The sequence below is a fragment of the Lysinibacillus alkalisoli genome, from assembly GCF_014643595.1.
Classification (GTDB): Bacteria; Bacillota; Bacilli; order Bacillales_A; family Planococcaceae; genus Metalysinibacillus; species Metalysinibacillus alkalisoli.
In genome coordinates this window covers 1-57,671 of sequence record NZ_BMJT01000004.1, presented here as the reverse complement: position 1 = coordinate 57,671, position 57,671 = coordinate 1, and the positions used below count along the sequence as shown (strand labels likewise).

55 protein-coding genes and 1 other annotated feature (1 of these 56 running past the window's edge) are annotated in these 57,671 nt (G+C 37.3%); of the genes, 16 read left to right on the top strand and 39 right to left on the bottom strand.

Annotated features, from left to right (window positions below; translation table 11 throughout):
• On the top strand, positions 1 to 757 hold the 3' end of the coding sequence (locus IEW44_RS06625) for a B12-binding domain-containing radical SAM protein (RefSeq protein ID WP_188614263.1). The gene continues 1,004 nt to the left of window position 1, outside the view; the window shows 757 of its 1,761 coding nt (coding positions 1,005–1,761); its start codon lies off the left edge, out of view; its stop codon occupies positions 755 to 757.
• A gap of 609 nt (positions 758 to 1,366) precedes the next feature.
• On the opposite strand, the gene IEW44_RS06620 is transcribed toward IEW44_RS06625, so the two are convergent.
• The 5 genes from IEW44_RS06620 to IEW44_RS06600 form a co-directional block, all read right to left on the bottom strand.
• Positions 1,367 to 2,716: a TrkH family potassium uptake protein gene (locus IEW44_RS06620; RefSeq protein WP_188614262.1), complete on the bottom strand. Its 1,350-nt coding sequence runs from the start codon at positions 2,714 to 2,716 to the stop codon at positions 1,367 to 1,369.
• Positions 2,717 to 2,859: 143 nt separating this feature from the next.
• Positions 2,860 to 3,624, bottom strand: a complete 765-nt coding sequence (locus tag IEW44_RS06615) for a TerC family protein (protein ID WP_188614261.1) — start codon at positions 3,622 to 3,624, stop codon at positions 2,860 to 2,862.
• A 239-nt stretch (positions 3,625 to 3,863) separates the two neighbouring features.
• Positions 3,864 to 6,926, bottom strand: coding sequence for an efflux RND transporter permease subunit (locus IEW44_RS06610; protein WP_188614260.1), 3,063 nt, complete (start codon positions 6,924 to 6,926; stop codon positions 3,864 to 3,866).
• 61 nt (positions 6,927 to 6,987) lie between these two features.
• Positions 6,988 to 8,559: a peptide chain release factor 3 gene (locus IEW44_RS06605; protein ID WP_188614259.1), complete on the bottom strand. Its 1,572-nt coding sequence runs from the start codon at positions 8,557 to 8,559 to the stop codon at positions 6,988 to 6,990.
• A 137-nt stretch (positions 8,560 to 8,696) separates the two neighbouring features.
• A complete protein-coding gene (locus IEW44_RS06600; RefSeq protein WP_188614550.1) occupies positions 8,697 to 10,163 on the bottom strand; it encodes a UDP-N-acetylmuramoyl-L-alanyl-D-glutamate--2,6-diaminopimelate ligase in 1,467 nt (488 codons plus the stop codon).
• 160 nt (positions 10,164 to 10,323) lie between these two features.
• Here IEW44_RS06600 and IEW44_RS06595 point away from each other — a divergent pair, with 160 nt between their 5' ends.
• On the top strand, positions 10,324 to 11,877 hold the full coding sequence (locus tag IEW44_RS06595) for an ATP-binding protein (protein ID WP_188614258.1): 1,554 nt from the start codon (positions 10,324 to 10,326) through the stop codon (positions 11,875 to 11,877).
• A 52-nt stretch (positions 11,878 to 11,929) separates the two neighbouring features.
• Here IEW44_RS06595 and IEW44_RS06590 read toward each other — a convergent pair whose 3' ends face one another.
• Together IEW44_RS06590 and IEW44_RS06585 are read right to left on the bottom strand one after the other, a co-directional pair.
• Complete coding sequence (locus IEW44_RS06590) at positions 11,930 to 13,312, bottom strand: aldehyde dehydrogenase (protein ID WP_188614257.1); 1,383 nt, start codon at positions 13,310 to 13,312, stop codon at positions 11,930 to 11,932.
• A gap of 57 nt (positions 13,313 to 13,369) precedes the next feature.
• On the bottom strand, positions 13,370 to 14,743 hold the full coding sequence (locus IEW44_RS06585) for a right-handed parallel beta-helix repeat-containing protein (protein WP_188614256.1): 1,374 nt from the start codon (positions 14,741 to 14,743) through the stop codon (positions 13,370 to 13,372).
• Positions 14,744 to 14,852: 109 nt separating this feature from the next.
• Between IEW44_RS06585 and IEW44_RS06580 the strand changes: the two genes are divergently transcribed.
• Positions 14,853 to 15,125, top strand: a complete 273-nt coding sequence (locus IEW44_RS06580; RefSeq protein ID WP_188614255.1) for an amphi-Trp domain-containing protein — start codon at positions 14,853 to 14,855, stop codon at positions 15,123 to 15,125.
• Between the two features lie 45 nt (positions 15,126 to 15,170).
• Here the strand turns inward: IEW44_RS06580 and lpdA are convergent, their stop codons facing one another.
• The 11 genes from lpdA to IEW44_RS06525 form a co-directional block, all read right to left on the bottom strand.
• The gene (gene lpdA / locus IEW44_RS06575; RefSeq protein WP_188614254.1) at positions 15,171 to 16,508 is read right to left on the bottom strand and encodes a dihydrolipoyl dehydrogenase; all 1,338 of its coding nucleotides are present in this window, start codon (positions 16,506 to 16,508) and stop codon (positions 15,171 to 15,173) included.
• 94 nt (positions 16,509 to 16,602) lie between these two features.
• Positions 16,603 to 17,133 carry a YceI family protein gene (locus IEW44_RS06570; RefSeq protein WP_188614253.1) on the bottom strand — a complete coding sequence of 177 codons (531 nt, stop codon included), beginning with the start codon at positions 17,131 to 17,133 and terminating at the stop codon, positions 16,603 to 16,605.
• A 59-nt stretch (positions 17,134 to 17,192) separates the two neighbouring features.
• On the bottom strand, positions 17,193 to 17,927 hold the full coding sequence (srtB, locus tag IEW44_RS06565) for a class B sortase (protein WP_188614252.1): 735 nt from the start codon (positions 17,925 to 17,927) through the stop codon (positions 17,193 to 17,195).
• A gap of 1 nt (position 17,928) precedes the next feature.
• Positions 17,929 to 18,693: an ABC transporter ATP-binding protein gene (locus tag IEW44_RS06560; RefSeq protein WP_188614251.1), complete on the bottom strand. Its 765-nt coding sequence runs from the start codon at positions 18,691 to 18,693 to the stop codon at positions 17,929 to 17,931.
• A 5-nt stretch (positions 18,694 to 18,698) separates the two neighbouring features.
• Positions 18,699 to 19,661, bottom strand: coding sequence for a FecCD family ABC transporter permease (locus IEW44_RS06555; protein WP_188614250.1), 963 nt, complete (start codon positions 19,659 to 19,661; stop codon positions 18,699 to 18,701).
• A gap of 63 nt (positions 19,662 to 19,724) precedes the next feature.
• Entirely contained in the window at positions 19,725 to 20,621 is an 897-nt protein-coding gene (gene isdE / locus IEW44_RS06550) for a heme ABC transporter substrate-binding protein IsdE (protein ID WP_188614249.1), read from the bottom strand.
• Positions 20,618 to 21,853: a hypothetical protein gene (locus IEW44_RS06545; protein WP_188614248.1), complete on the bottom strand. Its 1,236-nt coding sequence runs from the start codon at positions 21,851 to 21,853 to the stop codon at positions 20,618 to 20,620. Before IEW44_RS06545 ends, isdE begins: the two co-directional genes overlap by 4 nt.
• 71 nt (positions 21,854 to 21,924) lie before the next feature.
• A complete protein-coding gene (locus tag IEW44_RS06540; protein WP_188614247.1) occupies positions 21,925 to 23,625 on the bottom strand; it encodes an NEAT domain-containing protein in 1,701 nt (566 codons plus the stop codon).
• Between the two features lie 5 nt (positions 23,626 to 23,630).
• Positions 23,631 to 24,251 (bottom strand): heme uptake protein IsdC, encoded by a 621-nt coding sequence (isdC, locus tag IEW44_RS06535; protein WP_188614246.1) that lies wholly within the window; start codon positions 24,249 to 24,251, stop codon positions 23,631 to 23,633.
• Positions 24,252 to 24,496: 245 nt separating this feature from the next.
• Complete coding sequence (locus IEW44_RS06530) at positions 24,497 to 25,102, bottom strand: thermonuclease family protein (protein ID WP_188614245.1); 606 nt, start codon at positions 25,100 to 25,102, stop codon at positions 24,497 to 24,499.
• A gap of 123 nt (positions 25,103 to 25,225) precedes the next feature.
• Positions 25,226 to 25,801, bottom strand: a complete 576-nt coding sequence (locus tag IEW44_RS06525) for a phosphatidylglycerophosphatase A family protein (protein WP_188614244.1) — start codon at positions 25,799 to 25,801, stop codon at positions 25,226 to 25,228.
• Positions 25,802 to 25,916: 115 nt separating this feature from the next.
• On the opposite strand from IEW44_RS06525, the gene IEW44_RS06520 reads away from it, so the two are divergent.
• The 3 genes from IEW44_RS06520 to IEW44_RS06510 all read left to right on the top strand — a co-directional run bounded on the left by IEW44_RS06520 (position 25,917) and on the right by IEW44_RS06510 (position 27,660).
• Positions 25,917 to 26,636: an alpha/beta hydrolase gene (locus tag IEW44_RS06520; RefSeq protein WP_188614243.1), complete on the top strand. Its 720-nt coding sequence runs from the start codon at positions 25,917 to 25,919 to the stop codon at positions 26,634 to 26,636.
• Between the two features lie 72 nt (positions 26,637 to 26,708).
• Complete coding sequence (locus IEW44_RS06515; RefSeq protein WP_188614242.1) at positions 26,709 to 27,221, top strand: YjcG family protein; 513 nt, start codon at positions 26,709 to 26,711, stop codon at positions 27,219 to 27,221.
• A gap of 1 nt (position 27,222) precedes the next feature.
• Complete coding sequence (locus IEW44_RS06510; protein ID WP_188614241.1) at positions 27,223 to 27,660, top strand: GNAT family N-acetyltransferase; 438 nt, start codon at positions 27,223 to 27,225, stop codon at positions 27,658 to 27,660.
• A 56-nt stretch (positions 27,661 to 27,716) separates the two neighbouring features.
• Here IEW44_RS06510 and IEW44_RS06505 read toward each other — a convergent pair whose 3' ends face one another.
• The 8 genes from IEW44_RS06505 to IEW44_RS06470 all read right to left on the bottom strand — a co-directional run bounded on the left by IEW44_RS06505 (position 27,717) and on the right by IEW44_RS06470 (position 35,689).
• Complete coding sequence (locus IEW44_RS06505; protein WP_188614240.1) at positions 27,717 to 29,021, bottom strand: CitMHS family transporter; 1,305 nt, start codon at positions 29,019 to 29,021, stop codon at positions 27,717 to 27,719.
• 112 nt (positions 29,022 to 29,133) lie between these two features.
• Positions 29,134 to 29,802 carry a response regulator gene (locus IEW44_RS06500; protein WP_188614239.1) on the bottom strand — a complete coding sequence of 223 codons (669 nt, stop codon included), beginning with the start codon at positions 29,800 to 29,802 and terminating at the stop codon, positions 29,134 to 29,136.
• Positions 29,787 to 31,379, bottom strand: coding sequence for an ATP-binding protein (locus tag IEW44_RS06495; protein WP_188614238.1), 1,593 nt, complete (start codon positions 31,377 to 31,379; stop codon positions 29,787 to 29,789). The genes IEW44_RS06500 and IEW44_RS06495 overlap by 16 nt, the downstream gene beginning before the upstream one ends.
• A gap of 65 nt (positions 31,380 to 31,444) precedes the next feature.
• Entirely contained in the window at positions 31,445 to 32,791 is a 1,347-nt protein-coding gene (mgtE, locus tag IEW44_RS06490) for a magnesium transporter (RefSeq protein ID WP_373286135.1), read from the bottom strand.
• Between the two features lie 125 nt (positions 32,792 to 32,916).
• Positions 32,917 to 33,825, bottom strand: a complete 909-nt coding sequence (locus tag IEW44_RS06485) for an RluA family pseudouridine synthase (RefSeq protein WP_188614237.1) — start codon at positions 33,823 to 33,825, stop codon at positions 32,917 to 32,919.
• Positions 33,800 to 34,594: an NAD kinase gene (locus IEW44_RS06480; RefSeq protein ID WP_188614548.1), complete on the bottom strand. Its 795-nt coding sequence runs from the start codon at positions 34,592 to 34,594 to the stop codon at positions 33,800 to 33,802. The genes IEW44_RS06485 and IEW44_RS06480 overlap by 26 nt, the downstream gene beginning before the upstream one ends.
• Positions 34,594 to 35,262 carry a GTP diphosphokinase gene (gene yjbM, locus IEW44_RS06475; protein ID WP_188614236.1) on the bottom strand — a complete coding sequence of 223 codons (669 nt, stop codon included), beginning with the start codon at positions 35,260 to 35,262 and terminating at the stop codon, positions 34,594 to 34,596. The genes IEW44_RS06480 and yjbM overlap by 1 nt, the downstream gene beginning before the upstream one ends.
• Before the next feature lie 31 nt (positions 35,263 to 35,293).
• Complete coding sequence (locus tag IEW44_RS06470; RefSeq protein ID WP_229704182.1) at positions 35,294 to 35,689, bottom strand: UPF0738 family protein; 396 nt, start codon at positions 35,687 to 35,689, stop codon at positions 35,294 to 35,296.
• Between the two features lie 81 nt (positions 35,690 to 35,770).
• Here IEW44_RS06470 and IEW44_RS06465 point away from each other — a divergent pair, with 81 nt between their 5' ends.
• The 4 genes from IEW44_RS06465 (at position 35,771) to IEW44_RS06450 (ending at position 38,627) form a co-directional block, all read left to right on the top strand.
• Positions 35,771 to 36,352, top strand: a complete 582-nt coding sequence (locus IEW44_RS06465; RefSeq protein WP_188614235.1) for a CYTH domain-containing protein — start codon at positions 35,771 to 35,773, stop codon at positions 36,350 to 36,352.
• 6 nt (positions 36,353 to 36,358) lie between these two features.
• On the top strand, positions 36,359 to 37,123 hold the full coding sequence (locus IEW44_RS06460) for a lytic transglycosylase domain-containing protein (protein ID WP_229704181.1): 765 nt from the start codon (positions 36,359 to 36,361) through the stop codon (positions 37,121 to 37,123).
• A 284-nt stretch (positions 37,124 to 37,407) separates the two neighbouring features.
• A complete protein-coding gene (locus IEW44_RS06455) occupies positions 37,408 to 37,809 on the top strand; it encodes a globin domain-containing protein (protein ID WP_188614234.1) in 402 nt (133 codons plus the stop codon).
• A complete protein-coding gene (locus tag IEW44_RS06450; RefSeq protein ID WP_188614233.1) occupies positions 37,806 to 38,627 on the top strand; it encodes a DsbA family protein in 822 nt (273 codons plus the stop codon). Before IEW44_RS06455 ends, IEW44_RS06450 begins: the two co-directional genes overlap by 4 nt.
• A gap of 410 nt (positions 38,628 to 39,037) precedes the next feature.
• Here the strand turns inward: IEW44_RS06450 and pepF are convergent, their stop codons facing one another.
• From pepF to IEW44_RS06435, 3 genes are all read right to left on the bottom strand, one after another.
• Positions 39,038 to 40,840: an oligoendopeptidase F gene (gene pepF / locus IEW44_RS06445; protein WP_188614232.1), complete on the bottom strand. Its 1,803-nt coding sequence runs from the start codon at positions 40,838 to 40,840 to the stop codon at positions 39,038 to 39,040.
• A gap of 67 nt (positions 40,841 to 40,907) precedes the next feature.
• The gene (locus IEW44_RS06440; protein WP_188614231.1) at positions 40,908 to 41,945 is read right to left on the bottom strand and encodes a competence protein CoiA; all 1,038 of its coding nucleotides are present in this window, start codon (positions 41,943 to 41,945) and stop codon (positions 40,908 to 40,910) included.
• A 190-nt stretch (positions 41,946 to 42,135) separates the two neighbouring features.
• Positions 42,136 to 42,633, bottom strand: a complete 498-nt coding sequence (locus IEW44_RS06435) for a helix-turn-helix domain-containing protein (RefSeq protein ID WP_229704180.1) — start codon at positions 42,631 to 42,633, stop codon at positions 42,136 to 42,138.
• Positions 42,634 to 42,755: 122 nt separating this feature from the next.
• Between IEW44_RS06435 and IEW44_RS06430 the strand changes: the two genes are divergently transcribed.
• Together IEW44_RS06430 and IEW44_RS06425 are read left to right on the top strand one after the other, a co-directional pair.
• Positions 42,756 to 44,057: an MFS transporter gene (locus IEW44_RS06430; RefSeq protein WP_188614230.1), complete on the top strand. Its 1,302-nt coding sequence runs from the start codon at positions 42,756 to 42,758 to the stop codon at positions 44,055 to 44,057.
• Between the two features lies 1 nt (position 44,058).
• On the top strand, positions 44,059 to 45,039 hold the full coding sequence (locus IEW44_RS06425; RefSeq protein WP_188614229.1) for an ornithine cyclodeaminase family protein: 981 nt from the start codon (positions 44,059 to 44,061) through the stop codon (positions 45,037 to 45,039).
• A 140-nt stretch (positions 45,040 to 45,179) separates the two neighbouring features.
• Here the strand turns inward: IEW44_RS06425 and IEW44_RS06420 are convergent, their stop codons facing one another.
• Together IEW44_RS06420 and spxA are read right to left on the bottom strand one after the other, a co-directional pair.
• Positions 45,180 to 45,833 (bottom strand): adaptor protein MecA, encoded by a 654-nt coding sequence (locus IEW44_RS06420; RefSeq protein ID WP_188614228.1) that lies wholly within the window; start codon positions 45,831 to 45,833, stop codon positions 45,180 to 45,182.
• Between the two features lie 128 nt (positions 45,834 to 45,961).
• Positions 45,962 to 46,360 (bottom strand): transcriptional regulator SpxA, encoded by a 399-nt coding sequence (gene spxA / locus IEW44_RS06415; RefSeq protein ID WP_188614227.1) that lies wholly within the window; start codon positions 46,358 to 46,360, stop codon positions 45,962 to 45,964.
• Positions 46,361 to 46,738: 378 nt separating this feature from the next.
• Positions 46,739 to 46,953: a binding site (T-box leader), on the top strand.
• Positions 46,954 to 47,006: 53 nt separating this feature from the next.
• On the opposite strand from spxA, the gene trpS reads away from it, so the two are divergent.
• On the top strand, positions 47,007 to 47,993 hold the full coding sequence (gene trpS, locus IEW44_RS06410; protein WP_188614226.1) for a tryptophan--tRNA ligase: 987 nt from the start codon (positions 47,007 to 47,009) through the stop codon (positions 47,991 to 47,993).
• A gap of 66 nt (positions 47,994 to 48,059) precedes the next feature.
• Here trpS and IEW44_RS06405 read toward each other — a convergent pair whose 3' ends face one another.
• From IEW44_RS06405 to IEW44_RS06395, 3 genes are all read right to left on the bottom strand, one after another.
• Entirely contained in the window at positions 48,060 to 48,692 is a 633-nt protein-coding gene (locus tag IEW44_RS06405; protein WP_188614225.1) for a carboxymuconolactone decarboxylase family protein, read from the bottom strand.
• A 266-nt stretch (positions 48,693 to 48,958) separates the two neighbouring features.
• Entirely contained in the window at positions 48,959 to 50,194 is a 1,236-nt protein-coding gene (fabF, locus tag IEW44_RS06400) for a beta-ketoacyl-ACP synthase II (protein WP_188614544.1), read from the bottom strand.
• A 10-nt stretch (positions 50,195 to 50,204) separates the two neighbouring features.
• Positions 50,205 to 51,143 (bottom strand): beta-ketoacyl-ACP synthase III, encoded by a 939-nt coding sequence (locus IEW44_RS06395; RefSeq protein WP_188614224.1) that lies wholly within the window; start codon positions 51,141 to 51,143, stop codon positions 50,205 to 50,207.
• Positions 51,144 to 51,328: 185 nt separating this feature from the next.
• On the opposite strand from IEW44_RS06395, the gene IEW44_RS06390 reads away from it, so the two are divergent.
• The gene (locus IEW44_RS06390) at positions 51,329 to 51,526 is read left to right on the top strand and encodes a YjzD family protein (RefSeq protein ID WP_188614223.1); all 198 of its coding nucleotides are present in this window, start codon (positions 51,329 to 51,331) and stop codon (positions 51,524 to 51,526) included.
• A 32-nt stretch (positions 51,527 to 51,558) separates the two neighbouring features.
• Here the strand turns inward: IEW44_RS06390 and IEW44_RS06385 are convergent, their stop codons facing one another.
• Positions 51,559 to 53,691 (bottom strand): ATP-dependent Clp protease ATP-binding subunit, encoded by a 2,133-nt coding sequence (locus tag IEW44_RS06385; RefSeq protein WP_188614222.1) that lies wholly within the window; start codon positions 53,689 to 53,691, stop codon positions 51,559 to 51,561.
• Between the two features lie 180 nt (positions 53,692 to 53,871).
• Here IEW44_RS06385 and IEW44_RS06380 point away from each other — a divergent pair, with 180 nt between their 5' ends.
• Positions 53,872 to 54,558, top strand: coding sequence for a Crp/Fnr family transcriptional regulator (locus IEW44_RS06380; protein ID WP_188614221.1), 687 nt, complete (start codon positions 53,872 to 53,874; stop codon positions 54,556 to 54,558).
• Between the two features lie 64 nt (positions 54,559 to 54,622).
• Here IEW44_RS06380 and IEW44_RS06375 read toward each other — a convergent pair whose 3' ends face one another.
• Positions 54,623 to 54,931 (bottom strand): metal-sulfur cluster assembly factor, encoded by a 309-nt coding sequence (locus IEW44_RS06375; protein ID WP_188614220.1) that lies wholly within the window; start codon positions 54,929 to 54,931, stop codon positions 54,623 to 54,625.
• 123 nt (positions 54,932 to 55,054) lie between these two features.
• On the opposite strand from IEW44_RS06375, the gene IEW44_RS06370 reads away from it, so the two are divergent.
• Entirely contained in the window at positions 55,055 to 55,870 is an 816-nt protein-coding gene (locus IEW44_RS06370; RefSeq protein WP_188614219.1) for a Cof-type HAD-IIB family hydrolase, read from the top strand.
• Between the two features lie 151 nt (positions 55,871 to 56,021).
• On the opposite strand, the gene IEW44_RS06365 is transcribed toward IEW44_RS06370, so the two are convergent.
• The 3 genes from IEW44_RS06365 to IEW44_RS06355 form a co-directional block, all read right to left on the bottom strand.
• Positions 56,022 to 56,255, bottom strand: a complete 234-nt coding sequence (locus tag IEW44_RS06365) for a hypothetical protein (RefSeq protein ID WP_188614218.1) — start codon at positions 56,253 to 56,255, stop codon at positions 56,022 to 56,024.
• Between the two features lie 141 nt (positions 56,256 to 56,396).
• Positions 56,397 to 57,539 carry an IS200/IS605 family element RNA-guided endonuclease TnpB gene (tnpB, locus tag IEW44_RS06360; RefSeq protein ID WP_188614217.1) on the bottom strand — a complete coding sequence of 381 codons (1,143 nt, stop codon included), beginning with the start codon at positions 57,537 to 57,539 and terminating at the stop codon, positions 56,397 to 56,399.
• Positions 57,540 to 57,555: 16 nt separating this feature from the next.
• A partial coding sequence (locus IEW44_RS06355) for a transposase (protein ID WP_188614216.1) occupies positions 57,556 to 57,671 on the bottom strand: 116 nt, incomplete at its 5' end.

Here is a 57,671-nt window from a genome sequence, read left to right as displayed (position 1 = left end):
CTATACAAGCTTTAAGAAAACTTTCAATGATGTTTTTGCGATGCGTCCTGAAGAGCTACAATTAGGTTTCTTAAAACTGTTAAGAGGGACGGGCTTACGTTTACAAGCCCAACAATTCGGCTACACCTATGTGGATGTAGCACCTTATGAAATTTTCTCAAACAATGTGTTAACATTTGATGATATTGTGCGCATTAAACATGCCGAAGACGTACTCGAAAAATATTGGAATGACCATCGTTTAGATCACACTGTCGAGTATTTAGTCACAACCGTATTTGATACACCTTTTGATTTCTTCCAAGACTTTGGCACGTATTGGGAAAATAAAGGTTGGTCACGTATTGGGCATCAATTAGAAGACTTATTTAAACGCTTATTGGCCTTTCTTTCAACACGTGAAGACGTTCCAATGGCTATCGTCATGAGTTTAATGCAGCTTGACTACTTACAAGCCCAACAATTCCAACCACGCAAATTATGGTGGGAGACAACATTACCATCTCAACAACGCTCACAATTTTATTTACAGTTACAAGAGAACCCACTTATTGCTGGCGAACATTTTGCCAACTTACAATTAAATCAAAAGGACTTACACAAACACACGTTGTTAATTCCGTTTCATTTTGATTTTCCACATTATGAAAAGACAGGACAAATTATTCCTAAAACAAGTTACTTGCTTACCTATTTCCGCCATAATCAAGCACCTTTATTTACTACACCACAATTCAATCACGCAACTACCTATTAAAACAGAGATTTTCTCTGTTTTTTTATTTTATTCAATGAGGCTTTTCTAAGTGTCATAAAAGAACGTTGAAAAAGTTAAATTCGTAAGGGAGTATGGAAAGACCATTCGAAAGAAATATACCTTTCGATTATATAAGAACTTATATTCTATAATTATAAGAAAGAGAGAGGTTAAAATGTTCAATGATTTTTACTGATTGGAGGAAGATTGACACATGTTTTGCAGAAAACGTGGGATCAGTACATCTGGCTCAAAAGTGGAGATTTCAAATAGGATTGAAATATTTATTCAGACCGGAGAGATAAAAGCTGTGAGAACGCCATCATTGCAAGAAACAAGAGCCAACAACTCCCTAGCCATCAATCATATCCTGACATTCATTCAGCCTATCCCTTTGTAATGGAAACCGTGAGATAAGCTTTTCTATTAAATATGTATACTTCTGATTAAAATAGTAGCGAATATTTACCTACACGTGACTAAAGAGCATGAAGCAAAGACACTGCTCAACCTCGAAAACTATCTCAAATTTTAACGAGTAAGGGCAAATGAGGGGCAAATTACCTTGCCCCAATCTTCAAACCCTTATACAACAAGGCTCTATCACAACTATCCAATAATCACTCGTTCTTTTGGATAGTGGAATTTTGTTTTCTTTGTTTTACCGCCAATGGAGTAGAGGAATGAGATTAAACCTACACGACCAATGAACATCAAAACCATAATTACTACTTTTCCGGTTGAAGATAAGTCACTTGTAATACCTAGTGACATACCACAAGTTCCGAACGCTGAAGCAATCTCAAATATAATTTGCATTAACGAAGCTTTAGGCTCTGTAATTAATAAAATAATTGTAGAAATTAATACCATAAATGTCGCCAAAATAATAACGGCATACGAACGAAATACATCAATTAAATAAATCTCTCGCCCAAACACTTGAATATGTTCCTTACCTCGTGCAAATGTGATTAAAAATAAAATAGCAATAGCAAAAGTTGTCGTACGGATACCACCACCTACAGAACTAGGCGATGCCCCAATAAACATAAGAAAACTAATAAATAAATTAGTCGATTCACCAAAGGTCGTCACATCAAAAGTTGTTAAACCCGCTGAACGTGCCGAAACAGAATGAAACATAGCTGAAAATACAGCCTCATGCCATGCCATATTTTTAAAGGACTGAAAAGACTCCAATAATAAAATAACAAGCGCTCCCACTACAAATAATAGACCGTATGTGGAAGTTGTAATTTTTGTGAATAAACTAAAACGAAAATTAGGATTTTTACGACTCAAGTATGCCTTTACTTCAATTAACACAGGGAAACCGATAGCACCTAATGCAATGAGTAACATCGTAATAAACTGGACAAAATAATCGTCATGGAAAGGAAGTAAACTCAAGCCTGTAATATCAAAACCACCATTAGTCGTTGCTGAGATGGCACCAAATACCCCTTGTACAACTGCTTCTTGCCATGTGTCAAAGTAATTTAAATAATGAATGGATAAAACGACAGCACCAAATAGCTCAATAGCAAATAAAATTTTGATAATTTCTCTAATAAGATTAACCACACCTGAAATATTGGATTGATTATGATCAATCATGATGAGTTGACGCTCTCTCATACCAATTTTTTTACCTACAATGAGCCACACAAACGTACCTAAAGACATAATGCCAATAGCACCTAATTGTAAAACAACGAGTAACATCACATAACCAAATGTAGTGTAAGAATCTGCAATATTAATCGTTGTTAACCCTGTCACACTTACTGCACTCACCGCTGTAAATAAACTATCAATATAACTGACCTCAACACCTGGCTTATGCACCCAAGGCAACCGTAGCAACAAGAAGGATATGGACATCGCAATAAAATAATAGGAGACAATAACCCTAAAAGGTGTGAATCCTTTTGGCTCCCGCTTTTTCCACAACATGTTTCAACCTCCTTATTACAAATATCGCACTATGACAAAAGGAGAACAGACATATAATATGCTGCTCTCCTTTGTTACCTCATGGAAGGGTAACTCACTTCATTAGAGCTCCTTCCAACAGTATAACCTTTTTTTAAAATATGTTAAGCTTTTTTATCAGCCTTCTTTTTATTGCGTACGCCTGTTAAATAACCACCTGCTGCTAGTACAACTAATACAATCCAGAATGTTGATTTCCATAATGTTGAATGTGGGAAGGACTCTGCAATAATTGCAATATCTGGATGTGCTAATGTTAATACGACTAACTTAACACCAACCCAACCTACAATCATAAAGGCTGCCGCTTCAAGTGATGGATAATCGTTTAATAAGCGAACAAACCATTGTGCCGCAAAACGCATAATAATTAATCCAATGACACCACCGAAGAACATAACTAAGAATTGACCACCATTAATGCCTCCAATTTCAAAGTTACCTAGCTCTGGTAATGTAATCGCAATAGCTACTGCTGCTAACATCGAGTCAATAGCAAACGCAATATCTGTTAACTCGACTTTTAGGACCGTCATCCAGAAACCTGACTTTTTACCTTCTTTTACTTCCCCATCTCCATTTTTATGCTTCCAAATACCATATAAACTTCTTCCTGAGATGAATAATAAGTAAAGTGCACCAACGGCTTGAATTTGCCAATACTTCACTAAAAAGGCGATTAGGAATAAAGCGGCAAAACGAAAGACTAACGCACCTAATAACCCATAAAACAACGCTTTTTTCTGTTCTTTTCTTGGTAAGTGTTTTACCATAACTGCCATTACGACAGCATTATCTGCTGCTAACAAACCTTCTAACACAATAAGGACAAGCAATACCCAACCATATTCTAATAAGATTGCTTCCATTTACAACAGCTCCTTTATTCATAAGTTCAAAAGAAAAAGACCCATGCCTAATAAATAGGCAAAGGTCTTGCTAAGCAAATTTATGCTTTCACACCCGGTGGTTTCCCACGTCATGACGAATGTGAAGTAAACGAAATGTTTATAGCTACTCCCCTTTGACAATGTCAAATAGGTTAATTCAGTTGTTTGTGAAGTTATTATAACATGACTTTTTTTGACATGCAACTCCTACAATATCATCATTTTGCACGTGCTTTTTTACGGGTTTCCTTATCAAACAAGCTATAAATAATAGGTACAATAAATAAAGTAAAGAGCGTAGATGTTACTAAGCCACCTATAACAGCGATGCCCATCGGTTGATTCATCTCTGTGCCTTCTCCAATACCAAGTGCTAAAGGAATTAAACCTAAAATAGTAGTGGTAGCTGTCATAATAACGGGGCGTAAACGGTCAACGGTTGTCATCATAATCGCATCATAAGAAGCCATGCCTTGCGCTTTCTTCTGATTGATATAATCTACAAAAACAATACCATTATTCACTACAATCCCCACCAATACAAGAATACCTATAACAGCCGTTACACTGATAAGCGTATTTGTTAATAAGAAGGCAATGGCTACACCAATAACCATTAAAGGCACTGTAAACATAATGATAAACGGATATTTAAAGGACTCAAATTGCGCTGCCATGACAAAATAAACGAGTAATACAGCTACAAATAAAGCCATTATCATATCATTAATGGAGTTATCATACAGTTCACGGTCACCACTAAAGGCAACTGTTGTTTCTTTTGGTAAGTCTGTTTGCGCAATCACTTCATCAACCTTTTTAGAAATACTGCCTAATGATTCCTCTCCACTATACTTAACAAAAAAGGCAACAGCTGAAGCTTGGTCGGATCGGCGAATGGAAACAGGTCCCTCTTGAATTGAAACATCGGCTATATCTTCTAATTTTACAAAAGTACCTGATGGTGAGCGCAACTCCATAGTTTGTAGTGCTTCCATATTTTGAGCGTATGTCTCTCCAAACCCAGTATACGCCACTAATACTTTATCATCTTCTGTAAGCAGTTGTGTGGTAACTTGGCCTCTTGTCATTTGATTAACCGTTTGTGCTACTTGTGCTGGCGCAAAACCAAAGGCTTGAGCACGCTCACGATCCACTTCAATTTGGATTTCTTCAATAGTGTTCTCTAAATCATGGGTCACTTCTGTAACCCCTTTTACTTTTTCTAATGCCTTTTTCAATGTATTGGCACTCTCTTGCAAACGTCCTGTATTCGTATCCGTTAAACGGAATGTCGTTTGTTGTGGTGCTGAGCCAGATGAAGTGGAAATGTTAAACTGTACTGTGACATCTTCTGCAACTTCTTTTTGTATAGCTTTCTCCATTTTTTCAGCAAATTCAAAGATAGTACGGTCACGTTCACCTTTTGGCTTCATTTTAATATACATCTCGCCACGGTTAGATGCGCCTTGCCCACGTGCTGTTGATTCTTGTGTAGCGCCAATTAAACTAACATAGACGTCCACATCTTTTTCCTTTTTCACATGTGACTCCACCACTTCAACCACTTCTTTTGTGCGTGTTGTTGAAGCCCCATTAGGCAATTGAATACTCACAGAGGCAAACCCTTCATCAGTAGCAGGTAAAAACTCTGTACCCCTTGTGAGTAATACATAGCAGGAGGCTACAAATAAAATACCTGTGCTTATTAAAATCAGAGCACGATGTTGCAAGGCTTTTGCCATTACCTTTTTGTAGCGTGTATAAAAGGCTGAATTATTACGTGTTACCATAATGTTTGTTGTTTTTGTTTTTAACATACGACTGGCTAACATAGGTACTACTGTTAAAGAAACAACTAATGATGCGAATAAACTAAACGAGATTGTCAAAGCAAATTCAGTAAAAATTTGCCCGATTAATCCTTCAATAAACAACACAGGTACAAAGACAGCAATTGTTGTCAAAGTAGAGGCTGAAATAGCTGTAGCCAACTCCCTTGTACCTTTTTTTGCCGCTTCAATTGGTGTTTCACCCATTCCTAAATGCCGTTCAATATTTTCAATTACTACAATCGCATTATCTACCAACATCCCAATCCCTAGTGCAAGTGCACCTAATGTCATAATATTTAACGAGAAGTTAGCAAAATACATGAGTACAAATGTTACGATTACAGAATATGGTATCGCAACACCAATAATAATAGGGCTCTTAATGCCTCTTAAAAAGACAAATAATACAAGCATCGCAAAAATACCACCAACAATCATAGATTGCCCGATATTACTAATAGCACGATTAATATAATCGCCTTGGTCAAATAACACTTCAGCCTTAACATCTTGATAAGCGTCCTCTTGTAATAGCTCATCTAATTTTGCTTTAAACTGCTCTGACACTTGTGCCGTATTGGCTCCTGACTCTTGCAAGACAGACATTAAAATGGCAGGCTTGTTATTAGCAAATGTCTCCGTAGTAGAGGCCTGTTCTTGTTGTTTAACCGTGGCAACATCACCTACTGTTAATTCTTCTCCGTCTAGAGGATTTACCGATAAGATAAGGTTAGCAATATCTTCAGCACTCGTTAATGTACTAAGCGTCCTTGTCGTTAATAACTGACCTTCTTGCGTTTCTACTGGCTCTCCTGGCATGGAGACGTTGTTTGCTTGAATGGTTTGTACGACTTCCGTTTGTGTTAACCCTTGCTCTTTTAGCTTTTTAGCATCGAGTTGAATTGCAATTTCTTCAACCACTTTACCTGACATATTTACACTAGCAACGCCTTCTGTACGTCGCAGCTCTTGTTCTAACTCTTCAGCAATTACACGTATATCTACGTTGTCATTCTCTGTGCTTAAAGCTAGTTGTACCACAGGGAATTGTGCAGGATCAAACTTTAAAAAAGATGGCTTTCCTGCATCATCTGGCAACTGGGCTAAATCAATTCTTTGCAAGACATCTAACTGGACATCTTGAATATTCGTTGACCAGCTAAACTCAAGAATAATTAAATTGGCGCCTTCTTGAGAAGTCGATTGAACTCGTTCAATACCTGGTAATGTAGCTAACGTTTGTTCAAGTGGCTTTGTTACTTTTTCGTTAACCTCCTCTGGACTAGCACCTGGATAAGATGTCACTACAACGCCGATTGGTGGATTTAATTCAGGTATTAACGTCACAGGTATTTTCAGAAGTGATATGACACCTAATAAAATAATTACAAGCATAGAAACAATGGTTAATGTAGGACGTTTAATGGAAAAATCACTGATATTCAAACCGCAAAACTCCCCTCTTTATGAAAAACGCGAAAAAGGAAATTCCTAATTCGCGTATCTTTTATAATAAACTATATAATTTAATATGCTCATTCTTGTCAGAGAACCAACGCATCGCAAACTCATTCTCAAATAAAAAGACATACTGGTCATAACGGTCGCGCACTAACATACTACGTGCAGATGTCATAGACTCTTTTACATCTTCTTCATTTTCAATCCAACGTGCAATTTTATTGCCCATTGGCTCCATTCTTACTTCTACGTTGTATTCATTTTTCATACGGTGCTCAAATACTTCAAATTGTAATTGACCTACTGCGCCAAGAATCACTTCTTCTGTATGCAATGTTTTATAGTATTGAATCGCACCTTCTTGCACTAATTGCAAAATCCCTTTATGGAAGTGCTTAGATTTCATTACGTTTTTAGCTGTCACCTTCATAAAGATTTCTGGCGTAAATTGTGGCAACGCCTCAAACTTAAATGTTTTTTTACCACCGACAACCGTATCCCCAATTTGGTACGTGCCTGTATCATATAATCCAATAATATCCCCTGCAACAGCCTTATCCACAGTCTCGCGGTCATCTGCTAAAAACTGTGTAGATTGTGTTACTTTAAATGATTTTCCTGTACGCGCTAATGTCATATTCATACCACGTTCAAACTCACCTGAAACAATACGGACAAACGCAATGCGGTCACGGTGCGCAGGATTCATATTCGCTTGAATTTTAAAGATAAAGCCTGAGAACTCAGGTGTATCTACAGGATCAACAATTGTTTCTTCTTGTGTTAAACGAGGTTGTGGCATAGGCGCAAACTGTAAATACGTCTCTAAGAAAGTTTGCACACCAAAGTTCGTTAACGCAGAGCCAAAGAATACAGGTGTTAATTCACCACGGCGAATTTTTTCTTCTGAAAACTCATTCCCTGCTTCGTTTAATAGCATAATATCATCCATAGCTTGTGTATAATATGATGTTTCTTTCATAGGGTGTGCTATTGCTAATTCGCCCTCTTCATCAATTGGCAAAAAGCGCGCTTCTTCATCCGTTCTAAATTGTTCAATACGCTTATTATAGCGGTCATAAATCCCCATAAACTCTTTACCCATACCAATTGGCCAGTTCATAGCATAAGATTGAATACCTAATACTTCTTCTAACTCTTCCATTAACTCTAGTGGTTCTTTACCTTGTCGGTCTAATTTATTAATAAATGTAAAAATAGGTATACCACGCATACGACACACTTTAAAAAGTTTTAATGTTTGCGTTTCAATACCTTTCGCTGCATCTACTACCATGACAGCGCTATCCACCGCCATTAATGTACGATACGTATCCTCAGAGAAGTCTTGGTGCCCTGGCGTATCCAAAATATTAACGCGACAGTCATTAAAATCAAATTGCATCACAGATGATGTGACTGAAATCCCACGTTGCTTTTCAATCTCCATCCAGTCTGATGTCGCAAACTTACCTGTCTTTTTACCTTTTACTGTACCAGCATCGCGAATAGCGCCACCAAAATATAACATTTTTTCTGTAATCGTTGTTTTCCCTGCGTCAGGGTGTGAAATAATCGCAAATGTGCGGCGTGATTGAATATCTTCTTTTATTGTCATGAATAAATTCTCCTTTTTCTGTCTTAGTTATCATAAAAGATTTGACGGTTCGCTGACAACTCTTTTCACAAAATCGTACGCAACAAGCCAAAAAGAAAAGCTGCCAAGAACACGATGCGCTCGACAGCCCTCCTTTTTTATAAAAATTTCTTTTTCCCTTCAGCAATTGCAATTTCTGCATCGCTATGTGGATATTTGGTATTTTCGATAATTTGGAAGTCTTCATGGCCTTTGCCTGCAAAAATAATCATATCACCTGGCTCTGCTATTTCAATAGCATGTCGCACAGCTTCAGCACGGTCTCCGATACAAGCAAATTGGTCATGTGTCATACCTTTTGCTAAATCTCCTGTAATACTTTCGTATGCTTCGTAGCGTGGGTCATCTGTTGTTAAAATAACATAGTCTGCTTTTGAGGCTTTTTCCGCCATACTTGGTCGCTTAGACTTATCACGATTACCGCCTGTGCCCACTAAGAAAATGACTTTTCCTTGTTTATAAGGCTGTGCAGCATCAATCGCTTTCTCAATCGCATCTGGTGTATGTGCATAATCAATGAAAATTTCAATTGGTAAGTCACTTGGTACTTTTTCCATTCGTCCTTTTACGGGTGGCAACAATTGAATATGTTCTACGATTTGCTCCAAAGCATAGCCACGTGCATAAAACATTGTCGCTGCCGCTAGCACATTATAAACATTAAACTCCCCTAATAAATCCATTGAAATAGCAAAAGTACCTTCTGGTGTATGCATATCAAAGTTTGTTTTAAAGTTTTCATACGTACAATTTGTGGCACGGAAATCAGCATGCTCACTCGCTAGACCATAACGCCAAACAGGGAAAGGCGTTAACTTCGCATAGCGCTCTGACCATGCATCATCAGCATTTAATACAACATGCTTATTTTTCTCTAAATCTTGTCCAAGTTGTGAAAACAATAAACCTTTTGCTTGTCCATAGTCCTCCATTGTTCCGTGAAAATCGAGATGGTCATGTGTCAAATTGGTGAAAATCGCTACATCATAATCCACACCCGCTAAGCGACCTAATGCTAAACCATGTGATGATACCTCCATCGTCATCACTCGACAGCCTTCCATTTTTGCTCTAAAAATCATTTGTTGTGTACTTAATACGTCATTCGTTGTATTAGCAGATTCATATAAAATACCATTTAAATTAAAACCAATTGTACCTGTTAATGCAGATTTTGTCCCCATACTTTGCAGCATATTTTGAATGATGCCTGACACAGATGTCTTACCATTTGTACCAGTGACACCAATCATCGTCATATCTTGCGATGGATAATCAAAAAACTTACTCGCTAGTAGTCCCATAGCGCGATTAGTATCACGCACAATAACTTGTGCACAGTTCCCTTGTAGCGCTAACTCTCTTTCCGCCACAATAATGGTTGCGCCTGCATCAACAGCTTGTTGTGCAAAATCATGTCCATCAACTGTATAACCACTAAGACAAATAAACATGCTATCTTCTTGCAATGCACGTGAGTCAATTGAAATTTCTGACACATTAGCTGGAAGCTCACCAATGACTCGTTTTACTGGTAATACACTTAATAATTCGCCTGCATACATATAATCCTTTTCCTCCATTCACATACTCGTGTATGTTATCACGTATAAAATCCATACGCATATCATATCAAAATTTTTCAATTCTCGATACTGTGTAATCATGTACGAATGTAAGGAGTTGGGTTATGATATTAACAACAATAGTAAAAAGGAGAAGATGATGGAACACTGTCATTTTTTGATAAATCGAAATCGCATGTTTTTGGCATGTTTGATTGGCGCAAATTTGTTATATAGCTTAAGTTTTTTCTATTATGATGCTTCTTTCTTACAGCACTTTTCATATACAGGGCTTATTTTTATTGTCATTAGTGTTGTTTTTTTTGTTTTACCTATATCGCCATGCTTTTTGCAATATTTTTTGCTCATTGGTAGTCATTGTTCGGTACTTGCTTTTATTTTTTTACATCCCCATTACATTAATGCACTCTGGGTAATTATGCTTTTTGCACTGGTGAGTATTTATCAGTCTTTACGTTTAAGCATCATCTCTTTTATTGTATTAACATTAGAGATGCTATTCATTTTTTTACAAGTGCGCGATGTACTAGCAGATTGGCATTTCGCTTCTTTTTATTTTTTCATTCTCACTTTTTGTTTTATGCTACTCGCCATAGCCCTGCATATTAAATCGTCATGGGGCTTATTGGAAGCAAACCAAAAACAACTTGCCTCACAGCAAGCCTACTTACATTTATTTTTTGAATCTGCCAACGATAGTATTGCTGTATTCGATTTACAACAACGCGTCATTACAGTGAATCCTGCTTTTGAAACATTATATGGTTGGACGAAGGAAGAATGTATTGGGAAGACTATTGCTACTGTGCCAACAGAACGTCAGCAAGAAGCTAAAGAACGTCATGAGGCGTTATTAAAAGGGAAAAGTTTTCCGGGATTAGAAGTAATAGACCAACGTAAAGACGGCAGTTATTTCAATGCGCTAATCACACTATCACCCATTTTTAATGATGACGGGCAAGTGATGGCAACAAGTGTTATCTCACGTGATATTTCTTACTTAAAGGAGAACGAGCGGTTAACTGTTCAATCAGAAAAATTAAAAATTGCTGGGGAGCTCGCTGCTGGTATGGCACATGAGATACGTAATCCCATGACTGTTATTTCAGGCTTTACACAGATGATGGTAAAGGACACACAATCCCCCTATCATGCCTATGCTACAATTATAAATGATGAAATTAATCGTATTGACTTAATTATTGAAGAATTCCTAATATTGTCGAAACCACATTTAATGATTAAAGAACCGTTTGCTCTCGAAGCAATTGTTGAGGAAGTATGCGCATTAATGCAGGAGAGCTTTTTACAACAACATGTACAGTCACACATTACGTATGAACCAAACTGTCCGAAAATTATTGGCAATAAAAATCAGTTAAAACAAGTTTTTGTGAATATTATTAAAAATGCAATGGAAGCGATGGAGCAACAAGTTCATAAGCAATTGAACATTACAATTAAAGAAACGGCTAAACGCGAAATAGCCGTTATTATTGAGGATAATGGTGAGGGCATCTCCCCTGATATATTAGCTCATATTTACGAGCCTTTTTTCACTACTAAAGTGAGTGGTACAGGCTTAGGCATGATTATCTCCAATAAAATTATGCGAGAACACCATGGCTATATTACGATCGATACTACAGTCAACAAAGGGACTACGATTACGTTAACCTTCCCTATTTTATAACTTCATATCACAAGAAGAAGCCCCGTTGAAAAAAGTTTCAACGGGACTTCTTTTATTTCATAATTTTACGCACCAAACCTACACGATTATTATACGGTGGGAATAATAAATTCGTTTCTAGCTTTGTTGACTTTTGCAAAATTGATTTGGCATGGGTAAAGCTCTCAAAACTAGCCTTGCCATGATACGCCTTAACACCTGAAGGGCCCACACCACCAAATGGAAGATATGGTGTACCAACATGTGTAATCGTGTCATTAATGCAACCACCACCAAAAGATAAACGCTCTAAAAAGTATTGCTGAGCTCTGTCATGCTCTGAAAAGAAATAGGCAGCTAATGGCTTTGGTCTTTGATTAATCTCATGTATGGCAACGCCTAAATCATCATAAACTAAGATCGGTAATATCGGGCCAAAAATCTCATCTTGCATAATATCATCTTCCCATGTAGAGGCTAGTACAGTTGGCGCAATATAGCGCTCTTGTGCCTCGTAATCGCCACCTGTTAAGATCGTTACATTGTTGTCGAGATATTGCGTTAGGCGCTCAAAATGACGCGTATTAATAATGCGACCATAATCAGGGCTTTGCTGTGGTTTTTTACCATAAAATTTGCGCAATGTTGCTTTTAACTTCGCCGTGAAGGCTTCTGCCACATCGCGATGTACAAGTACATAGTCAGGCGCCACACATGTCTGCCCTGCATTTGTATATTTACCCCAAGCAATGCGCTTTGCTGCTATCGTTAAATTAGCCGTCTGATCTACGATGGCTGGACTTTTACCACCTAACTCTAATGCAATTGGTGTTAAGCGTTCTGCTGCTGCTTTGGCAACCACTTTTCCTACAGTCACACTACCTGTAAAGAAGATATAGTCAAAGGGTGCATGAATTAATGTTGTCACTTCTTCCTTTGCACCTTCCACAATAGCTACATAATGGGATTCAAAAGTTTCTTCTATTATTTTTTTCACGATAGCTGCTGTATGCTCTGCCATTTCGGAAGGTTTAACTACTGCTGTATTACCACCAACAATAGCCCCAATTAAAGGCTCCATCACTAATTGGAATGGGTAATTAAACGGCCCAATAATTAACGTAACGCCGTATGGTTCACGCACAATAAAACTTTTGCCTGGTTGGTATTGAATAGGGGTTTTTACTGCCACAGGCTGTGCCCATTCATCTACATGGTCAATCATATATGAAATACTATCTAAAACTAGCCCGACTTCTGTGGCATATGCTTCAAATGCACTTTTATGTAAATCATCATAAAGTGCTTGTAAAATCTCTTTTTCGTATTTTTGTATCGTATGTTTTAATCGCTGTAATTGCTGCTTGCGAAAAGCAATATCACGTGTTTCACCATGATAATAATAATGGCGTTGACGCTCTAATAGTTGAACAACTTGAGTTGTAAATTGTGTCATCTTCTTCACTCCTTTCATGTAGTGTATGGAAAAACCACCCCAATAAGCAAGTAAGGACTACTTCTCTTTAAAAGATTGCGGTGAACAATCGCTAAATTGCCCAAATTGTGCAGATGCTAACTCACCCTCATATACTACAACAGCGTCCTCGCTACCTGTTGAACAGTTTATAAATGTATTATTCTCACCTGATATGGTACATAAATGAGCATCAATAGCTGCACCACCTCGACGTGAGGTACACTGATTAAAATCATTATTTTTAAAGACAGCTGTTGCTTCATAAATATGAACCCCACCACTTTTATCAGCTCTGCTCTCTGCAATCGTGCAATCTTCCATTGTGACATGTACACGTTGAACCGTGCCATTACTGCGGAAGCCAAAGAAGCCTTTTGTACGCATATGAGTAGCTTCTGTACCAGCGATATATAAAGAGCCACCCTTTCCTAAAGTTGAGCAATTTGTGAAATGGCAGCGCTGTAAAATAAAATATGCACTATCTGTAAAGTAAATTGCACCGCCTCGCGCCTCATGGAAACCATTTTTAAAAATGCAATCTTGTAAATTGACTTTAGTATTTGCCACTTGCATAGCACGTACATTATTGGCCCCATTAAATACCGCATTTTGAATGGTGAAGTCTGCCATATTACGCAACGATAACATAGTCTCACTAGCATCCATTGTTGCGATAAATGTAGCATTATCCGCTTTTAGTTTGCCACCATTGACAATGATGGCACCTTGATGTCTAAACGTAATGGTCTTGCCATTTAAATCAAGCTCTGCTCCCGGCTCTACAATGATTTCACCTTCTAACAATGTAGCATGCAAAATTTTATGCTTTTGTCCTGCAAGTAATGTCAGGGAAGATAAGCGTTCTTCATAAATAAAACCTTCCATAAAATAAGATAATGCACGAAGTGGCACATCTACCTCTTGCGTTAAAGCTTCTTGTACCGCTTTGCTTGCTAAATCTTCCTTGTTACGTAACATAGCAATACGGAAACTACGTAAGAAATGTACCTCTGCGTACGATAATTGCAACAACTCCTCAAACAACAAAAGTAACTCTTGTTCTTTTTCTGTAATTTTATGGTCTTGCTGTGCGTATTGATAAAGGTCTAACATAAAGACTAATTTCTTTTCGGGGGCTTTTAAAATTTGTAAAATATTATGTATTAACCCTTGCTCTGCTTGTTGTGCTTGTGCAATCGTTTGCTTTATTAAATCTTCTGGTAATTGTAGCATTTGCATTTGTTTAACTAATTGGTTTTTTGCCATCTCACTTGGATAGCCATTCACACAAAGTAACATCGTATAACCTGTGATATATGTTTTTCTAAAGCTTAAACCCTCATTAGCAAAGGGGTGTAAATGATCAAATAATTCCTTTTTCACTTGCTTTAAATTATCTAAAATTGACAAATTCATCACCTCCTTATTTATATCGGAATGAACTTGCTTTATTTCTAGCATAGAATTTTTAGGAAAAATGGCTTATAATAAAGGTAATATAACGTTAGGAGTGATAATTATGAAAAAACAAAAACCTGTTACAAACATCATGATTGATTACAAACAACGTATGACAAAACAAGAATTAGCTACTTTATTGCACACCATTGCTGATAAACTAGAACAAGATGGCAAATTCACTTTAACACAAGGTGATCAAACACATGAGATTGAGCCATCAGCCTCACCCCTTGTTGAAGTGGAATATCGCGAAAAATCTGGAAAATACAAATTTGAACTTGAATTAGAGTGGCGTCCAAATGATACGAAACGTTCATTAACGATTGAATGATAAAAAAGTACCACAGAGAAGAAATTTCTCTTGGTACTTTTTCTTTTAAATATGAATGCCTTGACCATATACCTCTCTCGCTGCATCTGCAATATGTTCAGACATTGTAGGGTGAGGGAATATCATATTAGCAATCATTGTAACATCTGCACCCGCTGTTTTAGCAGCTAAAATAGCATTTAATAACTCCGTTGATTTATCGCCCATCACACATGCACCTAAAATGCGCTGTGTCGTTCTAGATACAATAAGTTTAACAAAGCCTTCCGTATTCCCTTCCATTAATGCCTTTGGGTTAGTACGTAATGGTAACTCAATCATTTTATACGGCTCTTTAACTTCATGTGCAAGTAGGCCAAACGTTGCAATTTCAGGGTGTGTATACACACAACGTGGAATCTCATCTTGCTGCACAGGCTTTGGATTGCGCCCTAATAAATAATCAACAACATGCACACCTTCTGCACTAGCAGAGTGCGCTAATTGAAAACCACCTGTAATATCACCAATTGCAAATACATGTTTTCGTGATGTCTCGCCATGTTCATTTGTTTGAACAAGTCGACCATCAAATGCTAATGCTAAGCTTTCAGCTAACTCAACATTTGGGCGTCTTCCCGTCGCAAATAATACATGTTCAAAGGGAAATACACCAATTGAAGTGTAAATCTTATTTTTCTCAAAGCGCTCAAATGTAAAATCTCGCACTAATTCAATCCCTAACTCTTCCATGCGTTGACGAATGATTGGTCTTGCATCGGGTTCCTCTGTTTGTAAAATATCTTCACTATGATTCAATACTGTAACCTTTGTGCCAAGTGGGGCTAATGCAAATGCCATTTCAATCGCAATCACTCCACCACCAATAATAGTTAATTGTTTTGGTAACTCTGTAATGGAGAAAAATGTATCAGTCGTATCATAATCCACTTCTTCTAAACCTTTAAATGGCGGCACAAACGGTTTACTACCAGTTGCTAAAATAATATCTTTAGCATGGATGGTGTGCTCACTCACTGAAATTGTTAAATCATGTGCAATTTGAGCTTCTCCACGGAAAAATGTAATAGCATTTTTTTCAATATATGTTTCGATATTAGTTAATAATTCTTGTACAATGGTATCTTTACGTTGCATTAGCCTTGGAAAATCAATAGTTGTTTCCTCCGTATGTATACCCCATGTGCGACCACGTTCAATTGATTGCACGAGTTTACTATGTTCAAGCATAATTTTAGACGGGATACAGCCAACATTATAACAAGCACCACCCACCTCGCCTCGTTCAATAAGCGCTACCTTCATGCCATTTTTAGCAGCATGAATGGCAGCAATATAACCACCTGGACCTGCCCCAATGACTGCTAAATCAAATTTTGTCATTTTCTTCACCTCATCGCTTACGATAGCATCTTCCATTTTTCATTGCAATTATTCCCCATAAAAAAGAGCCGCCATGAGCGACTCATAATGCCTATTATGCCTCTTGATGTGTTAATTCTAGCTCCACTCGGATTTTAACATCTTTACTCACAACTACACCGCCCGTTTCTAACGCAGCATTCCAAGTCAAGCCAAACTCCTCACGATTAATTTTCGTTTCTGCCTCAAAGCCATATACCGTTTTACCATCAAAACCTTTACTTTTGCCGTTATACTCCACCTCAAATGTTACAGGTTTAGTAGTGCCTCGAATCGTGAGGTCACCTGTTAGCTCGTAGTCACTACCATCTTTAGTGATTTGGGTAGAAGCAAAGCGAATGAGTGGATAGCTCTCAACATTAAAGAAATCTGCAGAGCGCAAATGGGTATCACGGTCTTCATTACGTGTATTAATGCTTTTAGCATCAATAGCGAAGGACACTTGTGCTGTTGTTAAATCTTCTAGATCGGTTGCTTCTACCTCTGCCTCATAGTTTTCAAAAAAACCTTTTACTTTGCTTACCATCATATGTTTTACAATGAACTCAATGCTTGAATGATTGGAATCTACTACATACGTTACCATTAGTTATGCCTCCTCCGTTTGTGGTTACTGTACTATAACCACTCCTGTTGGATGTTAAACTAACGCTTCACTAATTTACCATGTACAACAAAGCGCTCATCACCATAAAACGTGCGACTAGAACAAGTAGACAATGTAATAATTTCATCTTCTACCGTCACTTCTGTTAATGCTGGGATCACAGACTTCGCCTTAATATCCTGTAAAAAAGTAGCATAGTCAATTTCATTCGCAAAATCAGTTTTAATGTAATCAAATGAAATATGTGTTTCATAGGCTGCAAAAACTTCTACAGTGTAACCTTCATACATCGTGTCGTAATAAATTGTCGGATGTTCCCTTGCGTATGTTTCATCTGCATACAAATGTAAATCGCCAAACATTGTCCCGTTGCGCATCGCATGGCCATAGATAATCGTATTATAATTGGGGCCATCTATCTTGTTACGATAGTCCATAAATATGCTACCTGCTCTACTAAAATTACCTTTATAATTATGTTCTAAATAAGCTTCATTATCTTGTGCTTGTAAAATAGGATTATCTAATTTCGTACCATCTAATGTTACCCAACCTACGATATCCTCATTAATAGTTTGTAATTGCTCAAATTGCTGACGGATATGATGTTCATTCGTTACAATTTCTTTAACAGGCTTATAAATCGCTTGTATTTCTTCTAACGAGCGATTCGTTTCATAGTATGTGTAAAAATACATAAAAAGTTTATAACCTGAAACTAAAAATATAGTTAAATACAACAATGTCAATAAAGTATGTTTGTACTTTTTCATGTTATACCCCTAATGGCACAATATAAGCACCTAATTCATCATGCTTAAATGCTACATTCACATCATAAACTTCCTTAATATTTTTGGCCGTTAATAAACTTGGCGCACCTTCTGCTACAATTTTACCTTGTTTCATCATAATTAAATGGTCACTATAACGAATCGCTTGGTTAATATCATGTAATACCATTACAATGGTTAACCCATATGTTTGATTTAACTTTTGAATTAACGCTAACAATTCAAGTTGATAATACATATCAAGATATGTGGTGGGTTCATCTAAACATAAGATTTCGGCTTTTTGAGCAAGTGCCATAGCAATCCATACGCGCTGTCTTTCACCACCTGATAACGCCTCTAAATCTGTATAACGCTTCTCTAACAGATTAGTACTCTCCAACGCCCAGTTGATCGCTTCGTTATCCGCATCCTGCGTATTGGTAAACATAGATTGATAAGGGAGCCGTCCAAATGATACAAGCTTTTCAATCGTGATATCTTTCGGTGTTTGATTTTGCTGATAGACAATAGCTAACTTTTTTGCAAATTCTTTTGGCTTGTACTGCACAATATCTTGCTCTTCTAAATAAACTTGCCCTTGCTGTGGTTTGTTCTCACGTGATAACGTACCTAGCAAAGTCGATTTCCCACAACCGTTAGGGCCTATAATTGTCGTAATCTTACCTCTAGGTATAATTGTACTAACATTGTCGACATGATTAATCTTGCCATCATGCGAAACAGTGATGTTGCTTACTTGCATAATGATCACTCTTTTCGTAATAAAAATATTAAGAAGGGGCCACCTATAATTGCCATAATCGTAGATGCTGGTATTTCTAATGGTGGCAATATGGTACGTCCTATCGTATCCGCTACTAAAATGAGTAAAGCCCCTGCTAATGCTGTATAAGGAATTAATATTTTATGGTCATAACCAACTAAACGCCTTGCAATATGCGGTACAAGTAATCCAACAAAGGCAATAACACCCGCTACTACAACTGAAATTGCTGCTAATAATACAGCTATAGCTGCAATCATTAGGCGTGCACGTGCCACATTAAAACCTAAACTTTTAGCCGTTTTATCTTGTAATACTAGTAAATTGCACCAGTGATACATGGCAAATGCTGCTAATAAACCTATCATGCCATAACTAGCAATTACTATAACATCATCCCATGTTCGCATCGTTAAATTAGAGCCTACGACACTTGTAGCTGCTACATTTAACGAACCTCCTAGACTAATAAATGCCTCTGTTAAACCTGTGAAAACAGCATTTACAGCTATCCCAACTAAGATTAACTTTAAAGGATTCAATCCCGACTTCCAAGATAATGCAAACACTAAGAAACAGGCTAATGCCCCACCTAAGAAAGCAAACAAAGGTGTAAAAAAGAATAAGGTTGGCACGACTGAAATAATGAATAACTTCATGAAAGATGCGCCTGCTGATATACCAATTACACCTGCATCTGCTAATGGATTACGCATAACAGATTGCAGTAAAACACCTGATACGGAAAGCGCAGCACCAGCAAATAACGCCACAATAATTCGTGGAAAGCGTAAATCTCGTATAGCTTCCATACGACTATCCTCTGTGAACAAATGTGTGAAGAATTCGAAAAAGCCCATTTCAATACTTCCCGTTGTTGCAGCATAACCTATAGCAACAAGGAGTAACAAAACGACAATTGAAAAATGCATTGCTTTTTTTGACATGTATAAACTCCTTAATGATAAAAAGGGCATAGAAGTTCGTAATCTCTCCTATACCCTTCCTTTTTAATCTCGATAGAAAATTTCCATCAGCTGTCCTAATGCGGTTGGTACATTTAATGAAGCAGTTGTACCAAACAAAGCCTCTTCTAAATCATATACTTTGTTATTTTTCACAGCATCAAAGTGTTTCCAAATATCATTCGTTGCAAATTCTTCGTTAAACATTTCAACGACTTCTTCTGGCATGCCATGCGCCAAACGTAAAATAATATCTGGGTTGCTATTATGCAAGTATTCGGTGTTGGAGGTTAAATATTCTTGTTGTTGATCTGCCATCACATTAATACCACCTGCACGTTTTACAAGGTCACCAATATAAGAGTTTTCTGTTGCTACTAGGTAACTTCCTGGGATCCCTAATAAAATTAATACACGTGGCCCTTCTTTTTTGCTCGCCATCATCTCTACTGCGTCTATATTTTTTTGCAGGCCCGCTATCAGTTCATCCGCTTCTTTTTTACGGTCAAATTGTTTTCCTAACTCTTCAATCTCTTGTAACATGCTATCCACACTTTGTAAGTTTAAAAATTGCACAGGGATTTTTAACTTTTCAAACTTATCTTCTAAATCATATTGTAATGTTGTGACTGACAAAACGGTCGTTGGATCTAATGATTTTACAATCTCCATGTCTGGCTCCATAGCATTACCAATTGGGTCTGCCTGATCGAAACGCCCTGGCAACTCTTTAGAAGTTTCAGGCACTGCAATCGCGTCAATATTCAATTTGTCTAAAATCTCAGCAATAACTACTGTACCTGCTACAATACGTTGTTCATCATCGGCTACTTGCTCTTTCTTAGTTGTAGCATTTGTATCTTCCGTCTCTTTTTTATTACTACATCCCACAATAATAACGAGTATTGTGGCTAAAGCTATTGCTAGCTTCCATGTCTTCATACTTTCTCCCCCGCTCTTTTCCTTAAACGAATTACTAATAATACACCCGATGCAATAAACACCATAATGCCACCTATGATTTTTGTATAATCTAGCCATGTTAATGTTGGTGGCGTTTGAACTGGTAAGTCTTGCGCTACATATGTAGTCATTTCTTCAGGCTTTGTATGTTCATCCTTTGTGCGATCAAATACTAAGTTAGCTACTTGCTCCTCAACTTGAGCTACTGGCTGTATCGCCTTAGTCATCGGATGCTGCGTTACTTTTACAGGTTGGTACAAAGCTACTTCCGCTTTTTTCTTTTCTTCAGCAGATGGCGTTTCCATTGGCTGTTCTTTAGCTCTCTTTGTTTCATCATCTGTTGTATCACTAGATGTTAAAGGGTTATCTTCATTTGGCTTCTCTGGTTGTGACGTCTCTTCACCTTCTGGCTCTTGGGGTGTTTCAGGAACACGCACACCTTTAGCTACTAGTGTAGTGTAATAATCATGATGATAATGAATAGCTTCAATATCTACTTTCACCCATGTTTGTAAAAGCTGTTGTAATAAATCAAGCGGAATATAATAAGCTCTTAGACCATCTCTCTCTTCAAATGTTGGTGTAATAAACTTATTGTTGTGCGCTATTTTGAAGTCAGTTACCCAGTCTGGTTGTAAAATAACTAGTTTAGCAAACCATGTATTACCTAAACGGATTGCTGTCATCTTATTGTCCACATATTCATTCATCACCGACAAGTCTGTACCATTATAAAAGTTAAACGCAATAAATTCTGGCTCTGGCTCTGGCTCTGGCTCTGGCTCTGGCTCTGGCTCTGGCTCTGGCTCTGGCTCTGGCTCTGGCAATTCTGCTGATGGCAATGTTGTATTGTCAAGTTTTGTAATAACTTTCTCCTTTATCCTGCCTGTTCGCAACTGCCAAGTTAATGTGGGAATGGGCTTATCACTATGAAACTGCACTACATTCTGTACAGGGTCATATGTAAAAGGTATTTTACGGTTAGCATGCCATATTTGTAATTCATCCGCTTGCCATTTTGCAGGAATTTGATAAAAGTACGTACTTTTCACGTGAACAAAAGCACGATTTTGAAAGCGTATCATACTTTCATTAGCAGATGATAAACGATTTAATTCAACTTCATAACGCTGTGACTGAGCTGACGCCTCATTTGCAATAGGAAGAAACAGCAACAGCAAAATAATGATTATATAACTTTTTTTATGCACCACTATGCTCCTTCCTCTTACAAATAATAGAGCTCCCCCTCAAAGTTTGAGAGGGAGCTATGACTATCTTATTATTTTCCCATTTGGAAATATTTAAGAGAGTTGTTTAAAATCTTTGCCATTTGACCGCGTTTTAAAGGATTGTTAGGATTCACGTATACGTGATCACCTTTTTTAGTTCCTGTTAAAATACCACCTTGATTAAGCAATGCAAATGCATTACGTGCCTCTGGCTCTGTTACTAATGCTTGGTCTGCAAAACCATCAATATTTGCACCATAGTTCAATTCTTTACCTGCAACATGATTCATGGCACGATAAATCATTAGCGCACCTTGTTTACGTGTTAATGTATTGCCTGGGTTAAACTTGTCTGATTTTTGCACAACACCAATACTCGCTAAATAATTAATAGCATTGTAACGTTCAGCATCTTGTTTTTGAATAGTAGTTAAATCTTTAAATCCTTGGTCTGCTATCGTTTCTGGCATGCCTAATGTGCGTGCTAACATTAATGCAAATTGACCGCGATTAATACTATTATTTGCATTGAATTTTTCCGCTGTAACAACAATACCTAATGCGTTAAGATTTTTTACTGCTGCTTCATGCTCTGTACCTAGCATATCTTGGAAAGGCTCAACGAATGAAAAAACAACGTTATGAGTCGTGTCATATTTAATACCCGCTGTATCTACCACTACGTGAATAGCTGCCTCCACATTACTCAAATCTGTCGTTGCAAATTGATACGTACGGATATCGCCTGCTTCTTCTGTAACAACGGCATCTTCACCATCAACTTTTAAACTCTTAATCATATCTTTACCTGATAAAGATACTTCTACAATATAAGCGTCATCATCTTCAGCTACATAAGCTGTTTTTTCAACGTATGTTGACATATAAGAAGGTGATTTACCATCTTCTTTAAATACTTTTGCTAGCATTATGTTAGCATCTAATTCTTCTACTTCTTCTGTTTCCGTGCTAGCAATAAATGTGAAATCCTGAGCAATAACACCCATTTTAGGAATATCTACTTCAATATGTGCTTTTACTGAACTATCTGGACTTGCGATAGGGAATTGAATATGACGTGTACCTGATTCACGTACCCCATCAATCACATCCACATCTACTTGCTCACCGTCACGCTCTGTCGTAAGCTTCACGACAAGTGGGTTGGATTTTTCGATAATTGTCATATCAACAAAATATTTACCATTCTTTTCAATTACTTTAGCATCTTCAAAGTGCGCCATGCCTCGTTCTGGATTTGTTGTTACAACAGCATCTTCTACTACGTTCACTACTTCTTGTGATACATTAACTGTTAAATCATAAACTTTAACTTCACCATTTGGCATATCTACGCTCACTTTGCCAGCAGTTGTGCTATTAACAGCAGCTACAGGGAATTGAATAACTCGTGTGCCTGACTCACGCACACCATCAATTACATCTACATCTACCTGCTCGCCATTACGCTCAGTTGTCACTTTTGCGATTAAAGGATTGCCACCTTCAGCAATTGTCATTTGTACATAAAACTTACCATCTTGTACAACTAATGTAGGGGAAGTGAAAAAACGTGACATAGCTTGACCAACATCTACCTTTGCCCCATCTACTACTGCTGCTTCTACAGTACTTTGTGCTGTTGTTGTTACCGCTGTTTGTGCTGATGCAAAGCTTGTTGGTACTGCTAAAGATAATGCCAATAATGATGCTAATACCGCCTTTGTCGCACGTGATTGTGTTTTTTTCATGTTGATTACGCCTCCGCTTTCGTTTTTTTATTGCGATAAAGTAAATATCCTGATCCGATCAAGGCTAAAATGATAAAGTAAGGCGCATTATCACTTGTTTGAGGATTTTTTTCTGGTGTTGCAGTCGTATTTGTTTGTGGTGTATTGCCATCTGTATTTGTTGTATCTGGCTTATCTGTTGTTGCGCCTGGTGTAGTGGCTGCATCACCATCATTTGTCGCTTCAAATACAATATCAATTGTGTATTCATGATGATAGTTAATATCCTCAACATCTACTTTTATTTTCGTTGAAACTGGTTTGGCGATGTCGTCCACTACAAACTCTACAACGCGCGTGTCAGCTCCTTTATCCTCACTGATTACTTTCGCACCACCTGGTGGGTTAAACAATGTAATCCATGAGCTATTGTTTAAAGTAATTTGAACGGTATGTTTGCCACCCTTTGCAATTACTGTTGCTGGTTTGACAAAGTAGTCGTTAGCAATAGATGGTGTGCTACTAGCTGGTTGATTCACTTGATAATTAATAGAGTGCGTACCATCTGATAATGCTGATGCTGGTAACACAAATACAAACATTGCGAACATCATCGCAGCTAACGTTGCAGTAAATTTCTTCACCATTAAACCCTCCTAATATGTTGATTCTTGTTTAGTATCCTTCAATCGAAAACAATTCTCAATTAAAGTCTCTCAGAATAAGAATAGATTGTTCTACTACACATGTCAACACCTTTCAAGTCTGTTTATGTAGTAGAAAGAACTGGCTCTTTTGTTTTCCTTTTTAATTACTCGTGAAAAGAGAGCAATTCAACTTAATATACATCAAAAAATCATCAGTTCCTATCTTACTGATGATTTTCGACAAATTAGTTAACGTTCTCTGGGTGGAAGCCATCCTTTTGTAAATAATTTTGGTGTTGCCAAATCCCCTTCTGATCTGCTTTTGCTTCTTCTTCTAACGCTTTAAACTCATCCACTAATGTATCATTTCCTTTATTAATGAAACGCACTGCTGCTAAACCTTCTGTCAGTAACTCTTCTTGCAATAAGGTACCATCTGCAAAAACATAAGCGAGTACGCGTTCATAATGGTCACGCTCTTTTCCAGAGTCAAAGACGATTTGTACTTCTCTAGCATTCATGAGTTTCTCTTTTGTATACAGTAATCCCTCTTTGGCATATGGCATCGGCTCACCTTTTTGATAATTCATCTCTGGCGTATCTACCATTAAGAAACGCACCTTCTCTTTTTTACCATCCATCTCCACTTGTACAGTATCACCATCGTATGCCTTTATAAAATCAACGGTCACTGCTTTTTTACCTGTCGCACGTTCTACTTGCTCTATGGCAATATGTTCTGATTCAGCTTCTTCTTTAGTAGGCGGCTCTTGTCCAAATACCATATATAAAGCAATAGCAATTAAAATAACGCCACCTGTAATTAATGACTTAACATCTTTCATCTTCATGATTATTCCCTCACCTATTTTATTAGTTACATTTTGTTATTTTAACACAGTTTGTTTACTAAACCATGGCTTGAAGATGAAAATATCGACAACCGTAGTGGCTGTCGATACCTTTGTGTTTCATTATGCGTGAACACGTACTTTTGGACCAAAGTCGTCAGGGTCGATCGCCGCAAAAGTTTGCCCTTTCTCCTCTAAATCTCTCCATCGATGAGCAATGCGTGATGATGCACAAGCTGCAATGCTACCTACTAAATCATCTAAAAATGTATGCACTTGACCACCTGGTACAGTGTCTAAATCTTTAATAACACCAATCTTCTCTTTGTCTAAATGACCATAAGTGGTTACTGCAATACTGCCATATGTAAAAGCTGCTCCTAATGCTACTGTTTCGTCTACACCAAACAATCCTTCATCTGATGCAATAATTTGTTGTAGCGGCGCAGATAACATGCCCTTTTCTGCCAATTCATCTAATTCAATACCAACTAATACAGCATGCTGTACTTCACGTTTGCATAATACACGCTCTACTGAACGTATACAATGTTCCATCGTTAACCCTTCATTGTATGGGCTTTGCATTTCATACACAATTTCACTAATTGCTTCTAGTGCAACCCCTCGTCTTTCTAGTGCTTGAAACGTTGCTCTTGTTACATCATCTGAATGCACAGATTGTTTTCGTTTTAACATCCTCATTGCCTCTTTTCTCTAAAATAATGTAGTGACTATTGGACTACCTTATCTATTATACCTTTAGTTTTGGAATATGGTACAATTTCGGTACAACACTTTGAGGAGTGACATAATGGAAAGAGGCACGATTCATGATGTATCATTTTTTAGTAAAGCATTGCAGGAAAGTATTCAACTTTATATTTATACCCCTGCCAATTACACACCACTTACAGAATATCAATTATTAATTGCTTCAGATGGCAATGACTACTTCCAACTTGGGGGTATTACAAAAATTGCTGATGAGTTAATTGATGATATGGAGATTGATGAGTTAATTATTGTATTTGTTCCTTATGATAATGTTCAAGATCGACGCGATAAATATGTACCTAGTGGCAAAAAGCATCGTGAATATTTACAATTTTTAGCACATGAACTTGTTCCCTATATTGACCGTGAATATGCAACAACCCCTGTAGCACATGCACGAGGGTTGATCGGCGACTCGATGGCAGCTACTGTATCCCTTTTAGGGGCATTAACGTATCCAAATATTTTTGGTAAAGCGATTTTACAATCGCCATATGTGGATGAGGATGTATTAGATGCTGTGGAAAATTTTGCTAATCCATCAAGTATTTCTGTTTATCACATCGTTGGTAAAAAGGAAGATGAAGTACTCACTACTGAAAAGAAAGTAGCCGATTTTTTAACGCCTAACCGAGAGCTACATGAAGTAATGCAAATGCGCGGTTACCATCTCTTTTACGATGAGTTTAATGGCAATCATACATGGAAATACTGGAAGCCAGATTTGAGACGTGCACTAATCAAAAATTTTAATTAGCATTTCCCTTTGCTTGCTAGCATTTTTTCGTTATACTTTAAAAAAAGATGCTTTTTCGGGAGGTAATTTACATTGAAGTACGGTATTGTAGCATTTCCATCTAAGAAGACTCAAGATTTAGCCAACCATTATCGTAAGCGTTATGATACTCATTACGCACAAGTTCCACCACATATTACACTGTTGGAATCATTTGAAGCAGATGAATCTCATACAACAACTATTGTGGCAACTTTAGATAAGTTAGCAAAGCGTTTTGCGCCTTTACAAATCCAGTCATCTCGTGTAAGCTCTTTTGCACCTGTTACCAATGCAATCTATTTTAAAGTAGAGCCTACAAAACAACTTCAAAGCTTCCATGAAGCATTGACTGAGCAATTACAACACAACCCTAAGCACGTGTTTACACCACATATCACTATTGGGCAAGATATGTCTGACCAAGAACATGATGATGTGTTAGGTCAATTACGCATGATTGGTGTTGATGTGCAAGAAACAATTGACCGTGTACACTTACTCTATCAGTTAGATAATGGTTCATGGACAACTCATGAAACGTTCATATTGACAGGAGAGGAATAATTTGTACACTGTAAAAGTAGCTGTAACACCACAAGAAAAGAAAGATGCTTTTTCCATCCGTGAGAAGGTATTTGTAAAAGAACAAGGCGTACCCTTACACTTAGAGATTGATGAGTTTGACCGCGATGAGACGGTTACACACTTTGTTATGTACGACGAAGCCCAAGTCATTGGTGCCGCGCGCATGCGTACTAGTGAAGACGGTGTTGCCAAAATCGAACGTGTTTGCGTCGATAGCGCTTATCGTGGCAAAAACTTAGGGCAACTTGTGATGGAACAATTAGAAGAACATGCAAAAGACCTGCCCTATCACACGATGAAATTAAATGCCCAATCTTATGCGGTACCTTTTTATGAAAAGCTAGGATTTGTTGTAACATCTCCTGAATTTTTAGATGCGGGTATTCCTCATCGTGCTATGGAAAAAACTATTCAATAAACAAATAAAGGAACGGCTGCACACCACTTATGGTTAGTGCAGTCGTTCCTTTTTTATTACATGCCAATTACACCAATAATAATCGCAAATACGACTAACGTGATACTAAATAACCACATAATGAGGAAAGAATAACGAATATGTTTCCCCATTTCTAATCCTGCTAGACCTAATGCTAACCATAGTGCTGGTGAGAATGGGCTAACAAATGTCCCAATAATATTACCAATGACTAGGGCATTAACGGCAGATACAGAAGAAACACCATAATCTGTTACAATCTGCTCAACGATTGGTAACAGGGCAAAATAGTAAGCATCTGTACTTAATGCTAAATCAAATGGTACACCAAAGATCCCAATAATAATGTGTAAAAACGGAATAACAGCAACAGGTAACAGCTTCACCAAATCAGTAGCAATCGCATCAAGCATACCTGTACCATTTAAAATACCTAAAAAAGAACCTGCTGCTAATATAATAGACGCCATCATTAATGCGCCAGGTGCATGTGCTTTGATGCGAGCCATTTGGTCATCAACACTATGAAAATTAATAGGAAGTGCTATGCTTAATCCTACCATGAAAACAAAGCCTGCTGGCACTGAGCCTTGTACTAACATCGCAATAACACCAACCGTAATCAAGGCATTCAACCATAGCAACTTTGGTCTTTCAAACTCACTTTTTTCTTGTACCGTAGCTGGCTCATCCTGTACATTATCATCAAGTAGTACAGGTAATTTAGCAATACGACGTTTTTCGCGTAGCGCCAGTAGCACGGCTAATCCTACTAATAAACCCAAACCTGTTAACTGAACAGGAATTAACGGTCGCCATAATGTCGTGGGGTCCATATTAATAACACTACCAGCGCGCCCTAATGGCCCAGCCCACGGTACCATATTCATAATGCTAGCGCTAAGCCCTACTAATAATAACAATAAATATGGGCTCATACGTAATCGCTTATACAGCGGCAACAGTGCTGGAATCGTGATTAAAAACGTAGAGGCACCTGAGCCGTCTAAATGAGCGACAGCTGCAATGACTACAGTAGCGACGGCGACAGCGATAATATTCCCTCTTGAAATTTTAATCATGAAATGAATTAACGGATTAAATAAGCCGACATCTTGCATAATACCAAAATATAAAATAGCAAAAATGAACATTACAACCACATTCATCACTGAACCTAACCCTGTTGTGAAAAACTCACCAATCTCACTGGCACTAAACCCTGTGATAAGAGCCGCTACGATTGGTACTAATACTAGCGCTACAATAGGTGTCACACGATTGCTAATTAATAAAATAATAATCGCTGTTATCGCAATAAAACCAACCATACTTAACATTTTAATTCCCCCTTGTTGAAAACGATTTCATGTTAAATTGTGTCATTAACTTAACATATATCAGAATTATTTGTTAATATTATGGTAATAGTTTGTATTTTGTTCATTTTGTTCACGCTTTTTTATAATAGCGCTCTGGTCGACCTACATCTCCATATAACAGTTCTGCTTGCAATACGTGCACAGACACTAAATATTCTAAATAGCGCCTTGCGGTTGAACGGCTAATGCCAACTTCTTTTGCTAAAGATACAGCTGTCAATCCCCTAGCCGACTGCTCGATTTGATACTTTACCTTATTTAATGTAGTGGCATCAATTCCCTTTGGATATTGTTGCTCTTTTGCAACAGGCTTCAGATTAAATAATACATCTAATGTGTGCTGTCCCATTTGAGATTGTTGTAAATGTTTATCATACATTTCAAAGCGTGCCAAACTTGCGGTAAAACGGGCTAAATCAACGGGCTTAATTAAATAATCTTGCACGCCTGCACATAATGCTTGCTGAATGGTTGACGTGTCCTTAGCGGCAGTAATCATAATAATATTTAACGTTTTATAGCGCTCACGTAGCGTCCATAATAACGTCACCCCCTCCACATCTGGAATATACATATCTAACAGAATGAGATGTGGTTGTTTATGACTTGCTAAATAATTCTCCACTTCAGCACCTGTGCGTGCACTAAATACAACATGAAAATTAGGCAGTTGCTCCACATATTTTTTATGTAAGTTAGCAACATAAAAGTCGTCTTCCACAATCACAACGTCATACATGATATTGCCTCCTTTGGTAGTGTAATAATAAAACAAGTATCTTCTTCGCTATCCTCCACATAAATATCGCCACCTACATTACGCAATAACTCGCGTGATAAGGCAAGCCCCACACCACGTCTCTCTCCCTTACTTTTCGTAGTAAAACCATATTGAAAAATCCTGTCTCGATGAACTGCTGGAATGACTACACCACTATTCTCAATTTCAAATACAATTTCATTTCCTATATCTGTGAAATATAAATAAATCTGTTGATTCTTTTGGTCACGAATCGCCTCCATAGCATTATCTAAAACATTACCTAATGCTGTAAGCAAAGCATGACGAACTGTGGGCTCTACTATCGTACTAAGTTTACTTGTATCATCAATTATAAAAGCACTGTGCTGTTCTTGTGCCACGTGCAATTTTGCAATTAACATAGCACTTACATATGGGTCAGCAATTTGATCAATTAATTGATATACAAGGGTAGTTGATAACTCACTTTCTTTTTTTATCATGGCCATCGCTTCGTCTCGTTCATTCAATTGTAATAAGCCATAAATCACATGTAATTTATTCGAAAACTCATGGGTTTGAGAACGCAAGGCATTGGCATATTGTTTTGTCTTTATTAGTTCTTGTTGTAACCAATCCATATCATGTTTACTCCTAAATGTTGCCACGACACCATGTAACTTGCGTGCCTTCATCATAGGTATAGCATTAATTAACAATATCTCGTCTCCTATAATCACTTCATAGTCATGTAGTCTTTTCCCTGTGTTTATCACTTGTCTTATGTGCAATTGTGGCAAAGCAATATCAGCTTGTTGACCTACGAGCGCTGATGATGTAAGGGCTAATAACTGCTCAGCTTGGTCGTTCATTAACGTGATTTTACCTTCGTTGTCTGTTGCGATAACACCTTCTTGTGTAAATTGTAAAATATTTTCCTTTTCAATAAATTGCTTCACGATTTCATCAGGTGCTAGCCCATACAATTGCTTCTTTAATACGTAGGAAATAATAAAAGCACCGATAAGACCACCTAGTATAACGGCTAATAATAGCGCCACTAGTTTTTTCGTTGTGAATAATGTGAAGGCTTCAAGATCCTGTATAAAAAAACCTACTGATACAACACCTACAATATCTCCTCGTTTATCTCTTATTGGCGTTTTCCCGCGCAATGATGCACCAAGAGAACCTACAGACTCGGAAACATACGTCTCTCCTAAGAAAGCACGTGCATTATCCTCCCCTTCCATAGGTTTACCAATGTTAGCGACAACAGGGTGTGCAACTCGAATGCTATTACGATCGCCCACAACGATAAACTGTGCATCTGTAGCCTTCATAATAGGCATAATGATAGGCTGAATAATACTCGTTGGATTATCATGATGAAATGCTTCTTGTACAGATGGCATATGTGCAATACTTTCTGCCACAGCTATTGCTCGGTTACCTGTTTGTTGCTTAACCATATCTTTCATGAAACTGTATAACACAACAGAGAAAATGACACTAATGAATAAAATAAAAAGTGTCATCACAAGTACAAGCTTTGTGTTAAATGTTATCTTCATACACGCCCTCCTAGACAAAAATAGGATTGTTTAGCAAATAACTCTCACTAAACAACCCCATTCCCTTATCCAATCTGGCTTAAAAATACTGTAGCTAAGCCTAAATAAATTAAGATACTTGTAATATCATTTAATGTTGTAATAAATGGCCCTGATGCCACTGCTGGGTCAATTTTCAAGCGGTGCATTAATAATGGAATGAAGGAGCCTGCTAACGTTGCCACGATAATAGAACAACAAATAGCTGCCCCTACTAACATACCTAACAATAGCTCACCCTTCCAAAAGTACACAATACCAATAATAATTAAACCACATACAACACCCATAATCATACCTGTAAACATTTCACGTATTAATAACTTAAATTTATTTTCCTTTTCTAAATCACCTGTTGCAATACCACGAATTGCTACTGCTAATGCCTGTGTACCACTATTCCCACTTGTACCAGCAATCAAAGGAATAAAAATAGCGAGCAATGCTACCTTTTCTAAGGTTGCCTCAAATTGTCCCATTAAATTGGCTGTCAACATGCCTAAAAATAATAAGACAACAAGCCAAGGTAAGCGCTTTGTCGCAGATTGAAGCGGATTCATATCAAACTTATCCATATCAGAAATACCTGCAAGTTTAGAGTAGTCTTCTGATGCCTCTTCGTCAATGACATCAATAATATCATCGACTGTAATAATCCCTAAAAGCTTACCCTTATTATCAATAACTGGTGTAGCTAAGAAATTATAGTCCTTCATAATTTGAGCAACCGCTTCTTGGTCATCATCAACATGCACCATCACGACACGTTCATTCATAATGTCTCGTATTAACGTTTCTTCTTCTGCAATAATTAAGTCTCTTAATGACACAACACCTGTTAAGCGATGCACATCATCCACCACGAACACGTAATAAATGGTCTCTGCATTAGGAGCCTCTTTACGTAGAATTGTCATTGCTGAACGCACAGTAGAGTTTTCAGGAATAGCGACATACTCTGTCGTCATAATCGAGCCAGCCGTATCTTCTGCATACCCTAATAACTCGCTAATCTCACCCGCTACTTCTTCATCCATCATCTCTAAATAACTTTCACGTTGATGATTGTCGAGTTCATTTAACACGTCAACGGCATCATCCGTATACATATGCGATAGCATCTCTGCCCCATACGTCGTGTTCATTTCTTTTAAATAGGATTCATATTCATCATCATCTACTTCTAGACCCTCATATAAATCTGCCATCTCTTTAGGAGACAAAATCGCATACATTAACTTTCGTATGTCAGGGCCCACCTTTTCATAAAACTGTGCCTGATCATATGAGTGTAAAGATAAAAAGGCGTCACGAAAAACTTCTGTGTCATTATCTTTTAGCATTTGAATGAAATGCGCTTCGTCATAAACTATAGTGTCGGTTTCTTCTTTTGTTGTCACGTTTGTCTCCTCCTTCCAATAGCAAAATTATCTACCCTCACTAATAATAGTAGTCTCTTTAACTTAGAGCAAACCATTTTTGTAAAGAAAACGGATTTTTACTGCTGTTGTACAATTTTTTGCATATCTTGTGGTAAATCTATTGTTATATTAATTGGTGCGCCTGTAATAGGATGGATAAATGCCAATTTAGCACAATGTAACGCTTGCCTATTAATAAGCGTACAATCACCACCGTATAAATCATCGCCTAATAATGTATGACCAATATAGCTCATATGTACCCTAATCTGATGTGTGCGACCCGTGTATAAAAATAAAGCGACATGACTGTAAGCAACACCTGCTGTTTCACCTTTACCAATGAGTGTTACATCTGTACGCGCATACTTGCCTTTTGAGTCTACCATACGTTCAATTATACTCGTTGTCGAACGAGCTATAGGGGCTTCAATTGTTTGCGATGCTACTTCACCTATAACAATAGCTTCATAGTGACGTTGGATTTCTCCTTTTTTTTGCAGCTCACTCATTAAGTGATGCATATGACGATGTTTAGCTACACAGACGAGCCCTGATGTATCACGGTCTAAACGTGTGACAATATGGGCTGTTGCTGCTAATCCTTGCTGTTCTAAATAACCACAAATATCGTTTGCTAAACTATTTGTAGGGTGCTCTTTTGATGGTATGGTGCTCTGATGGGCTGGTTTATTAACAATTAATAAACTATCATCTTCATATTGAATAGCAAGAGGAGCATAGGTTGGTGTTAAACTTTCGCTTCGTTGCTCTCTCGGAAACTCAATCGAGACACAATCTCCAACTTGTAAAGCATAGCGTACATTTTGTTCTTGATCGTTCACCATTATTTTTCCGCCTTGAAACTTAATGGCTGTTAATGCTCGTTTAGAAACGCCATACGCCGCAATTGCTTCTCTCAGCAACTGCGGCGTTTGTGCTACGAATTGAATCGTAAAATTATTCATTGGCAACAAACGATTCATGCACGCGCTCCCAAAATGGGAATGGGCGGAAACGTGCAAAACGAATACGTTGTTCAGCTACAGTAAAAGTAATCGACTTAATATCTTTTTTTACTACTTGAATATGGTCAACTGTCATATTAAAGCTTTGTTCATTCACTGGCTTTAACACACATTTATGATGCGCTGGTAAAACGAGAGGCGAGCCAACCGTACGGAAAACGCGATTATTAATAGATGCAATCTCTGTCATTTGTATTGCTGGTAAAGTCGGATGAATAATAGCACCGCCTAATGCTTTATTGTAAGCGGTACTACCCGATGGTGTTGAAACACATAAACCATCGCCTCTAAAGCGTTCAAAATGCTCATCATTGAGTTCGACATCCATCACTAATGTAACATCTGGTGACTTTACAGTAGCTTCATTCAGTGCTAAATGATGTTCAGATGGCGAATGATGATGCTCTACTACCATTTCTAACAATGGATAGGCAACCACTCTAAAGTCACGCTTTGCGATAGATAATACAAGTTTTTCTAGCTCAGATGGCTTCCAATCTGCATAAAACCCTAAATGCCCTGTATGGATGCCTACAAATGATACGGTATCTAATAAATGACTATAGCGATGAAAAGCATGCAAAAGCGTGCCATCTCCACCAATTGAGATGACCACATCTGGACTTTCTTCATCTAACTCTAACCCAAAGTCTTGCAAATAAGTGGTGGCTAATTGCATCAACTCATTGGATTGTTCATCTCGACGTGACTGAACTGAGAATTTCATCATGACTCACGCTCCTTATTTGTATGAATACTTGGATTGTGCCCCTCTTTATTTTCTGTAAAGTAAACTTGTGCCTCTTGAATTTCACTGCGTATCGAAGACATTTCTTCATCTAATTTAAAGGCAGCTTCTGCTGCACTTTGCAAACGTAGTTTAATTTCTTCTGGGAAATCACCTTTATATTTATAATTCAACGAATGTTCAATAGATGCCCAAAAATTCATAGCGAGTGTACGAATTTGTATTTCGCCATATACAATGACAACACCATGAATTGTCTCAACAGGGTATTCAATTAACATATGATGCGAACGATAGCCACTTGGTTTATTATGCGTAATATAGTCTCTTTCTTCAATTACACGCATATCCTGACGTTGACGAATTAACTCAGCCACAGTAGCAATATCATCTACAAATTGACACATAATCCGCAAACCCGCAATATCTTGCAACTCCTCGCCAAGTGATTGGCTAGGCTGAAACACCAATCCTTTTTCTAACGCTTTCTCATAAATACTTGCAAGTGGTTTAACACGTCCTGTGACAAACTCAATAGGTGAATTTGTATTAGCAACACCAAATTGTGTACGCATACCTTTTAATTTAACTTTTAATTCATCTACTGCTTGTTTGTATGGCCCTAAAAACATTTCCCATTGCCCCATCACAAAACCTCCTCATTACACATGCCTTTCACTAAGCTTGTAAAATAGCAGCAAAAACACGTTCCACTTCTTCTACAAATGCTTCACCATAATTTCCATTACCTTCAATATTAAATAATAACGCCTCTAACTCTTCATTAAATTGCGTTAATGTCAATGTATTTTCACCACTGATGGCAACAGGGTCTTTTTGTTGTATAATACCTTGTGCTAACATACCCCAAAGCTCAGGTTGTATCCGTAGATAATAATAGCCCTCTCCAGAATCGAGTAAGTAGATAAAGGCAAAATCATCTGAGTCTACAATAACTTGTTTACTTGCTGTTACTTGTTCATTCAGTTCATTTTCGTTTAAAATAAACGTATAAGGTTGTAGTTCAATAGCTTGAACATTTAGCTGTTTACGCAATGGCTTACTTCCTTTCATGATTTCTTCTCATATTTTATCACAAGCCCTTAAAGGGTTGGCGAAAATTTCATTATAAACTATGAATTGAGGTGTTACGACATGAAGCAAGTAGAAATTGAATTTAAAAATATGCTTACTCAAACGGAATACGAAAGATTACTTCACTTCTTTGCTGTACAGCCTGAGCAAATCATCACTTTGCGCAATGACTATTTTGATACAGCCGATTTTTCTATTAAAAAATTACAAAGCGCACTGCGAATTCGTGAAACCTCACAGTATATCGAATGCACACTAAAAGAAGCAGACACTGCAAATCGCAGCATCGAAACGACAATCCCTTTGTCAGCTGTGGAAGCACAGCAAATGCGCAACACAGGTATACCTCCCTTACCTATTAAAAAACATTTGCAATCAAAAGGGGTAGACCCCACTACGATCGCATGTTTTGGCTCATTAACGACTGAGCGTGTAGAGCTCCCTTACCATGGAGGTACACTTGTGCTAGACCACACGTTCTATTTGCAGAAGGAAGATTTTGAGGTAGAATACGAAGCAGCAGATGAAAAAATTGGCGCAACTATTTTCTCAGAATTTTTACATAAACAACAGATTCCTAAGCGTGCTACAGATAAAAAAATTGCGCGTTTTAATTATGCATTACATGCGCAGAAAGGGTGATTTCTATTGGATATTAAAGCGATGACGACTATGATGCAAATTCAAGCGTTACAAACACTAGGTAACACATCGTCTAACCCAACACAACAAAGCAATGATTCTTTTCAAAGTATGATTCAAGATATGTTAGGGCAGTATAGCAAACCGCAACAGTTTGGCGATGTTTTTAACATGGGAGCAACTTCTGGTACAGAAGGCTCTTATTTTGATTTATTACGCTACACAGGTGATGCTAACTTATCCTCTTCTATGTTAGGTACTATTGAAGCAAGTGCTTTAAAGCCCTTACAATATGGCTTTGGCATGAAAACAAATCCACTAATGCCTACAACTAGTAAGACAAACTTTGAAAACATTGCAGGTTCCACCACATTTACAGGTGCTTTAGCTGGCGCCAATCAATATAGCAATATTATAAAAAAAGCTTCCGCTACATATGGTATTCCAGAAAAATTAATCGCAGCAATTATTAAACAAGAGTCTAACTTCAACCCTAGCGTCGTAAGTCATGCAGGGGCACAAGGGCTGATGCAATTAATGCCTGGTACGGCGCGTTATATTGGTGTTACAAACCCATTTGACAATGAACAAAATATCATGGGTGCGACAAAGTATATTAGTGAGATGTATAACAAACATGGTAAAGATTTAACCCTCACATTAGCTGCTTATAATGCAGGACCAGGTAATGTTGCAAAATATGGTGGTGTCCCACCATTTAAAGAAACTCAAAACTATGTTAGAAAAGTCCTTGGTTATTATCATGCTTAACGTATAAAGTGAAAAATGCGCCATTTTTAATCTCTAGTTATAGGCTGTCCATGCTATTGGGGACAGCTTATATTTTTTATTATAAGATTTTGTGCTAAAATAGTGACTATTGATTTAGCAAACTAGAGTGAATGAGCGATTTATTTGTTTTAAACAAAGGGCATTGCTAAAATAATAATAACGACATAAAACATAATCGTTACGTGTTATTGAAAGTATGCAACATCGTACTGATCGGTGCCGAGCAATATTGAATAAAATGAGATTAAAGGAGTATCACACCTATGAGTCGAAATTACACTGTGCCTTATGATGAAATAGGGGCTGAAAAATTATCTGAACTGATGCATGCGTTTTATAAACGCGTTGCAGTACATCCTGTTTTGATCCCTATTTTTCCAGAGGATTTAACAGAAACGATACGTAAACAAATTCAATTTCAGACACAATACTTAGGTGGCCCCAATCTTTTTACTGAAGAACACGGACATCCGATGATGCGTGCACGCCACATGAACTTTCCGATTACACCTGATGCAGCACAAGCTTGGCTTGAGTGTATGGCGGAAGCAATGGATGAGGTTGAACTAGAACCAAAATTTAGAGAGATATATTATAAACGTTTAGTATTAACTGCTCATCATATGATTAACACACAGAATATAGATGAGGGGGAGAATGAGTGAATAATAGCCCTATGCTTTCAGAACCTGTTACTTCGCCTGTGTCGCTCAATAAGCCCATTGAGCTTTATGTATTTTTGGACCCATTACATGCTAGTATGTTTGAAATGCTCACAACGATTCGCAAATTCCAATTAGAGTATGATCATTACTTCACATGGCGTTTAGTGCTGAGCAGTGATTTATCATCCTTGAATTGCTTAAGTAATAAACGAAAAAATGGATTATCAGATGAAACCATTGATATTAATCATCCTGTTTTACCATCGCTTGCTATTAAAGCAGCGGAATTACAAGGTAAGCGTGCTGGTTTGCGCTTTTTAGCAAAACTACAAGAATATATCCTCACAAATGAAGTCAGCATCACATCCTATCAAACACTATTGCAAATCGCACGTGATATTAAATTAGATATGACTGAATTTTCGTCTGACTTTGGCTCTAAAGAATCAGCAAAAGCATTACAATGTGATTTATATATTCGACGTGAAATGGAAGTGGATGAAGTACCAAGTATTGTCTTCTTCAATGAATGTGTGGAAGATGAAGGTTTGAAAGTAAGTGGGAATTATGATTATAATATTTACGAGCATATTTTGGCAGAGATGCTAGAAGAACAACTGATACCTAGACCACTGCCTTCTATGGAAGATTTATTTATACGTTATTCAACATTAACAACTCAAGAAATCGCATTTATTTATTCATTACCTATTGAGCATGTTGAACGTGAATTGAAAAAACGTATGTTACAGCAAAAAATTGAGCGTCTCCAAACCGAACAGCATACATTATGGCGCCCTCGTAAAGCCATTATATAATATAACTATTAACTCAAAAACTTACTATATTATTTGTATAAAATAACAAGCAGCGTAACGGGAATCGTTACGCTGCTTTTTTATAATTTTAGACCGTATTCTGTCTAATCATTTTTAATATATAATATTTTTGCATAATAAAAGAGACGCCTCTAACCTCGACCGCTAGAGACGTCTCTTTTTCACAAAGGGGATGGGAGAAATGTTCACGTTCAAACAAAGGGGTGTATGTTTGTTTTGTGATTTATTTCACATTCATTACTTTATCATGCATATAGCCAATATGCAACCATTTGTATATGGTTTCACAAATTCGCCATAGATAAAACGTTTTCATAACTAATAGACCTAAAAAACCCAAAAAATGTCTGACAACCGTATATTGTAATGGTTGTCAGACATGTAAATCATTATTGTAATAATAGTTGTTCTAATTCATTTAATCGCTCTTCAAATACAGCACATGCTTCTTCAATTGGTGTTGCTTCATTCATATCAACACCTGCTGATTTTAATACTTCAATTGGATAATCTGAGCAGCCTGCTTTTAAGAAATTATTAATGTAACGCTCAACAGCTGGCTCTCCTTCTTCAAGAATCTGCTTGCTTAAAGCAGTTGCAGCTGATTGTCCCGTCGCATATTGGTACACATAATAATTGTAATAGAAGTGAGGGATACGTGACCACTCTAAACCAATTTGCTCATCAATCACAATATCGTCACCAAAGTACTGTTTATTTAAATCATAATAGATTTTTGTTAAACCTTCTGCTGTTAAAGCCTCACCATTTTGATCCATTTGATGAATAATATGTTCAAATTCTGCAAACATTGTTTGTCGGAACACTGTGCTGCGGAAACCGTCTAACCATAAATTTAATAAGTAAATCTTTTGCTTAGGGTCTTCAACTGTCTTTAATAAATAATCATTTAATAATTCTTCATTACATGTTGAAGCTACTTCAGCAACAAAAATAGAGTAGTCACTATAAATAAATGGTTGATTTTGACGTGAATAATAACTATGCATACTATGACCAAATTCATGTGCTAATGTGAATAAGTTATTGACATTGTCTTGCCAATTCATCAACACATATGGATATGTTCCGTATGTTCCTGACGAGTAAGCACCGCTTCTTTTCCCTTTGTTTTCTAAAACATCTACCCAGCGATTATTTAAACCTTCTTCAACGATGGATTGGTACTCTTCACCTAATGGTGCAAAGCTTTTTAACATGATCTCTTTTGCTTCTTCATAAGGCATTGGCATATCTACTTCTGGCACTAGTGGTGTAAATAAGTCATACATATGAAGCTCATCTAAACCAAGTACTTTTTTACGCAATGCTACGTAGCGATGTAATAATGGCAAGTTTTTATGAATTGTGTCTACTAATTGGTCATATACCTTTTCTGGAATAAAGTTATTGGACATTGCAGCATGGCGTGCCGATGAATATTTACGAATACGTGCATTCACATTATCGCGCTTAACTTGCCCTGCTAATGTTGAAGCAAATGTATTTTGAAATTTTTCATATGTGGCATATAAAGTAGTGAATGCACCAGCACGCACATCACGATTTTTGCTCTCTAACATAGTAATGTAGTTACCATGTGTAAGTCGCACTTCCTTGCCTTCATCATCTTTTACTTTAGGGAATACTAAATCAGCATTGTTTAACATACCAAATGTGTTAGATGATGCATCTGTGACTTCTGCTAATTGTGCTAACAAGGCTTCTTGCTCTGCTGGTAGTACATGAGGGCGTTGTAAAGCTAACTCATCTAAATATTGTTTATAAAGATGTAATGCTTCACTTTCATTTAAATAAGCGGTTAATTGCTCTTCCGTTAAAGCTAAAATCTCTGGCGTTAAAAAAGCTAATGCTGAAGATACTTTAGCTGCTAATGCATTCATACGACTATTCATACCTTGATATGTACTATTCGTTGTATCTTGGTCATAACGCATATGTGCGTAATTGTATAATACCATTGTACGGCGATATACCTCGTCATGATATTGTAAAGCACTTAACAAAGCTTGTGCGCCATCTTGTAATGTGCCTGAGTAATTGGTAGCATCTTCAAGTAACGTATTAACAGCTTGATACTCTTCCTCCCATTTATCATCTGTAGCAAAAATAGCTTCTAGGTTCCATGTAAACTCTTTTGGTACTTCATTACGTGTTAATAATTCTGACATTATTATTGCCTCCTTCATCTAAGGTGAATTTGCATTCATCTATACGTATTTTCCCAAAATATAACCGTTATTGCAAATAATCTGTTAATTTTTTATTATGTTCAGTGTTTAACCTTGATAAATAGCGTGTCATCTCTTGCATAGCTATAGGAATATGATTTGTAAAATGCTGAAGAAAAGGCTCTAATTCCACATCATAAATGGTTTGGTCATTTAATTTTGCTGTGGCATGTAAGGCACTTTGCCATACTACGGGAAATGGTAAAACACTCTGCCAGGCCGTAGGGACTCCTATGTATTCGGGTAACTCAAATAAACTGATACGCAAAGTATAACAGCTGAGAAAGAGTATATTATTATGACGTTTGCCAAAACGCCACTCATTTTGAAGGTATTGTTGCTTTGCTTTCATAAAAATGGTGGTATACGTTTGTTCATCAAGCGTACTTAAAGGTGATGGTATAAAAAAGGGAAATTGTTGACGATTAAGTGTGATGTATTGTGGCTTAACAATATGTTGTTTACCATATAAGGCTAAAATATTCGTTAAATAGGTGAATTTTTGCGTATGTGGATGGTAAAACATGAGAAAAGGAATATGTTGAGTAGTGAATTGCATGCCAGCCTTATACATTTTTTTAAGGGGATATTTTGTCATGCGTTGTGGTAAAGGTGGTGTAAGGAATAGCCAGATAGGAATAATGTTTTGTTGTTGATAACCTTCTGTACGTCGTGTAAGTTGCTCCACACTAATTGGACTACATTGAAACTCAATAGCATATTGCTGGTCTTTGATTGTAACTAGAATGTCTGGCCTTTGCATAAGTGCTGGCAACAAAGGCTCTAATTCCACATAGCCAAAAGATTGCAACCATTTGTATAATTGCTGTTTACCAAGGAGATGTATGGCACTTTCTCCTTCTGTAAACCCTGTGCATCTTTTGCTTTGATGGGCAAAATGAGGCGTAATTTTTGTACCTATTTTTAAAATAACCCGCTTCCCACATTGTGGACAGAAAAAAGTATTGTTTTGAAGTGCTAATAATTGCTGAGTCGTTTGTTCTACTGTATTAAGTAAACCTTGATGATACTTTGCGATTAACACCCTCTCAACCTCCTTACACGGAGGATACCATAATACTAACCATTAACCAATATAAGTAGGCAAAATTCTATTTTCCGCTAAATACAACAAGTGGTAAGGGAATAATCCCTTCACCACTCATTCCTTTCAGATGTGTTGTATTGCGTTTTTTAACCACTTATACACAAACCGTTATGTAATAGCTGCTTTATTAGCCATTCGTTACAACTAAAAACACACAGGGCTCTGCTGTATCATTACGCCAATAATGGGGACGCATTGAATTATAGAAGGTAGATTGCCCTTCTTGCAAAATAAATTTTTCATTTTCTAATGTAATGCATACCTCCCCTTTTAATACATAAATAAATTCATGACCAGCATGTTGAATATTTTCACCTCGATTTTCAAAAGGTTTTAACATTATTTTTAATGGTTTAAAACTTGCATCTTTTACATTTTTGGATAAATCTTCATATGTAAACGGTAACATCTCTTCTTGCTCTTCTTCACCATTAAAAAAGGCGCTTGGATGAATATGCAATGCATCCGCAATTTTACGCAAAGTTTCAAGTGTGGCGCTACTTTTATTCAGTTCTACTTGTGATAAAAAACTGATGGATACGCCTGTTTTTTCAGATAATTCTTTCAGCGTCATTTTCTCTCTTTTACGTATATTTCGTACTTTTTGTCCTAATGATTCTCCCAAATTCTTCACCTCATTTATATTTATTATACAAAATATTATCTAAAAAATAATTGACAGATTATTTAATACTATTATACAGTGAATTAAAGTATTACTTCAATTTTCAACTTAGGGGTGAATGTATGGACAAAAAACAAGAACGTAAAATATGGATTGCTAGCTTAGTGGGGAGTTCCATTGAATGGTTTGATTATTTCCTATATGCAACTGTTGCGGGATTAGTATTTAATCAAGTATTCTTTGTAGCTGATGATCCAACAGTAGGTCTTTTATTATCATATGCTTCACTAGCATTAGCATTCTTTATCCGTCCGTTTGGTGGTATTATTTTTAGTCATATTGGGGATAAGATTGGACGTAAAAAAACATTAATTATTACATTAACATTAATGGGTGGCGCTACATTTTTAATGGGCTTATTGCCAACCTATCAAGCCATTGGTGTCGCTGCGCCTATCTTATTAGTTACATTACGCTTAGTTCAAGGGTTAGGCATTGGAGGCGAATGGGGCGGTGCGTTATTACTTGCTTATGAGTATGCGCCACCTGAAAAACGTGGGTTATACGGTTCAATTCCACAAATGGGCGTAACTATTGGTATGTTCTTAGGTACAGGAGCATTAACCTTCATTACATCTTCAGTATCTCAAGAGGCATTTATTTCATGGGGATGGCGTGTACCATTTATTTTAAGTGCTTTACTCGTATTATTTGGCTTTTGGATCCGTAAAGGTATTGATGAAACACCTGACTTTAAAGAAATGCAAGCTTCTGGTGATGTTGTAAAAGTGCCACTTATCGAAACATTAAAAACACATTGGCGTGAAGTATTAATTTCCATTGGCGCTAAATTTGTTGAAACAGCACCATTTTACATTTTCGGTACATTTGTTATTTCTTATGCACCAAAGTATTTAGGCTTTACTTATGCAGAAACGTTAATTGCTGTTATGATTGCTACTGTAATCACAACCATCTTAATTCCAATTATGGGTAGTTTATCAGATAAAATTGGCCGCAAAAAAATGTATGTGTATGGTACGCTTGCTATGTTCTTATATGCATTCCCATACTTTTGGATTTTACATCAAGGTACATTTTTAGCTTTACTTATCTCAACTATCATTGGTTTAGGTGTGATTTGGGCACCCATTACAGCTGTGCTTGGCACTATGTTCTCAGAGATTTTTGACGCTAAAATTCGTTATACAGGCATTACACTAGGTTATCAATTTGGCGCAGCAATCGCTGGTGGTACAGCACCATTAGTAGCTACAGCTTTACTGGTAAGATTCAATGATTCATGGACACCTATTGCTATTTACATCATGTTAACTGCTGTCATTTCACTTATTTCAGTAGCTGCTATTAGAAGTTTAAAGAAAGAAGCAAAACAAGAAGTAGAAATCGCTAAGGAGTGGTAATTTGTTAGTTTTTAATCAAAGTATAATTCAAAAACATTACGGCATGGCTGATGCTATTGATGATGTAAAAAAAACATTGCGCGCAAAAAAGAATGGTTTAATTGATGCGCCAGAACGTACAGTTGTTAACGTAGAGGAGTACGATGCTTCCGCTCTTTACATGCCATGTTTAAATTTAGATAGCAAAATGGCTGCAATGAAAGTTGTATCTATTTTCCCAACTAATGCAACAAAAAACTTACCAACAACACAAGGTGCTATGTTATTGACAGAGATGGAAAGTGGGCAACATATTGCTTTAATGAATGCCTCTTACTTAACTCGTTTACGCACAGGTGCTCAATCTGCCATTGCTACAGATCGTTTTGCTAAAAAAGATGCAGATACATTAGCTGTTATCGGCACAGGTGGTATGGCCTTTGAACAAGTACTAGGCATTAATGAAGTGCGCGATTTAACGACGATTTATTTATACAACCGCACAAAAGAGAAAGCGTTTACTTTTAAAGAGCGATTAGAACATTTTGGTGTGAAAGCTACAATTATTGTTGTTGATAGCGCCGCTGAAGCAACTACACAAGCTCAAATTATTAATTGTGCTACACGCTCAACAGAGAGCGTTATCTTAAAAAGTGACGTACAAGCTGGTACACATATTAATGGTGTAGGTTCTTATTTACCAGAGATGCGCGAAATTGATACTGCTTTAATTACAAATGAGCAGCAAATTATTGTAGATGATGTGGAAGGCTTTAAACATGAAGCAGGTGAATTTATCGCTGCCGTTAAACAAGGTACATGGTCATTTGATAACATCTTTGCCTCTTTAGAAGATGTTGTAACAGATGAGTCACTCACACGCCGCGATGACAATGTCATTACCATCTTTAAGTCGGTAGGTGCATCTTACTATGACCTTGCTGTCGCTGAAGGCACTTATCGTGTCGTTAAACCTTACGGGGAAACAATTACAGTCGAATAGTAACATGAAGCAGGCATTGACGATATTTCGTTAATGTCTGTTTTTTATAGACGATGCTCATAAAAATAGACAAGTTTAAGACCGCTATCGATGAGCGACTTAAACTTGTCTTTTAAACAGCTTATATTTCATGTTACATGCTATACAAAGTGTGTTGTTACAGTTTCAAAACAATGGTCTAACATAACCGCTACACCATACTCTTTTAAATAATACGTCGTCATTTCACTTGCTACAATATATTCACTAATAATCGCATCATACTTCGCTAAATCATTTGCAGATAACGTTTCTGTTGCTAATACGAGATAAAATTTATTTTCGAATGTGTAGAGTGACGTCGTTAACTCATCTTTCATTAAGCGATGTGCTAATGGTACAAGTTCATCAATATCATCAAAGACATAAACGATGGCATCTTGCTGTAATTCTGCATCTTCTGCCGCATCCGATTTATAACCATAATGCTCTTCACTGAAAAGCATATCTTCAATTAGTAGTTCTTCCTCATCTTGTTCGAAAATAGAGGTAAACATTTTTTCAATTTCTTTCATAGCATTTGAGCGTGTTACAACAATCTCAACCCCTGCGTCCATGCCACGCACATATGCCCACATTAGCCCTTCCGCTTCTAGATATTCTTGCTCATCTGCTTCTTGTAATACTTCCATAAATAACTCATCACTTTTTGCAGGATTCAGCCATACGGTATTGCTATCGTAGCCTCTTTCTTCAATGTCATGATTTGTTAAATATAACTTAATTGTATTATCGTTTATGCGTTCGATATTCATATACGCCAACTCCCTTCACATGTAAGTAGGATATGCTATCTCCATTGTAATGCTTTTTGACCAAAAAGAAAAAGATTTGCTATATAAAAAAAGACGCTATGCATAGCATAACATCTTATCTATTTTATTTAGTTTACCATCTTTTGTGCTTCTTGCAACTGATAAGCACGAACCTTACGTGGTAAGAAACGACGGATCTCGTCTTCATTATAGCCTACCTGTAGGCGCTTCTCATCTAAAATGATCGGACGACGTAATAAACCAGGATGCTCTTGAATTAATTCATATAAATGTTGTAGTGGCAAACTTTCGACATCTACATTTAATTTTTGGAATATTTTAGAACGAGTTGAGATAATCTCATCTGTTCCATCTTCAGTCATGCTTAAAATTTCTTTGATTTCGCTGATGCTTAAAGGCTCAGCAAAAATATTACGCTCTTTATACGGAATTTCGTGTTCCTCTAACCATGCTTTTGCTTTACGACATGAAGTACAACTTGGAGAAGTGAATAATGTAACTAACATGTTTGACACATCCTCTCATTCATTTTATTTATGCATCATGAATCATTTTATTTATAATTACTATAATTTACTCGCTAGCTTTATTATAATATACAAAACGTCATTTGAATATAGTTCTATGTGAATTTTTTGCGACTTATTCAATTTTTTATAAGTTTCAATTCTCTTTTACTTATATTTTTTATCATTTACAAAGGCTCATCCCTTATTTTCCCTTTTATATATCTTCTAAACCTGTAAAAAAAATAAAATATTCATTCTCAATTGAAATTTGTTAATCGAGAAGAAAAAATGACTACTACTACTTATTACGTTCTACTTTATAGAAAGTTTCACTTGCTTTTTATTTCGTAGGTCACTTATAATTTACTTTACATAATGAAAACGGTGATGAAGAGTAGTACATTATAGTTGTGATGGCAGAGAGTGTATGGTTGGTGTAAATACATATCTACTATAATGGAATGGACTTCGGAGTTAATAAGGTGAACATCTAGTAACTTTATTCGTTTCCTCGCGTTAAGAGGCTCAAGTGGCTAATTTCTAGCAAGCTGGGTGGTACCGCGGATTGTAAAACATCATTCGTCCCTTCTATATTTATAGAGGTGATGCATGATGTTTTATTTTATTAACGGAGGGATTTTTCATGAAAAATATTTTCTCAGGTGTACAACCAACAGGTGTGATCACGCTTGGTAACTATTTGGGCGCTTTTAAACAGTTCCCAACATTTCAAGAACAAGGTAATACCGTGTATTGTATTGTTGATCAACATGCCATTACTGTTCAGCAGGACCCGAAAGAATTACGCGAAAATATTCGTAAATTAGCAGCAACTTATTTAGCCACAGGTATCGACCCTAATAAATCTACTTTATTTATTCAATCGGAGGTACCTGCACACGCACAGGCTGCATGGATGATGCAATGTGTGGCTTCTATTGGTGAGTTGGAGCGCATGACTCAATTTAAAGACAAGTCTGACGGTAAAGACATGGTCTCAGCGGCATTATTAACTTACCCACCTTTAATGGCAGCAGACATTTTACTGTATAACACAAATATTGTACCTGTAGGCGAAGACCAAAAACAGCATTTAGAGTTAACTCGTGACCTAGCAGAGCGCTTTAATAAACGTTACGGCGAGACTTTCGTCATTCCTGATATTCAATTACCAAAAGCAGGTGCACGTATAAAATCCTTACAAGACCCATTAAAAAAGATGAGTAAATCTGACCCTAATGCAAAAGCAACGATTAAATTACTTGATACACCTAAACAAATTGAAAAGAAAATTAAAAGCGCAGTCACTGATTCAGAAGGTATTGTCGCATTTGATGTTGATAATAAACCAGGCGTTTCTAACCTCTTAACGATTGAGTCTGCTATTTCAGGTGTTGCTATTCAAGATGTAGTAGCAAAATATGAAGGGCTTGGTTATGGTGCTTTCAAAGCGGGAGTTGCTGAAGCTGTTATTGCAGATTTATCCCCTGTTCAAGAACGTTTCAATGCATTAATCCATTCTGCTGAACTTGACCACATTTTAGATGAGGGCGCTGCAAAAGCTAATGCCATTGCTTCTAAAACTGTACAACGTATGGAAGCTGCGATGGGATTAGGCCGCAAACGTTAATATACCCACAACCCTATATTATTAAATAAAACCTACGGAAAATATTTTCCGTAGGTTTTACTCTGTTTATTTAAAATACTTTAACACTTTACCGCTCTTTGTATAAGCACTACCTGCATTCATTGCACTTGCTACAAAAATTGCCTCTGTAATTTCTTCCTTCGTTGCCCCTAATTTCTTCGCTTGTTTAACATGTGTATCAATGCAATATGGGCATGCCGTAACATGTGTCACAGCAACAGCAATTAACTCTTTATCTTTTTTAGATAGCGCACCTTCTACCATCACGCTATTTGTGAAGCCAAAGAAGGCTTGAAAATCTTTTGGCGCTGCTTCTTTCATTGCCATCGTGTTCATTAAATACGATTTTTTAAATAGCTCATCATCTGTACTTTCATCATAAGCTTGATACGCTAATGCACCATGAGCAAAACCAGCACCAGCCATCGCTGCTGTAGCAATCATTAATGCCTCTCCAACTTCTTCTTGTGTTGCACCCGCTTTTTGTGCTCCTTTAGCATGTAACTCTAAACAAAATTCACAACCTGTAGCAGATGCACAAGCAATAGCCATCACTTCTTTTAATTTATGAGAAAGCGCACCTTCTTGAAAAGCCACTTCATTCCACTGTTGGAATGTTTCACTTTGTTTTGGTGTTAATGTTTTAAATTTACCTAATTGTTGCATCGTCTCTAGCATTAATTTTCTACCCCTTTACTCATGTATTACTAATAATATACCCTACAAGGTATATAAAAGCTACCCTTTTATCTTAAAACAACAATTATAAGCCCATCGCCGTCATATGAAGTTGTCATAAGGCGCAACAACACAAGTCATACTAGATCTACGTAAAAGTAAGCACAAACTCTCTAAGGAGTCACACCAAGTCCTCAAGCCTCCATAAAACATAAAAGTGGTAAAGGGAAATGCTCTCTTCCCTTTACCACTTTTTTACGCTTTATTTATATACGTTTAAACACTAAACTTGCATTATGCCCACCAAAGCCTAAAGAATTGCTCATTGCATACTCTACTTGCTGTTCGCGCGCTTCGTTTGCCACATAATCTAAATCACACTCTGGGTCTCTATTGTGTAAATTGATTGTTGGTGGTAGAACGCCTTCTTTTAACGCCAACGCCGTAAAGATAGCTTCTACACCGCCCGCTGCACCAAGTAAATGACCTGTCATCGATTTTGTTGAGCTCATAGCTAACGCATAAGCATGGTCACCAAATACAGATTTAACCGCTAATGTTTCGTATAAATCATTGTACGGTGTACTTGTACCATGAGCATTAATATAACCTACTTGTGTCACATCCACATCGCCATCTGCTAATGCTTGTTTCATAGCGCGTGCTGCGCCTTCACCTTCTGGAGCGGGTGCTGTAATATGATAAGCATCTCCCGTAGCACCATAACCGACGAGCTCTGCATAAATTTTTGCACCACGAGCTACTGCATGTTCGTACTCTTCTAAAATCACAATACCTGCTCCTTCGCCAATAACAAAGCCATCACGCTCTTTATCAAATGGACGAGAAGCCGTTTTTGCGTCTGTGTTTAACGACAATGCGGTACTTGAGCAGAAGCCTGCTACTGCCATGTTAACAATTGGTGACTCTGCACCACCTGTAATCATCACATCTGCATCACCACGTTGAATTACTTTAAAAGCATCACCAATAGAGTTTGTGCCTGATGCACAAGCTGTTACTGAGCACGAGTTAATACCTTTTGCGCCAAAGTGAATAGATACTTGACCAGAAGCCATATCAGGAATCATCATCGGTACAAAGAATGGGCTCACACGACGAGCGCCACGCTGTTGAAATTTTAAATACTCTTGTTCATATGTTTCCATACCGCCAATACCTGAGCCAATCCAGACGCCTGCTCTTGGTGCTAGTTCTTCAGAGATCTCTAAATCAGCATCTTTCATTGCCATAATAGAAGCTGCTAATGCGTAATGTGTAAAACGGTCCATACGACGCGCATCTTTTTTCTCAATAAAATCTTCAATAACAAAATCTTTTACCTCTGCGGCAATTTTAGCAGGGAAGTCATCTGGATTTAAACGCGTTAAAGGCCCTACACCAGATTTACCTGCTTTAATATTTTCCCAAGTTGTTGCTAAATCATTTCCTAAAGGTGTTACTGCACCTACGCCTGTCACTACTACTCGTCGTTTCATTATACTCTCTCCTTTATTTCCCCCATTTAATAACCATAGCGCCCCATGTTAGACCGCCACCAAAACCTACAAAGACAAGTGTATCTCCATCGTTAATTTTACCTGCTTGAATTTCATCATACAAGGAGATGCCAATAGAAGCAGCCGATGTATTTCCGTATAAATGAATCGTTTTTGACACTTTATCTGCTGGTAAACCTAGACGCTCTTGAGCCGATTCAATAATGCGTATATTTGCTTGATGTGGCACTAAAAAATCCACATCTTCTTTCGTTAACCCTGCTTTTTCAATCACACGCATTGCTGCATCACCCATTGTGCGCACCGCAAACTTAAATACTTCTCGGCCATTCATTGCAATTGTGCGTTGTGGCGTTAAATATAAATGCTTACCACCACTACCATCTGAGCCTAGTTCAAACGATAATACACCGCGTCCCTCACTCACATTACCAATTACAGCAGCACTTGCACCATCGCCAAACAAGACGGCTGTGTTGCGATCTGTAAAATCAATCACTTTTGATAATTTTTCAACGCCCACAATTAATACATAATCGTAAGCACCATTTTGAACAAACTGTTGTGCTGTAATAATGCCATACATAAAGCCTGCACATGCTGCCCCAATATCCATAGACGCTGCATTTTTAGCACCTATAGCATCTTGTACCATATTCGCTACACTCGGGAATGGTTGATCTCCTGTAACCGTTGCTACTAAAATCAAACCAATTTGCTCTGGTGTAATATTTGCCTCTTTAATAGCATCCTTTGCAGCTGCAATAGCTAAATCAGATGTTTCTTCATCATCTGCAGCAAAGTGGCGTGCTTCGATCCCTGTTCGTGTACGAATCCATTCATCATTAGTATCCATTATTTTTTCTAAATCAAAGTTTGTAACAACCTTTTTTGGAACGTATTTTCCTAACCCAATAATACCTACACCCATAAGGTAATCCCTCTTCCTAATATCAATTGTTAGTACCTAGTACTAATTATAAACTACATTTTTTTTAAACTCAATAATTGTTTTTGACGCAAAGTATTCATTTTTTTTATCTTTATAGTATGCTATTATAAGCTTATATGTACAAATTGTACGATTAAAATCGTTTAGTATGAGGTGAAATAAACATGCAATACATCGTTACATTTTTCTGGTCGTTTTTATTAGTATCAATGTTAAATTATGTTGTTAGTTCTGTATTAAATGTACCTTTTGACTTTCAGTTAGGTGCTATTGTATCTGTTGTCTTCGCAATTTTAGTATTTATCGTTGCAGCAGTTATTCCAAGTGAATCTACACCTGAAACAGGCGGTAGCGAAGCATAAAAAAAGAATCGAGCACAATGCTCGATTCTTTTTTATTTTGTTACGATACATGCATCATCTTGCATACGGACATATAATGTATCACCAGGCAATACATCTCCTTGTAACAATGCCTTTGCTACAGCGGTTTCAATATGGCGTTGGACGAATCGTTTGAGTGGGCGTGCTCCAAATTGTGCATCAACACCTTCTGCTACTACCCAATCAATGACCTCATCATCCACTTGTAATGTAATTTCTTGCTCAGCTACACGCCATTGTAATGCCTTCATATACTTCCAAGCAATTGCATGGAAATGTTCATTTGATAATGCATGGAATAAAATAATATCATCCACACGGTTTAATAATTCTGGTTTAAAATGTTGACGTAAAGCCCCCATAATGACTTGCTCTAAATCATCGTTAGGTTTTTCTTGTACATCTAATAAATATTGTGAGCCGATATTCGATGTCATAATAATGACTGTATTTGTAAAGTTTACGAGGCGGCCTTGGCTATCCGTAATACGACCATCATCTAAAATTTGCAATAAAATATTAGCCACATCCGGATGGGCTTTCTCAATCTCATCTAATAAAACAACAGCGTACGGGTTTCGTCGGACAGCTTCTGTTAATTGCCCACCTTCTTCGTAACCGATATAGCCTGGAGGCGCACCCACTAAACGAGATACACTATGTTTTTCCATATACTCACTCATATCAATGCGAATAAAATGTTCTTCTGAGTCAAATAATTGTGCAGCCAACGCTTTAGCTAATTCCGTCTTACCTACACCTGTTGGCCCTAAAAATAAGAAGGAGCCGATTGGTTTATTCGGGTCTTTAATACCTGCTCTTGCACGCCATACCGCTTCTGTAACGAGTTGAACAGCATCATCTTGCCCCACAACACGCTCCTCTAACGTTTCTTTTAAGCGCAATAACTTTTCTCTTTCACCTTCAACTAATTTCGTTACAGGAATACCCGTCCAGCGAGAGACAATTGCCGCAATCTCTTCGGATGTTACTTCCTCACGTAAAATGCGTGTCCCTTCTGTATCTTGCTCTAAGGCGTCTTCTAATGTTTTAATTTCTTTTTCTAATGTAGGAATTTTACCATGGCGTAATTCGGCTGCTTTATTTAAATCATATTTAGCCTCCGCGTCCTCTAATTGACGGCGATACTCATCTAACGTCTCACGCTTACTTTGAATGTCTTGTAAAGCTGACTTCTCTTGCTCCCATTGTTTACGCAGACCGCTTGATGAGTCTTTTAACGCTTGTAACTCCTCTCGCAATTGTGCTAAGCGCTTTTGACTGGCAGCATCTTTTTCTTTTGTTAATGCTTGTTCCTCAATTTCTAGTTGCATAATACGGCGCGTTACTGCATCAAGTTCTTGTGGCATGGAGTCAATCTCTGTACGTATCATTGCACAAGCTTCGTCAATTAAATCAATTGCTTTGTCTGGTAAAAAACGATCTGTAATATAACGATTAGATAGCTCTGACGCTGCAACAATCGCACGGTCATGAATGCGTACACCATGATGTAATTCAAATCGTTCTTTTAAGCCACGTAAAATAGATACAGTATCTTCAACTGATGGCTCACGCACTAACACTTGTTGAAAACGTCGCTCTAATGCAGGGTCTTTTTCAATATACATGCGGTACTCATCTAAAGTTGTCGCACCAATGCAATGTAGTTCACCACGAGCTAACATAGGCTTTAACATATTGCCTGCATCCATTGCGCCATCTGTTTTACCTGCCCCAACAATAGTATGGATCTCATCAATAAATAAAATAATACGTCCCTCTGCCTCTTTTACTTCTTTTAATACACCTTTTAAACGTTCCTCAAATTGCCCACGGTAACTTGCACCTGCAATCAATGCACTCATATCTAACTCATATAGTAAACAATCCTTTAATCCCTCAGGTACATCGCCCTTTACAATACGCTGCGCTAAGCCTTCGACAATAGCCGTTTTACCTACACCTGGTTCGCCGATTAAAACAGGGTTGTTTTTTGTTTTTCTTGTTAAGATACGAATGACATTGCGAATTTCTTCATCACGCCCAATAACAGGGTCCATCTTACCCGTTTTAACGGACTCAACAAGATTACGTCCAAATTGCTCTAATGGTTTTTTATCATCTGTTTGTTGAAATTGCATAACATTCTCTCCTTTTACACCGTTATTTTTAAAGTTTGACTATCTTTGACTAATAATATTTTACAATGCCTCCTTGTATTTTGCAAAGGAATCGCCTCTAAATGCTCATCGCTTTTTCGCTCCTTTATATGCTACTATTGGGGGAGACACTAGCTTAGAAATGAAAGTGAGCTGAAGCATATGACAGCGACTACTTTACAATATGTAAAAGATATTTTTGAGACAGAAGGTTCACGTATAACACTTCATAAAGGGCAAAGACTCCCCTTAGATACCACATATCTTGCCTCTATCTTATACATACAACAAGGTGCCATCCAACTAACACAAGAAACAATGGGGGGTAAAGAGTTAACAACACGCATTTGTGGCGCTAACAGCATTATTGGGAATACAGCATTATTTGCTGAAATACAATTCCCCTCATCCTGTGCTACTGCCCTGCAAAATAGCACTGCCTTTGTGCTTACTAAAACAAGTTTAGAGGAACGGCTAACGCTAGATCCTGCAATTATGATGGAATACATGCAATGGCTACAACTCGAAAATGTGAAACATCAAAGCATGTTGCGAGACCTAGTACTGCATGGAAAAAAAGGGGCACTATACTCTACCCTTATCCGCTTAGCTAACACCTATGGCATAAAACAACACGATGCCATTATGATTGATCTAGCTTTAACGAATACAGATTTAGCCAACTTATGTGGAACAAGTCGTGAAATGGTTAACCGCATGCTAAATGAACTCAAAAAATATCATATTTTAACTTTTACTAAGGGACAAATTATTATTTATGAATTAGAGGCTTTAAAAAAAGCTGTAGATTGTGAAAATTGTCCTTTAGCTATTTGTCGCATTGATTAAGAGATAAAAAGAAAGAACGACGGAAAATTCATTCCGTCGTTCTTTCTCTAGTTTGCACTTTGTATTAACGTACACCAAGTGCAATTTTAGCATAACGAGACATCATATCTTTTGACCATGGTGGATTCCATACAATATTTACTTCTGTGTTCTTTATTTCTGGCAATTCACCTAATGCGGTTTGCACTTGATCTACAATAACAGGAGCCATAGGGCAACCCATTGATGTAAGCGTCATTTTTACTGTAGCAGTACCTTCTTCATCTAAGTCAACATCGTACACTAAGCCTAAATTGACAATATCAATTCCTAACTCAGGGTCAATGACATTTTCTAATGCGCCTAACATACTTTCTTTCATATCTGCATCCATTGCACTCACTCCAATCCTTATAACATAATCATAACAGAACTGTTACAGCGTTGCCAAAACTTTGTCTTTGACGCGCTTGTTGAGAAAAGGTACGATTCTGTATAGAAAGAGAGGGATTTCGTCATGACTACGAAACAACATTTAATCGTTTTAGATTTAGACGGCACACTACTTACAGATGCACAAATCATCTCACCACGCACAAAAGAAATGATTCAAAAAGCACAACAACAAGGCCACCTTGTAATGATTGCTACAGGCCGCCCTTACCGAGCAAGTGATGTTTATTACCATGAGCTTGGGTTAAACACACCAATTGTCAATTTTAACGGGGCTTATGTGCATAATCCAAGTGATCGTAACTACCGTGTAGACCATACACCTATTGATTTAGGTGTGGTGCATGATGTTGTGTCTTCTGTTAATCACTTTGAAGTTGAAAACATCATTGCTGAGATTAAAGATGATGTTTATATCCATAGAGATGATGAGCGCTTCACGCAAATTATTAACATGGGTAACCCGAAAGTCATTAAGGGAGATTTAGCACAAACACTACCTGCCAACCCTACAACAATGCTTATTCAAGCACATGAGGCACGCGTTGCTTCCATCCGCGATCATTTAGAAGAAGTACATGCGGAATTAATTGATCATAGACGTTGGGGTGCTCCGTTCCATATTATTGAAGTTGTTAAACAAGGACTGAATAAAGCTGTAGGACTGTCCCGCATTGCGCAAGAATTCGGCGTACCACGCGACCGTATTATCGCTTTTGGAGATGAAGATAATGACTTAGAGATGATTGAGTATGCTGGTGTTGGTGTGGCAATGGGCAACGGGATTAGTGAATTAAAAAATATTGCTAATGAAATTACAAAAACAAATAATGAAGACGGGATCGCTCTCATTTTACAAGACCGCTTACGTTTGAAATAAAAAAATGAGGCCTATGATTTCAGCGTTTTCAGCAAAAAAAGAGAAGTTGGGCGCACGCCACTTCTCTTTTTATTTTTTATAGATTGTCGCTGATTCATTATGTTTTCATAAGTTCACAATCGTCAGCTTAAGCACTTACTTAAAGAGACTTTTATCTACTCTTGAGAACAGATTCAATGTTTTCTTTATATTGATTTAACACTTCTTCTCGTAAAAGATTGTTACTCTCCACTAAATCAGATGTGGTAACCGTATCAATCGCTCTACTTGTATTTAGTACATTTTTTAGTTCATTTGGATTTTGTAAAGAAAACTTCCCATTATTCCCGTTTGTAATATAATATGTGTTATCGTTTAGACCACTCTCTTGTGAACTACTCGCCACTTAGCTAAACCTAATGGTTCTTAACACTTGAAGTGGGAGCTTCTTGGGAATAGAGCATACTTGATAGCGTATTTCTTTACTCACAGCGGTGTCTCTTATTTACCAAGCTATCCCCGTAGTTCCTACGGTTCTTGATTGTATCTAAGTTAGTGATTGTATTCTCAGACCTTCGATCAGAATATTAATACTCGCGTTGATATCTCGGTCATGATAAGTATGGCAAATAGGACAAGTCCATTCCCGAATATCGAGTGATTTCTTGCCATCTTGATGTCCGCATGCTGAACAAATTTGGCTAGACGGAAACCATTTACCTACTTTCACGATTTTCCGTCCGTACCAGTCAGCTTTGTATTGTAACTTAGTCACAAAGCTTGACCAAGATACATCAGCTATACTTTTGGCTAGTTTATGATTACGCAACATACCTTTTGTGTTTAAGTCTTCCATACAGATAACATCGTGATTTTTGATAATTTCTGTACTCAACTTATTCAGAAAATCAGTACGTTGGTTCACTACTTTCTCGTGCAAACGAGCCACTTTACATTTTTGTTTTTGATAATTTTTAGCTTCAAACAGATTGATACCTTTCTGTTTAGCTAATAAGGCACGTCTTGACAACTTACGTTGTTCACGTTTGAGTTGCTTTTCCATTTTGGACGTGAATGTATTATTATCAATTTTTTGACCGTCAGAAAGAATCGCAAAGTCCGTAATCCCTAAGTCAATGCCTATTGCAGAATTAGATTTAGGTAGTTCGCTAACTTCCTCTTTGCATAACAAAGAAACATAGTATTTGCCACTTGAGTGACGTGATATTGTAGCAGACTTGATAAGCCCTTTTGGTTGTCTATGAAGTGTCATTCTGATTAAGGATTTCAATTTAGGCACTTTGATAAATTTATTATCAATCAAAGATACTGTGCCATTTTGATTATTCGTTGTATAACTTTGGACAGGATTTTTCTTACTCTTGAAACGAGGAAATCCAACAGATTTATCACGAAAGAAATGCTTGTAAGCTTTGTCTAAATTGAGTTGGGCATTGGCTAGTGCGAGGCTATCCACTTCTTTCAAGAACGGAAATTCTTTCTTGTATTTTGCGGGTGTTGGAAAACGCATTTTTTTAGATGCATCTTTTTTAGTTTCTTCGTAAGCTTTTATTCGATCATCAAGCATTAGATTGTAGACCTTACGGACACAACCAAAAGATTTGGCAAAGAAGAGCTCTTGTTCCTCTGTTGGATATAATCTGAATTTATAGGCTTTTAGTCGTTCCATAAGGCGCACCTACTTTCTATTTATGATTGTTTCCTTGATTTTGAATATATTGCTTAATCACATCAATTGGCGCACCACCAGTCGTCAACAGGCAAAAACTTTTAGACCAGAACATTTCTTTCCAAAGCAATT

What these genes read in the sequence shown, in the direction of transcription:
- IEW44_RS06380 (WP_188614221.1), top strand. Translation starts at nt 53,872, where the DNA reads ATGACAGCGACTACTTTACAATATGTAAAAGATATTTTTGAGACAGAA.
- IEW44_RS06385 (WP_188614222.1), bottom strand. Translation starts at nt 53,691, where the DNA reads ATGCAATTTCAACAAACAGATGATAAAAAACCATTAGAGCAATTTGGA.
- IEW44_RS06390 (WP_188614223.1), top strand. Translation starts at nt 51,329, where the DNA reads ATGCAATACATCGTTACATTTTTCTGGTCGTTTTTATTAGTATCAATG.
- IEW44_RS06600 (WP_188614550.1), bottom strand. Translation starts at nt 10,163, where the DNA reads ATGTATGCAGGCGAATTATTAAGTGTATTACCAGTAAAACGAGTCATT.
- IEW44_RS06470 (WP_229704182.1), bottom strand. Translation starts at nt 35,689, where the DNA reads ATGAAAGGAAGTAAGCCATTGCGTAAACAGCTAAATGTTCAAGCTATT.
- IEW44_RS06500 (WP_188614239.1), bottom strand. Translation starts at nt 29,802, where the DNA reads ATGTATGACGTTGTGATTGTGGAAGACGACTTTTATGTTGCTAACTTA.
- spxA (WP_188614227.1), bottom strand. Translation starts at nt 46,360, where the DNA reads ATGTTAGTTACATTATTCACTTCTCCAAGTTGTACTTCATGTCGTAAA.
- IEW44_RS06430 (WP_188614230.1), top strand. Translation starts at nt 42,756, where the DNA reads ATGGACAAAAAACAAGAACGTAAAATATGGATTGCTAGCTTAGTGGGG.
- IEW44_RS06395 (WP_188614224.1), bottom strand. Translation starts at nt 51,143, where the DNA reads ATGGGTGTAGGTATTATTGGGTTAGGAAAATACGTTCCAAAAAAGGTT.
- trpS (WP_188614226.1), top strand. Translation starts at nt 47,007, where the DNA reads ATGAAAAATATTTTCTCAGGTGTACAACCAACAGGTGTGATCACGCTT.
- IEW44_RS06530 (WP_188614245.1), bottom strand. Translation starts at nt 25,102, where the DNA reads ATGAAGATGAAAGATGTTAAGTCATTAATTACAGGTGGCGTTATTTTA.
- IEW44_RS06560 (WP_188614251.1), bottom strand. Translation starts at nt 18,693, where the DNA reads ATGCAAGTAAGCAACATCACTGTTTCGCATGATGGCAAGATTAATCAT.
- IEW44_RS06375 (WP_188614220.1), bottom strand. Translation starts at nt 54,931, where the DNA reads ATGGATGCAGATATGAAAGAAAGTATGTTAGGCGCATTAGAAAATGTC.
- IEW44_RS06480 (WP_188614548.1), bottom strand. Translation starts at nt 34,594, where the DNA reads ATGAAATTCTCAGTTCAGTCACGTCGAGATGAACAATCCAATGAGTTG.
- IEW44_RS06590 (WP_188614257.1), bottom strand. Translation starts at nt 13,312, where the DNA reads ATGACACAATTTACAACTCAAGTTGTTCAACTATTAGAGCGTCAACGC.
- IEW44_RS06495 (WP_188614238.1), bottom strand. Translation starts at nt 31,379, where the DNA reads ATGAAGATAACATTTAACACAAAGCTTGTACTTGTGATGACACTTTTT.
- IEW44_RS06505 (WP_188614240.1), bottom strand. Translation starts at nt 29,021, where the DNA reads ATGTTAAGTATGGTTGGTTTTATTGCGATAACAGCGATTATTATTTTA.
- IEW44_RS06405 (WP_188614225.1), bottom strand. Translation starts at nt 48,692, where the DNA reads ATGCTAGAGACGATGCAACAATTAGGTAAATTTAAAACATTAACACCA.
- yjbM (WP_188614236.1), bottom strand. Translation starts at nt 35,262, where the DNA reads ATGGGGCAATGGGAAATGTTTTTAGGGCCATACAAACAAGCAGTAGAT.
- isdC (WP_188614246.1), bottom strand. Translation starts at nt 24,251, where the DNA reads ATGGTGAAGAAATTTACTGCAACGTTAGCTGCGATGATGTTCGCAATG.
- IEW44_RS06615 (WP_188614261.1), bottom strand. Translation starts at nt 3,624, where the DNA reads ATGGAAGCAATCTTATTAGAATATGGTTGGGTATTGCTTGTCCTTATT.
- IEW44_RS06465 (WP_188614235.1), top strand. Translation starts at nt 35,771, where the DNA reads ATGAAGCAAGTAGAAATTGAATTTAAAAATATGCTTACTCAAACGGAA.
- IEW44_RS06520 (WP_188614243.1), top strand. Translation starts at nt 25,917, where the DNA reads ATGGAAAGAGGCACGATTCATGATGTATCATTTTTTAGTAAAGCATTG.
- IEW44_RS06525 (WP_188614244.1), bottom strand. Translation starts at nt 25,801, where the DNA reads ATGTTAAAACGAAAACAATCTGTGCATTCAGATGATGTAACAAGAGCA.
- tnpB (WP_188614217.1), bottom strand. Translation starts at nt 57,539, where the DNA reads ATGGAACGACTAAAAGCCTATAAATTCAGATTATATCCAACAGAGGAA.
- IEW44_RS06370 (WP_188614219.1), top strand. Translation starts at nt 55,055, where the DNA reads ATGACTACGAAACAACATTTAATCGTTTTAGATTTAGACGGCACACTA.
- pepF (WP_188614232.1), bottom strand. Translation starts at nt 40,840, where the DNA reads ATGTCAGAATTATTAACACGTAATGAAGTACCAAAAGAGTTTACATGG.
- IEW44_RS06420 (WP_188614228.1), bottom strand. Translation starts at nt 45,833, where the DNA reads ATGAATATCGAACGCATAAACGATAATACAATTAAGTTATATTTAACA.
- srtB (WP_188614252.1), bottom strand. Translation starts at nt 17,927, where the DNA reads ATGAAAAAGTACAAACATACTTTATTGACATTGTTGTATTTAACTATA.
- IEW44_RS06605 (WP_188614259.1), bottom strand. Translation starts at nt 8,559, where the DNA reads ATGACAATAAAAGAAGATATTCAATCACGCCGCACATTTGCGATTATT.
- IEW44_RS06540 (WP_188614247.1), bottom strand. Translation starts at nt 23,625, where the DNA reads ATGAAAAAAACACAATCACGTGCGACAAAGGCGGTATTAGCATCATTA.
- IEW44_RS06455 (WP_188614234.1), top strand. Translation starts at nt 37,408, where the DNA reads ATGAGTCGAAATTACACTGTGCCTTATGATGAAATAGGGGCTGAAAAA.
- lpdA (WP_188614254.1), bottom strand. Translation starts at nt 16,508, where the DNA reads ATGACAAAATTTGATTTAGCAGTCATTGGGGCAGGTCCAGGTGGTTAT.
- IEW44_RS06555 (WP_188614250.1), bottom strand. Translation starts at nt 19,661, where the DNA reads ATGTCAAAAAAAGCAATGCATTTTTCAATTGTCGTTTTGTTACTCCTT.
- IEW44_RS06570 (WP_188614253.1), bottom strand. Translation starts at nt 17,133, where the DNA reads ATGGTAACGTATGTAGTAGATTCCAATCATTCAAGCATTGAGTTCATT.
- IEW44_RS06620 (WP_188614262.1), bottom strand. Translation starts at nt 2,716, where the DNA reads ATGTTGTGGAAAAAGCGGGAGCCAAAAGGATTCACACCTTTTAGGGTT.
- IEW44_RS06580 (WP_188614255.1), top strand. Translation starts at nt 14,853, where the DNA reads ATGAAAAAACAAAAACCTGTTACAAACATCATGATTGATTACAAACAA.
- isdE (WP_188614249.1), bottom strand. Translation starts at nt 20,621, where the DNA reads ATGAAGACATGGAAGCTAGCAATAGCTTTAGCCACAATACTCGTTATT.
- IEW44_RS06595 (WP_188614258.1), top strand. Translation starts at nt 10,324, where the DNA reads ATGGAACACTGTCATTTTTTGATAAATCGAAATCGCATGTTTTTGGCA.
- IEW44_RS06485 (WP_188614237.1), bottom strand. Translation starts at nt 33,825, where the DNA reads ATGAATCGTTTGTTGCCAATGAATAATTTTACGATTCAATTCGTAGCA.